Origin of the sequence: Effusibacillus dendaii, assembly GCF_015097055.1 — a bacterium.
Classification (GTDB): Bacteria; Bacillota; Bacilli; order Tumebacillales; family Effusibacillaceae; genus Effusibacillus; species Effusibacillus dendaii.
In genome coordinates this window covers 1660446-1718116 of record NZ_AP023366.1, presented here as the reverse complement: position 1 = coordinate 1718116, position 57671 = coordinate 1660446, and the positions used below count along the sequence as shown (strand labels likewise).

The 57671-nt window shown below is 48.4% G+C and carries 56 protein-coding genes, 1 tRNA gene, 1 pseudogene and 1 other annotated feature (2 of these 59 cut by a window edge); of the genes and pseudogenes, 37 read left to right on the top strand and 21 right to left on the bottom strand.

Translation table 11 applies throughout. The annotated features are described in order from the left end of the window. The 6 genes from skT53_RS09365 to skT53_RS09340 form a co-directional block, all read left to right on the top strand. Nucleotides 1-1071 carry the 3' portion of a spore germination protein gene (locus tag skT53_RS09365; protein WP_200760938.1) on the top strand. It extends 489 nt beyond the left edge of the window, so 1071 of the gene's 1560 nt are visible here — the last part of the coding sequence; its start codon lies beyond the left edge, outside the window; the stop codon is at nucleotides 1069-1071. Nucleotides 1072-1099: 28 nt separating this feature from the next. Further along, nucleotides 1100-2296 carry a Ger(x)C family spore germination protein gene (locus tag skT53_RS09360; protein ID WP_200760792.1) on the top strand — a complete coding sequence of 399 codons (1197 nt, stop codon included), beginning with the start codon at nucleotides 1100-1102 and terminating at the stop codon, nucleotides 2294-2296. A 27-nt stretch (nucleotides 2297-2323) separates the two neighbouring features. After that, a complete protein-coding gene (locus skT53_RS09355) occupies nucleotides 2324-3538 on the top strand; it encodes a GerAB/ArcD/ProY family transporter (protein WP_200760791.1) in 1215 nt (404 codons plus the stop codon). Further along, a complete protein-coding gene (locus tag skT53_RS09350) occupies nucleotides 3523-3681 on the top strand; it encodes a hypothetical protein (protein WP_200760790.1) in 159 nt (52 codons plus the stop codon). Before skT53_RS09355 ends, skT53_RS09350 begins: the two co-directional genes overlap by 16 nt. A 67-nt stretch (nucleotides 3682-3748) precedes the next feature. Beyond that, entirely contained in the window at nucleotides 3749-4768 is a 1020-nt protein-coding gene (locus skT53_RS09345; RefSeq protein ID WP_200760789.1) for an aromatic acid exporter family protein, read from the top strand. 135 nt (nucleotides 4769-4903) lie between these two features. Further along, entirely contained in the window at nucleotides 4904-5950 is a 1047-nt protein-coding gene (locus skT53_RS09340) for a zinc-dependent alcohol dehydrogenase family protein (RefSeq protein ID WP_200760788.1), read from the top strand. Nucleotides 5951-6013: 63 nt separating this feature from the next. On the opposite strand, the gene skT53_RS09335 is transcribed toward skT53_RS09340, so the two are convergent. From skT53_RS09335 to skT53_RS09320, 4 genes are all read right to left on the bottom strand, one after another. Then, nucleotides 6014-6310 (bottom strand): Dabb family protein, encoded by a 297-nt coding sequence (locus skT53_RS09335; protein ID WP_200760787.1) that lies wholly within the window; start codon nucleotides 6308-6310, stop codon nucleotides 6014-6016. Between the two features lie 63 nt (nucleotides 6311-6373). Then, nucleotides 6374-7225 (bottom strand): patatin-like phospholipase family protein, encoded by an 852-nt coding sequence (locus skT53_RS09330; protein ID WP_200760786.1) that lies wholly within the window; start codon nucleotides 7223-7225, stop codon nucleotides 6374-6376. Then, the gene (locus skT53_RS09325) at nucleotides 7222-8187 is read right to left on the bottom strand and encodes a lysylphosphatidylglycerol synthase transmembrane domain-containing protein (protein ID WP_200760785.1); all 966 of its coding nucleotides are present in this window, start codon (nucleotides 8185-8187) and stop codon (nucleotides 7222-7224) included. The genes skT53_RS09330 and skT53_RS09325 overlap by 4 nt, the downstream gene beginning before the upstream one ends. Before the next feature lie 135 nt (nucleotides 8188-8322). Next, nucleotides 8323-9531, bottom strand: coding sequence for an MFS transporter (locus tag skT53_RS09320; RefSeq protein WP_200760784.1), 1209 nt, complete (start codon nucleotides 9529-9531; stop codon nucleotides 8323-8325). 253 nt (nucleotides 9532-9784) lie between these two features. Here skT53_RS09320 and skT53_RS09315 point away from each other — a divergent pair, with 253 nt between their 5' ends. The 4 genes from skT53_RS09315 (at nucleotide 9785) to skT53_RS09300 (ending at nucleotide 14936) form a co-directional block, all read left to right on the top strand. Beyond that, nucleotides 9785-11110, top strand: a complete 1326-nt coding sequence (locus skT53_RS09315; protein WP_200760783.1) for an FAD-binding oxidoreductase — start codon at nucleotides 9785-9787, stop codon at nucleotides 11108-11110. A 1-nt stretch (nucleotide 11111) separates the two neighbouring features. Next, a complete protein-coding gene (locus tag skT53_RS09310; RefSeq protein WP_200760782.1) occupies nucleotides 11112-12494 on the top strand; it encodes a (Fe-S)-binding protein in 1383 nt (460 codons plus the stop codon). Continuing rightward, a complete protein-coding gene (locus skT53_RS09305; protein WP_200760781.1) occupies nucleotides 12491-13918 on the top strand; it encodes an FAD-linked oxidase C-terminal domain-containing protein in 1428 nt (475 codons plus the stop codon). Before skT53_RS09310 ends, skT53_RS09305 begins: the two co-directional genes overlap by 4 nt. Nucleotides 13919-14102: 184 nt before the next feature. Next, nucleotides 14103-14936, top strand: a complete 834-nt coding sequence (locus skT53_RS09300) for a 3-hydroxyacyl-CoA dehydrogenase family protein (RefSeq protein ID WP_200760937.1) — start codon at nucleotides 14103-14105, stop codon at nucleotides 14934-14936. A gap of 15 nt (nucleotides 14937-14951) precedes the next feature. Here the strand turns inward: skT53_RS09300 and skT53_RS09295 are convergent, their stop codons facing one another. Together skT53_RS09295 and skT53_RS09290 are read right to left on the bottom strand one after the other, a co-directional pair. Continuing rightward, nucleotides 14952-15410, bottom strand: coding sequence for a DUF441 domain-containing protein (locus tag skT53_RS09295; protein ID WP_226375394.1), 459 nt, complete (start codon nucleotides 15408-15410; stop codon nucleotides 14952-14954). A gap of 130 nt (nucleotides 15411-15540) precedes the next feature. Beyond that, nucleotides 15541-15951, bottom strand: coding sequence for a hypothetical protein (locus skT53_RS09290; RefSeq protein ID WP_200760779.1), 411 nt, complete (start codon nucleotides 15949-15951; stop codon nucleotides 15541-15543). Between the two features lie 117 nt (nucleotides 15952-16068). Between skT53_RS09290 and skT53_RS09285 the strand changes: the two genes are divergently transcribed. The 9 genes from skT53_RS09285 to skT53_RS09245 all read left to right on the top strand — a co-directional run bounded on the left by skT53_RS09285 (nucleotide 16069) and on the right by skT53_RS09245 (nucleotide 27249). Further along, nucleotides 16069-16416 carry a hypothetical protein gene (locus skT53_RS09285; RefSeq protein ID WP_200760778.1) on the top strand — a complete coding sequence of 116 codons (348 nt, stop codon included), beginning with the start codon at nucleotides 16069-16071 and terminating at the stop codon, nucleotides 16414-16416. A 249-nt stretch (nucleotides 16417-16665) separates the two neighbouring features. Continuing rightward, nucleotides 16666-17031 (top strand): hypothetical protein, encoded by a 366-nt coding sequence (locus skT53_RS09280; RefSeq protein ID WP_200760777.1) that lies wholly within the window; start codon nucleotides 16666-16668, stop codon nucleotides 17029-17031. A gap of 551 nt (nucleotides 17032-17582) precedes the next feature. Further along, nucleotides 17583-17669, top strand: a tRNA-Leu gene (locus skT53_RS09275). Nucleotides 17670-17907: 238 nt separating this feature from the next. Then, complete coding sequence (locus tag skT53_RS09270; protein WP_200760776.1) at nucleotides 17908-19488, top strand: ATP-binding protein; 1581 nt, start codon at nucleotides 17908-17910, stop codon at nucleotides 19486-19488. A gap of 12 nt (nucleotides 19489-19500) precedes the next feature. After that, nucleotides 19501-22362: a Z1 domain-containing protein gene (locus skT53_RS09265; protein ID WP_200760775.1), complete on the top strand. Its 2862-nt coding sequence runs from the start codon at nucleotides 19501-19503 to the stop codon at nucleotides 22360-22362. Next, nucleotides 22359-23402, top strand: coding sequence for a PD-(D/E)XK motif protein (locus skT53_RS09260; protein WP_200760774.1), 1044 nt, complete (start codon nucleotides 22359-22361; stop codon nucleotides 23400-23402). Before skT53_RS09265 ends, skT53_RS09260 begins: the two co-directional genes overlap by 4 nt. Then, entirely contained in the window at nucleotides 23399-25162 is a 1764-nt protein-coding gene (locus skT53_RS09255) for an AIPR family protein (protein ID WP_200760773.1), read from the top strand. Before skT53_RS09260 ends, skT53_RS09255 begins: the two co-directional genes overlap by 4 nt. Then, complete coding sequence (locus skT53_RS09250) at nucleotides 25149-26840, top strand: DNA cytosine methyltransferase (protein ID WP_200760772.1); 1692 nt, start codon at nucleotides 25149-25151, stop codon at nucleotides 26838-26840. Before skT53_RS09255 ends, skT53_RS09250 begins: the two co-directional genes overlap by 14 nt. Continuing rightward, nucleotides 26821-27249, top strand: a complete 429-nt coding sequence (locus skT53_RS09245; protein WP_226375393.1) for a very short patch repair endonuclease — start codon at nucleotides 26821-26823, stop codon at nucleotides 27247-27249. The genes skT53_RS09250 and skT53_RS09245 overlap by 20 nt, the downstream gene beginning before the upstream one ends. Nucleotides 27250-27518: 269 nt before the next feature. Here skT53_RS09245 and skT53_RS19165 read toward each other — a convergent pair whose 3' ends face one another. Beyond that, the gene (locus tag skT53_RS19165) at nucleotides 27519-27773 is read right to left on the bottom strand and encodes a transposase (protein WP_200760771.1); all 255 of its coding nucleotides are present in this window, start codon (nucleotides 27771-27773) and stop codon (nucleotides 27519-27521) included. Between skT53_RS19165 and skT53_RS09235 the strand changes: the two genes are divergently transcribed. The 9 genes and pseudogenes from skT53_RS09235 (at nucleotide 27754) to skT53_RS09190 (ending at nucleotide 40608) form a co-directional block, all read left to right on the top strand. Then, a complete protein-coding gene (locus tag skT53_RS09235) occupies nucleotides 27754-28032 on the top strand; it encodes a hypothetical protein (protein WP_200760770.1) in 279 nt (92 codons plus the stop codon). The genes skT53_RS19165 and skT53_RS09235 overlap by 20 nt on opposite strands. A gap of 181 nt (nucleotides 28033-28213) precedes the next feature. Beyond that, a pseudogene (locus tag skT53_RS09225) lies at nucleotides 28214-30386 on the top strand (thioredoxin domain-containing protein). A gap of 278 nt (nucleotides 30387-30664) precedes the next feature. Next, nucleotides 30665-32164, top strand: a complete 1500-nt coding sequence (locus skT53_RS09220; RefSeq protein WP_226375392.1) for a TIGR02677 family protein — start codon at nucleotides 30665-30667, stop codon at nucleotides 32162-32164. Continuing rightward, on the top strand, nucleotides 32161-33381 hold the full coding sequence (locus skT53_RS09215; protein ID WP_200760766.1) for a TIGR02678 family protein: 1221 nt from the start codon (nucleotides 32161-32163) through the stop codon (nucleotides 33379-33381). The genes skT53_RS09220 and skT53_RS09215 overlap by 4 nt, the downstream gene beginning before the upstream one ends. A 1-nt stretch (nucleotide 33382) precedes the next feature. After that, the gene (locus tag skT53_RS09210; RefSeq protein ID WP_200760765.1) at nucleotides 33383-37528 is read left to right on the top strand and encodes a TIGR02680 family protein; all 4146 of its coding nucleotides are present in this window, start codon (nucleotides 33383-33385) and stop codon (nucleotides 37526-37528) included. A 67-nt stretch (nucleotides 37529-37595) separates the two neighbouring features. Then, nucleotides 37596-38981, top strand: coding sequence for a TIGR02679 family protein (locus skT53_RS09205; protein ID WP_200760764.1), 1386 nt, complete (start codon nucleotides 37596-37598; stop codon nucleotides 38979-38981). A gap of 12 nt (nucleotides 38982-38993) precedes the next feature. Continuing rightward, nucleotides 38994-39245, top strand: coding sequence for a hypothetical protein (locus tag skT53_RS09200; RefSeq protein WP_200760763.1), 252 nt, complete (start codon nucleotides 38994-38996; stop codon nucleotides 39243-39245). 469 nt (nucleotides 39246-39714) lie between these two features. Further along, a complete protein-coding gene (locus tag skT53_RS09195) occupies nucleotides 39715-40260 on the top strand; it encodes a DsbA family oxidoreductase (protein WP_226375436.1) in 546 nt (181 codons plus the stop codon). After that, nucleotides 40261-40608, top strand: a complete 348-nt coding sequence (locus tag skT53_RS09190) for a hypothetical protein (RefSeq protein ID WP_200760761.1) — start codon at nucleotides 40261-40263, stop codon at nucleotides 40606-40608. A 5-nt stretch (nucleotides 40609-40613) separates the two neighbouring features. On the opposite strand, the gene skT53_RS09185 is transcribed toward skT53_RS09190, so the two are convergent. Continuing rightward, nucleotides 40614-41078: a CBO0543 family protein gene (locus tag skT53_RS09185; protein ID WP_200760760.1), complete on the bottom strand. Its 465-nt coding sequence runs from the start codon at nucleotides 41076-41078 to the stop codon at nucleotides 40614-40616. A 64-nt stretch (nucleotides 41079-41142) separates the two neighbouring features. Here skT53_RS09185 and skT53_RS09180 point away from each other — a divergent pair, with 64 nt between their 5' ends. Beyond that, nucleotides 41143-41604 (top strand): hypothetical protein, encoded by a 462-nt coding sequence (locus tag skT53_RS09180; RefSeq protein ID WP_200760759.1) that lies wholly within the window; start codon nucleotides 41143-41145, stop codon nucleotides 41602-41604. On the opposite strand, the gene skT53_RS09175 is transcribed toward skT53_RS09180, so the two are convergent. Then, nucleotides 41592-42959: a glucose-6-phosphate isomerase gene (locus tag skT53_RS09175; RefSeq protein WP_200760758.1), complete on the bottom strand. Its 1368-nt coding sequence runs from the start codon at nucleotides 42957-42959 to the stop codon at nucleotides 41592-41594. The genes skT53_RS09180 and skT53_RS09175 overlap by 13 nt on opposite strands. A gap of 92 nt (nucleotides 42960-43051) precedes the next feature. On the opposite strand from skT53_RS09175, the gene skT53_RS09170 reads away from it, so the two are divergent. Then, complete coding sequence (locus tag skT53_RS09170; RefSeq protein WP_200760757.1) at nucleotides 43052-44569, top strand: hypothetical protein; 1518 nt, start codon at nucleotides 43052-43054, stop codon at nucleotides 44567-44569. Between the two features lie 85 nt (nucleotides 44570-44654). Here the strand turns inward: skT53_RS09170 and skT53_RS09165 are convergent, their stop codons facing one another. Both skT53_RS09165 and skT53_RS09160 read right to left on the bottom strand, forming a co-directional pair. Beyond that, nucleotides 44655-44990, bottom strand: coding sequence for a hypothetical protein (locus skT53_RS09165; RefSeq protein ID WP_200760756.1), 336 nt, complete (start codon nucleotides 44988-44990; stop codon nucleotides 44655-44657). Between the two features lie 98 nt (nucleotides 44991-45088). Beyond that, nucleotides 45089-45487, bottom strand: a complete 399-nt coding sequence (locus tag skT53_RS09160; RefSeq protein ID WP_200760755.1) for an acyl-CoA thioesterase — start codon at nucleotides 45485-45487, stop codon at nucleotides 45089-45091. A 138-nt stretch (nucleotides 45488-45625) separates the two neighbouring features. Between skT53_RS09160 and skT53_RS09155 the strand changes: the two genes are divergently transcribed. Then, the gene (locus tag skT53_RS09155; RefSeq protein ID WP_200760754.1) at nucleotides 45626-46090 is read left to right on the top strand and encodes a sigma-70 family RNA polymerase sigma factor; all 465 of its coding nucleotides are present in this window, start codon (nucleotides 45626-45628) and stop codon (nucleotides 46088-46090) included. A 133-nt stretch (nucleotides 46091-46223) separates the two neighbouring features. Then, nucleotides 46224-46523, top strand: coding sequence for a hypothetical protein (locus tag skT53_RS09150; protein ID WP_200760753.1), 300 nt, complete (start codon nucleotides 46224-46226; stop codon nucleotides 46521-46523). 93 nt (nucleotides 46524-46616) lie between these two features. Here skT53_RS09150 and leuD read toward each other — a convergent pair whose 3' ends face one another. Both leuD and leuC read right to left on the bottom strand, forming a co-directional pair. Beyond that, nucleotides 46617-47210: a 3-isopropylmalate dehydratase small subunit gene (gene leuD, locus skT53_RS09145; protein ID WP_200760752.1), complete on the bottom strand. Its 594-nt coding sequence runs from the start codon at nucleotides 47208-47210 to the stop codon at nucleotides 46617-46619. Nucleotides 47211-47231: 21 nt separating this feature from the next. Further along, a complete protein-coding gene (gene leuC, locus skT53_RS09140) occupies nucleotides 47232-48638 on the bottom strand; it encodes a 3-isopropylmalate dehydratase large subunit (RefSeq protein ID WP_200760751.1) in 1407 nt (468 codons plus the stop codon). Nucleotides 48639-48770: 132 nt separating this feature from the next. On the opposite strand from leuC, the gene skT53_RS09135 reads away from it, so the two are divergent. The 3 genes from skT53_RS09135 (at nucleotide 48771) to skT53_RS09125 (ending at nucleotide 51270) form a co-directional block, all read left to right on the top strand. Then, complete coding sequence (locus skT53_RS09135; RefSeq protein WP_200760750.1) at nucleotides 48771-49697, top strand: DMT family transporter; 927 nt, start codon at nucleotides 48771-48773, stop codon at nucleotides 49695-49697. An 86-nt stretch (nucleotides 49698-49783) separates the two neighbouring features. Further along, a complete protein-coding gene (locus skT53_RS09130; protein WP_200760749.1) occupies nucleotides 49784-50836 on the top strand; it encodes a LysR family transcriptional regulator in 1053 nt (350 codons plus the stop codon). 23 nt (nucleotides 50837-50859) lie between these two features. Then, nucleotides 50860-51270 (top strand): thiol-disulfide oxidoreductase DCC family protein, encoded by a 411-nt coding sequence (locus skT53_RS09125; RefSeq protein WP_200760748.1) that lies wholly within the window; start codon nucleotides 50860-50862, stop codon nucleotides 51268-51270. Here skT53_RS09125 and skT53_RS09120 read toward each other — a convergent pair. From skT53_RS09120 to skT53_RS09090, 7 genes are all read right to left on the bottom strand, one after another. Next, complete coding sequence (locus tag skT53_RS09120) at nucleotides 51206-51637, bottom strand: hypothetical protein (protein WP_200760747.1); 432 nt, start codon at nucleotides 51635-51637, stop codon at nucleotides 51206-51208. The genes skT53_RS09125 and skT53_RS09120 overlap by 65 nt on opposite strands. 143 nt (nucleotides 51638-51780) lie before the next feature. Then, entirely contained in the window at nucleotides 51781-52134 is a 354-nt protein-coding gene (rplT, locus tag skT53_RS09115; protein WP_200760746.1) for a 50S ribosomal protein L20, read from the bottom strand. A gap of 42 nt (nucleotides 52135-52176) precedes the next feature. Beyond that, nucleotides 52177-52374: a 50S ribosomal protein L35 gene (gene rpmI / locus skT53_RS09110; RefSeq protein ID WP_200760745.1), complete on the bottom strand. Its 198-nt coding sequence runs from the start codon at nucleotides 52372-52374 to the stop codon at nucleotides 52177-52179. A gap of 7 nt (nucleotides 52375-52381) precedes the next feature. After that, complete coding sequence (gene infC, locus skT53_RS09105; protein ID WP_200760935.1) at nucleotides 52382-52906, bottom strand: translation initiation factor IF-3; 525 nt, start codon at nucleotides 52904-52906, stop codon at nucleotides 52382-52384. 14 nt (nucleotides 52907-52920) lie between these two features. Next, nucleotides 52921-53036 (bottom strand) — a sequence feature (ribosomal protein L20 leader region). 38 nt (nucleotides 53037-53074) lie between these two features. Continuing rightward, nucleotides 53075-53311, bottom strand: a complete 237-nt coding sequence (rpsR, locus tag skT53_RS09100) for a 30S ribosomal protein S18 (RefSeq protein ID WP_200760744.1) — start codon at nucleotides 53309-53311, stop codon at nucleotides 53075-53077. Nucleotides 53312-53330: 19 nt separating this feature from the next. Next, nucleotides 53331-53618 (bottom strand): 30S ribosomal protein S6, encoded by a 288-nt coding sequence (gene rpsF / locus skT53_RS09095; protein ID WP_200760743.1) that lies wholly within the window; start codon nucleotides 53616-53618, stop codon nucleotides 53331-53333. Nucleotides 53619-53740: 122 nt separating this feature from the next. Beyond that, nucleotides 53741-54298: a biotin transporter BioY gene (locus tag skT53_RS09090; RefSeq protein WP_200760742.1), complete on the bottom strand. Its 558-nt coding sequence runs from the start codon at nucleotides 54296-54298 to the stop codon at nucleotides 53741-53743. A gap of 100 nt (nucleotides 54299-54398) precedes the next feature. On the opposite strand from skT53_RS09090, the gene skT53_RS09085 reads away from it, so the two are divergent. Together skT53_RS09085 and skT53_RS09080 are read left to right on the top strand one after the other, a co-directional pair. Beyond that, nucleotides 54399-55223 (top strand): ATP-binding cassette domain-containing protein, encoded by an 825-nt coding sequence (locus skT53_RS09085; protein WP_200760741.1) that lies wholly within the window; start codon nucleotides 54399-54401, stop codon nucleotides 55221-55223. Continuing rightward, nucleotides 55208-56872 (top strand): ATP-binding cassette domain-containing protein, encoded by a 1665-nt coding sequence (locus tag skT53_RS09080; protein WP_200760740.1) that lies wholly within the window; start codon nucleotides 55208-55210, stop codon nucleotides 56870-56872. Before skT53_RS09085 ends, skT53_RS09080 begins: the two co-directional genes overlap by 16 nt. Before the next feature lie 111 nt (nucleotides 56873-56983). On the opposite strand, the gene pckA is transcribed toward skT53_RS09080, so the two are convergent. After that, nucleotides 56984-57671, bottom strand: partial view of a phosphoenolpyruvate carboxykinase (ATP) gene (gene pckA, locus skT53_RS09075; RefSeq protein WP_200760739.1) — the final stretch only. 893 nt of this gene lie beyond the right edge of the window; the window shows 688 of its 1581 coding nt (coding positions 894-1581); the start codon falls outside the window, past its right edge — the gene reads right to left on this strand; the stop codon is at nucleotides 56984-56986.

Below are 57671 nucleotides of genomic sequence, written 5' to 3'. Positions count from 1 at the left end.
CCGGAAAGCGAATCAGTGGTTCGGGGGCCGCGTGAAGGATTTATCGAATCGATCCGAACCAATCTGGCTTTGGTTCGACTAAGGATCAAGGACACAAATCTCACATTTCAATCGAATTTTATCGGCCGACGGGGCAAAAAAGAGGTGGTAGTCTCCTATATTAAAGGGATTGCCCGCCAGGAACTGGTGGACGAAGTGAATAAAAGGCTCGCTTGCATCGATATTGACGATGTGGAAGAAAGCGGCCAACTGGAACAGTTAATCGAAGATAATGTGTTTTCCCCGTTTCCGCAGGCACAGCACACCGAACGGCCTGATCGAGTAGCATCGGCGCTGCTGCAGGGGAAAGTTGCCATATTTTTAGATGGTACACCATTTGTTCTCTATGTTCCTGTTACATTTAGCGAACTGCTGAAATCGCCGGAAGACAAATATGAACGCTGGATGATGGGTTCCCTGATTCGTGCTTTACGATATGTGACGGCGTTTATTGCGGTTTTTTTGCCATCGCTTTATATTGCGCTTGTTTCCTTTCATCCAGGATTGATTCCAACCAAATTGGCGTTGTCCATTGCGGCCTCCCGTGAAGGAGTGCCGTTTCCTGCACTCGTTGAGGCGTTTGTTATGGAAGTAACAATTGAAGTATTGCGGGAAGCAGGAGTGCGTCTGCCGAAGCCAGTCGGTCAAACGGTGGGTATTGTGGGCGGTTTGGTAATCGGAGAAGCGGCCGTACAGGCGGGAATTGTTAGCCCGATCATGGTCATTATTGTAGCGTTAGGTGCGATTTCTTCCTTTTCCATCCCATCCTACAGCGTCGCGATTGCGTTTCGCATACTGCGGTTTTTGATGATGCTGGCCGCTGCTGTTCTCGGACTATATGGTGTGATCATCGCCTATATCCTGCTCAATATTCACTTGGTAAGAATGCATAGTTTCGGTACTGTGTTTTCAACCCCGTTTGGTCCTTACAAACTGCGTGACTGGAAAGACCTCATTATGCGGTTTCCGCTGCAGCTTATTAAAAAGCGGCCTGCTTCATTAAAATCGGAAGACGAGTGGCGGATGAGTTGATTTTGCCAGTGGCGGAAGGGATGTCAGGATGTTAAATCAAAAAGCCTGGATTGTGACGGTTTGTTTATTGGCTTTGGTCAGTTTGACCGGTTGTTGGGATCGGATTGAAATCGAAGAACGCGGTTTTGTTATGGCATTAGCGATAGATTTAGCGCCGGAAAAAGCGAAACAGGGACAAAAGCAAAAAATTCAGGCGACATACCAGATTGCCATTCCCGCCAAGCTGCGTACGAGCGGACAGTCAGCAAGTGTAGGAGGCGGCGGTGAAGAAAAGGCTTTTCTAAATATAACGACGAGCGGAGACGTGTTGTTCAAAACCGCTCGGATCGCATCCACCCGCAGCAGCCGCAGTCCGTACTTCGAGCATACACAAGTGGTATTGATTGGCGAAGAACTGGCAAGAGAAGGCTATCTGGACGATATAGCGGATGTCATTTTACGGGATAATGAGCTGCGTCGCAAGGTCACGGTGATTACCGTACAAGGGAAAGCGCGTGATGTGCTAAACTCCTTTTCACCGCAGGAAAAGCTGATGAGCGAATATATTGAGTCTCTGTCTGAAAACAGCAGGTATGTGGCACGCATGCCAAAGGACTTGTCAGTGGGTCTTTTATCGCAAAGATTGAACGGCAGAACCAGTTTTGCCATGCAGCGGATTTTTATGGTCAATAACCAGATCCATTTGTCTGGTTCAGCCGTTTACAACGGTTCCAACGAGAAGCTGGTCGGCTGGTTAAACGGAGAAGAAACGGAGGGACTTTTGCTTTTGACCGGTCAATACCGAGGGGGCGTCCTGGTTTCCGATCTTCCGTCAGGTGAACGGGTGGCGGTTGAAGTAAAGCAAGCGGCAACAAAATTGACTGTAACGATGCAAAACGGTATGCCTTCCTTCCGCTATCAAATTGAAGTGACGGGTGAAATTGGGGAAAGTTGGTCAACCAGAAACACACTGGATGAAACGATGGTTCATCAGGTCGAGCGGTCTACTGAAAAGGAAGTGAAGCGATTGACGGGTGAAACGATCAAAACGCTGCAAACGGAACTGAAAACAGATGCAATCGGACTAGGTGCGACATTGGCGCGAAAACACCCGGATGTTTGGCGGAAAATCAAAGAGAATTGGGATAACGGACAAAATATGTTCAGCCAGGTTGACGTTCAAGTGAATGCAAAGGCAACGGTTACCACGCCCGGCTCGATTTTGATGATCGAGAAGAAAAAATAACCGGATAGAGACAGGAGGAGCCATCGCTTGCAGCAACCGAACAGAGATCTACAGTTCAACCAAGTATTCATTACCCTGGCATCCGCAATGATTGGCGTTCGGTTGCTGGTCCTGCCGCGAACGCTTACGGAAGAGGCCGGCACACCGGATATTTGGATATCGAACATTCTCGGCATGCTGATCGGTATAACGACGGCAGGTCTGGTAGGTTTGTTTCCCCGGATGTTTAGAGAGAAAGACTTTTTCCAGTTTGTGCCGATGATAGTTGGACGAATTCCCGGATATGTGCTGACAACCGGTTATATCTTGTACGTGCTCAGTTTTATCTCAAACGAATTACGCTCTACGGCAGAAGTGATCCAGTTTTATTTAATGCATCGGACGCCGGTTACCGTGATTGCGCTCGTGATGCTTTTGACAGCCATCTATTTGGTAAAAGGCGGAATGCATCCGGTCGTATACATTCAACAGATGTTTTTTCCAATTATCGTAGTAGTCATTCTGCTCTTGATGGTGTTTGTATGGAATAAAACGGATTTTCAGAACCTGCGACCGGTGTTGGGAGAAGGTTTCCTGCCCGTGTTAAAAGCGGTGCCGGAAACGGCATTTGCGGTACTCGGATTTGAAATGATCATGATATTTGGCGCGTATATGAAACATCCAAAAGAGGCATTAAAATCAGCTGTCTGCGCGATTTTATCCGTCAATCTGCTGAACATTTTGGTGGTTGTTTTTGCTGTGCTCATGTTCGATGGCCAGACGCTGAAGACAATCCTTTATCCAGTGGTGGAAATTGCAAAAGAAGTGGAAGTGCCGGGCGGTTTTCTGGAGCGTCTCGAATCCGTATTCCTGACCATTTGGGTGATGACCATCTTCTCTACTATTGCCATTGGCCTATTTATCGCCTCACACGGTGTTGAGCAATTGTATGGCATGGAACAGAGCAAAAATGTGGTTTTTCTGGTGCCAGTGGTCACACTGGTGGCATTATGGCCGAAAAATCTTGCAGATGTGTTTGACATGGGCACCGTAGTGGAGAATGTCGGCATTTTTTTTGTCGGAACTGTTCCCGCGGTCCTGTTTCTAGCTGCGAAACTGCGGGGAGTCGGACAGTCTTCTGCTGCCAAAAGCGCAACAAAGGGGTCGAATGGACAAGGCCGCAGCAAGCGGATTGATCGGATAAGCAAACAGGCTGTTCAACCGGAAAATGAGGAGGAGACTATGCAATGCTCCGAACGATAGTAGCGTATTCATTGTTTTTTGAGGGCGTGTTCGGATTGGCCACTATCTTTTGGTGGTGGAAGCGATGTGATAAACTGGAAAAGACAATTGTCGTCTTCCATATGGTCGGTGCTGCCGCATTCGGGTATACGATGTTGCTTTAGTCCCCTTTTGCAGTTATCCTTAAAGGGGTTTGCATGTTACTGTCGAATTCCTGCTGTGGGTGATACGATGAAACTGGTAAACTGGTTTGCCGGGGCACGCGTGGTCAAAACATCGATTGCGGCCGGTTTGGCGCTATACTTGGCCTCCTTTCTCGGATATAGGGGATATACATACGCGGCACTTGTTGCCATATTGGCGACTCAAAAATCATTGACCCGATCGTTCGGTGTCGCCAAATATCAGCTGGCTTCCGCCTTAATCGGAACGGTCGGCGGCAATCTGGTCGCCTGGCAATTTGGCACACACCCGTTGCTTGTCGGGCTGCTTGTTTATCTGTTGTTTGCGATTCATTTGAAACTAAAGTGGCAGAACACCGTTTTTCTGGCAATTGTGACAGCCGTCACCTCTTTCTCGTCATTTGAAGGAGAATTGGTGATCCATGCGATAAAGCAAATTGCGACAGTCGTTATCGGAATCAGTTGTTCCGTTGTGGTGAACCTTTTGTCTGTCCCGCGATACGAACAGCGTCTTGACGAGCTTCTGGAGCGTTCGGAAGGTATGTTGCGCGGACTTTTATATATATTGGCAGATCAATTGAGCCAATTTGAAGGACGCTTTTCCGGTCAGGAGTTTGCCAGTCAGGTAAAGGAAGTGCGTGGGTATATACAGGAAGCCCGCCACTACGCAGAGTTGATTTTTGAGGATCATTGGTTCTATAACCAAAAGGGGCGGGAAGCGCAAGAGGCCGTTCGAAGGTTAACGCAGATGGACGCTTTGTGCGGGCATCTGTTAAACCTGCAAGAAGTGTTGGAGAAGGTAGACATGTGGGTGGAATCGGTGCCCATGCTGCAAAGATTGATTCGGATTTTGATAGGCCTGCAATTGCGGGTGTTCCGTCGGGGGACGGCGCCATTCCGTTTGACTGATCGGGCGATCCGCTTTTTGGACCGCTCCATTCAGTCCATGGACCTGCCAAAAACCCGGAAAGAGTTTGAGATTCGGGCTTCTCTCTATCATTTCTACGTAGAGTTGAAAGATTATTACGTTGCTTTAAAAGAAATATCCGCGAAAAATTCGATTCGATAGCAGGCGCTTGAGCTTGCTTTTTTATTTTGGACTGCTAGTCAACGTAGATTTGGCGGGAAGGATTGTTCTGCGTAAGTGGAGAATAACATATTATTAAGTGTTGAAATTTTCAAAAATCGGTAAAGGGGGATCTGAATGAAAGCGCTGGTTTTGGAAGAGTTGAGAAAACCGCTGTCTGTGAAAGAGATGCCTGATCCGGAGTTAACCCCGGATGGAGTGATCGTACGGGTGGAAGCGAACGGCGTCTGCCGCAGTGACTGGCATGCCTGGATGGGCGATTGGGCATGGATGAACCTGCCGTTACCGCATGTGATGGGTCACGAGTTTACCGGTGTAGTCGAAGAGGTCGGCGCGAACGTAAAAAGGTTCCGCAAAGGCGATCGGGTCATCGTGCCGTTCAGCCAGGGCGATGGTGTCTGTCCGCAGTGCGTGGCCGGCCATCAAAATATTTGCGAGCATCTTCAGATGCCTGGCTTTACATACTGGGGCGGCTACGGTCAGTATGTAAACGTGCCAAATGCGGACATCAACCTGGTCACCCTGCCGGATGGAGTAGGTTTCGTTGATGCCGCTGGCATGGGATGCCGCTTTATGACGTCTTTCCACGGGGTTGTAGATCAGGCAAAAGTGCGTCCGGGTGAATGGGTGGCGGTACACGGCTGCGGTGGTATCGGTCTGTCTGCCGTTCAGATTGCGTCCGCCATTGGAGCCAACGTAATTGCGGTCGACATTGGCGATGACAAACTGGAATTTGCCAGAAAGTTGGGAGCGGTTGCCACCGTCAATGCAGGCAAGGAGAATGCGCCTGAAGCCATCAAAGAAATCACAAAAGGCGGCGCTAACGTTTCGATTGATGCGCTGGGGATTGCAGCAACCTGTCAGTCTTCCGTTTTGAGCCTGGCGAGACGGGGACGCCATCTGCAGGTGGGTCTGACCACCCAGAACGAGCAAGGCATGGTTGCGTTGCCAATCGATCTGATTGTGCAGTTCGAACTGCAAATTGTCGGTTCACTCGGCATGCAGGCCGCCCGTTATCCGGAGATGCTGCAAATGGTGGAAAAAGGACGTTTGCGCCCAGGCGATTTGGTCACGCGTACGATTTCAATCGAAGAGGCGGGCCAAGCGCTTGCGGATATGTCGAATTTTGCATCGGTTGGAGTGACCGTGGTAAATAAGTGGTAATCGTAGGAGACAGGAGAGCCGTCTGCGCGACACATGCAGACGGCTCTCCTTCCGGAAATGATGCTATTCAATTGGAAAATCCACTACAATCGTTTCCTGCATGCCGATTTCACGCAGTTTTGCAACAAGTTCCTGGTGTTTCGGATGCGGGCCGTACGCTTCCAACGCTTGCCGATTCTCGAAACGGACCGACAAACCTACCTCAAACCCTTTGCTGCGATCGGAAAAATTACGGCCGCATTTCAGGTCAACGATTCCGGGGATTGCCTCTTTCAGTTGGCGTGCCTGCGCAATAATTGCATCTTTCTGCTCATTTGTGGTAGTTTCCGAAAACTTGAAGAGAACCAGATGTTCGACCATTCGGATATTCCTCCCTATGTAATTTCCACATCATTATACATGATTGCACGCTTTTCGTCGCGCTCACCTGGTTTTTTCCTGTGACTGCAGCCTGTCTTTGATCTGCGCGAGCCGTTCCCTTGTATAACGGTAACCGGCTTCGACGCACTGCGGTACTTTTCTGAAATCGAATGCGCCTACCTGTCCAACATCCGGATATAGCGAAAAATCGGCATATGCATGTTCGTGCTTCATCTGATCCCGCAAATTCAGATTGATCACATGTGCGAAAATGGACAGTCCGGACCGCAAGGATCCGACATCCTGATTGGCAAAGGCAGTTACTGTGTCAACCGCGATGACGTGCTCAGCGCCCATTGCCCGTACGACGCGTACAGGACAATTTAGGGAAACGCCTCCGTCCGCCAAAATATACTGTTTCCAGCGAACCGGTTGAAAGATAACCGGAATCGAATAACTGGCCTGCAGCGCCTGTGCGATGCTGATATCTGTTTCTGTCGTATAACCGGGGACCGGATTTTTGGCGAAGACAACCGGCTGACCGTTCCGCAGATCGGTGGCCACGATGGCACAGGGAATTTGCAGGTCAACCACCTGTTTTCCCGCCGTCAATTCCGCCAGCAGCTCCTGCAGGCGCATCCCTTTCAACCAGCCGTCCAATCTTTTTTTTCGAAACAGAACGGCGGGAAGAATTTTCTTCCAATCCGCATCCAGATGCCGCTTTGTGAATTTCGGCATGACCGACTTTATTTGCCTGATTGAAAATCCGCATGCGTAAAAGGAGGCCACCATGGCGCCGGAACTGGTGCCGGCAATGTGGCTGATTGCAATTCCGGCTTCTTCCAAAGCTTCGATTACCCCTATCGCAGCCGCACCTGACACCCCGCCGCCAGAGATCGCGAGACCTGTTTTCACTGTGAATCGACGCCTCCCCTTCGTAAATTCCACCAAGCGATAAATCCGATTGGAAATGGCAGCCAATAGGTAAAAATCCGGTATAGCAGTGTAACCGCCGTTGCTGCATCCGCAGGGATTTTCAATAGCACAAATGTCCCCACCATGGAAAGTTCAAATACACCCAGTGTGGTGGGAAGAAAGGTCAGAAAAGAAACGAGGATCGTAAGGCTGTATCCGATCCAAACGGTCGAAATGGAAACGGGAACTTGCAAAGCGGCAAAACAGACCGACAGGGAAGTTACCCGCAGCGGATAAATAGCCCATAAAAGAAGCAGCGGCAGCAACAGTTGGCGGCGGTGTCGCCAACTGAACCGGACATGCTGATGGGCAGCCGACAACGCGTGCAGAAGACGGGGACGCCGAGATACCCAGATCCACTTTTGCAGGCGGTTTATAAAGTAAGCAGAACCGAGCATAATCGAGATGGCCCCCACCAACAGCACAAACCCGCCGGATATGGCTACGATCCATAGCGATTGGTGCACGGATAAGCCGGATTTTCCCAGAAAAATCAGCGGTACAAACAGTAAAGGAACAATCTGCGCGTAACCGAGCACAAATGTGGTAGCAGACATTTTCATTGAATTCACAGCCGTGATGCCCCGGTTGCGGGCCAACAAAATATAGGAGCTGATTGCGGCCGTTCCGCCGCTGGGCAACAACCGTTCGATCGCCGCGGACGCAAGCGAGAGCTGAAATTGATCGAGCAATCGGCTTTTCACACCGATCGAGCGGTAAACAAGCCGATTGGATTGCGCGATTAACAGCAGCACCGCCAACTCCAGAATCCCCAGCAGAACAGCGTTTGGCGTGTTGACCAGCCGGAAATAACCGGGCAAGGAAGCCAATTCCTGTCGCTGTGTGTAAAGAAAAAATCCCAGCAGTGCGAAACTGACCGGGGGTATCAAGACACGAAACATCCTGCTTCCGCTTACTTTCAATAGGTTCACCGATTTCTTTCTGAATGTTCATCAATTTCTTTCTGAATGTTCATCAATTTCTTTCTGAATGTTCATCAATTTCTTTCTGAATGTTCATCAATTTCTTTCTGAGAATTAGTTGGCCAGCTCCTCCGCTCTCGTCTCCCTTCCCAATAACAGTACAGCCAGAGCGCCGATCAGAGTGACGGTAAAGAAAATCGCAAAGATGACAGAAAACGGAGTTTTGGACGCCGCCAGATAACCTACCATCAACGGTCCAAAAATGCCGCCGATGCGGCCAACCGAGGCAGCCATACCGGCTCCGGTGGAACGAAACGCGTTCGGATACTGTTCCGGCGTATAAGCGTACATCGCGCCCCAGGCTCCCAGATTAAAAAACGACAGCAATATGCCGGATGCCAAAAGCATGCCGGTCGATGTTGCGAATCCGAACATCAGCGAACTGGCGGCAGTCATGATCAGATAGGTGACGAGGACGAATTTGCGGCCGATTTTTTCAATCAGCCAGGCAGCGCTGAAATATCCGGGCAGTTGAGCAAGTGTGATAATCAATACATATTCAAAGCTTTTTACAATCGGATATCCTTTCAGGAACATGACCGTAGGCAGCCACAGAAAGATTCCGTAATACGAGAAAACCACGCAAAACCAGGTGATCCAAAGCGTTGCAGTGGACCGCAGATAGGGGCGTGACCAAACGGACGTCATATTCCGCCAAACGGAAGTCCTTTTTTCAACCGGCTCCAAACGGGGAGATTCCGGTAAACTCCAGCGCAAATAGACCGCGTAGAGAGCGGGAATCGCACCGAACAGCATCGCTGCCTGCCAACCTATCGACGGGATCATGTAGTAGGCAATTACGGCGGACAACAACCAGCCAACTGCCCAAAAGCTTTCCAGCAAGACGACGATGCGTCCCCGTTCTTTGGCAGGAACGCTTTCCGATACGAGTGTCGAAGCGACTGGAAGTTCACCTCCCAGTCCAACACCGATCAGGAAACGGAGAACGGCCAGCACGGCAAATGTGTTCGCCAATGCGGACAGGCCGCTTGCGATACTGAACAAAAGGAGGGTAAAGATCAAAACCGATTTTCGTCCGATTCGGTCAGCCGAAATTCCCGCCAAAAAAGCCCCGATCGCCATGCCGATAGAATTGATGCTGCCGAGCCACCCGGACTGGGTCGCAGTCAAATGCCACTCTGCCGTTAGAGCGGCAATCACGAAAGAAGCCATTCCGACATCCATCGCGTCAAACAGCCAACCGATGCCTGCCACAAACAGCAGCCGCCGGTAGCCGGATGTAGCAATTGAAAGGGTATCCATACACACACTCCTTCCCCAAAACGATCCAAAAGTATTCCATTATATTAATATTAGCGTAACAAAACTGAAAAACAACTGTCATACATTCAGAATGGAGATTTTCTTCAGACAAAAGTCTGGTCAAATTATTTTAAATTCTTTATAATTAGAAACAATAAGTACACGTCAGGTCATCTGACCACTTGCGGTGAAAGCGGTTTCTTGGTTGGCACGCTGCCGTTTTTGTCGTTTTTCTTTAGGGAGGGGAGTCTTTATGAAAGTGGCGGAAACGAATTTGCTGCAAATTCGAGTCGATTTGCAGGATTTGATAGGTTCGTCTCACGTATCCGAATGTCCTGCCGAATTGTGCGGCAAACTGGGGCTGCCGGATGCGGATTTAGTGCTGGTGGAACCAGACTCTGAGGAAGCGGTGTCCGCTGTTCTGAAATATGCGAACGAACGCCGTATAGCTGTTATTCCGAGCGGCAATGGACAACAACTGCAGATGGGAGAAGCGCCGCGTGCAGCTGTTATTTTGCTCTCATCAAAAAGATTGACAGGCATTGTCGATTACTCGGTCGGTGATTTGACGGTAACCGTCAAAGCAGGCACACCTTATTCCGAACTGCAGGCGCATCTTATGGAACATGGCCAATTTGTGCCGATCCTGCCGGTTACATCGGCCGAATCGACGGTAGGCGGTTTGGTGGCAACGGCAGCAGCCGGACCGGAACGCGTATTGTACGGTTCCTGGCGCGACAATGTGATTGGCTTGCGGCTTGCTTATCCGAACGGACAGATCATTCGGAGCGGCGGAAAAGTGATGAAAAATGTGGCTGGTTACGATATGAACAAACTGTTTGTCGGTTCAAACGGAACATTGGCGTTTATCACGGAAGTGACGTTCAAATTACGGCCCTTCCCCAAACATAGAGAACTGGTGAAAGTTAAAAGCGCGGATCTGCAGAAACTGGTTGATTTGGCAGCTCAGGTTTTGGCTTCCGAACTGGTGCCAAGCGCTCTCGAACTGGTGACGGATCAGGAAGGTGGATCTGCCGCCTATCATCTGGCGATTGGATCGGATGATGTCAAAAGCGCGGCGGCATATCAAACAGAACGCATCAAGCAGATGGCAGATGCGATGGGCATCGGTCAGCAAGTTCTTACAGAAACCAATGAACAGGTTGGTGCTTATTGGGAAGCGTACAGAACGGAATGGAAGCGGTCAGAAGCGAATGCGCTGCTGATTCGCGCCGGATTTCCGATTCCCCGCATGAATGATCTTCTGCCCGCTTTTGAACAGGAAGCGGAAAAAAATCGGGTGTCGCTTTCCTATGCAGTCAGTATCGGAGTGGGAACTCTTCGCGTTCGTTTGCGGTCAGACGATCGGCAGGCACTGAAACAAACGGCGCTCTCCCTGCGGAATCTGGCAGAAGCGAACGGCGGTTACCTGGTGATTGAAGACGGCGAGTATGGACTGAAAAGTGAGATTGGTGTGTGGGGAACGGATCCCAGCGCGATCTCGTATATGAGAGGAATCAAGAATACGGTCGATCCGGAGGGGATTTTAAGTCCTGGCCGGTTTGTGGGAGGAATCTGAGATGAGCGAACAAACAACGCTGGCAGCCATGTTGGAACATTCGAACTATAAATGGCCGGATCCACCCGATCCCGACAAATTCAATGTCTGTGTGCATTGCGGACTCTGTTTGGATGCGTGTCCTACCTATCAGGAAACGGGCAATGAAGCACAGTCGCCGCGTGGTCGTGTGTATTTGATCAAATCTGTGGCGGAAGGCAAGCTGGATATCAACGATTCTTTTATTGATCCGGTGTTTCGCTGTCTGGATTGTCGGGCATGCGAAACCGCTTGTCCGTCCGGCGTTCAGGTTGGAGCCTTGATTGAAGAGGCGCGTGGTCAAGTCAGAAAGGCGCAGCCATTGACCGGTGTAAAAGGGATGATCAGCAGCACATTCCTGAAGCAGATTTTCCCGCATCCGAACCGTTTGCGAACGCTCGGTCGGTTTATGCGCTTCTACCAAAAATCGGGACTGCAAACGGCGACTCGCGGCTTAGGCATCATGAAGCTGTTCCCCAAACACCTGAGAGAAATGGAAGCGGCCATGCCGCAGGTACCTGCCAAGACATCGCGGGAGGCGCTTGGAACCGTACTTCCTGCAATCGGCAAGAAACGGGGAACCGTCGGTCTGATTCTTGGTTGTGTGATGGACGTCATGTACGCCGATATTAACATGGCGACCGCCCGCGTACTGGCACGCAATGGATTTGATGTAGTGATGCCGGAGGGACAAGGCTGCTGCGGAGCTTTGCAGGTGCATGCGGGTGAGCGGGATATTGCGAAAGCGATGGCACGCCAGAATATCGACGTGTTTTTGGCTGCTGATGTTGACTATATCATTATTAACGCCGCTGGCTGTGGAGCGGCAGTTAAAGAATATCCGGAATTACTGCACAACGATCCGCAATATCACGAAAAAGCGGAAACGTTTGCGGCGAAAGTGCGCGATGTATCCGAATTTCTGGTGGAAGTGGGATATGAGGCGCCAAAAGGCCGGGTCGAAATGAAAATTACTTATCATGATGCCTGCCACTTGGCGCATGCGCAGAAGATTCGCACACAGCCAAGGCAAATTTTGCGCTCGATTCCGGGCGTTGAATTGGTAGAGATGTTCGAATCGGACCGTTGTTGCGGTTCCGCCGGTATCTACAATATTACGCATCCGGAGATTGCCGGACCGTTGCTTGATCGCAAGATGGCAGACGTCCCATCCAACGTAAGCTGTATTGCAATGGGCAACCCGGGCTGTATGATGCAAATTCAGGTTGGCGTTCATCGGATCGATGCGAAACTGGAAGTGGCGCATACGATCACGCTGCTCGACCGGGCCTACCAAGCGGAAGATCAAGCGGCAGCCGGGCAGGCAAAACAAATGGAACTTGTCGGCGGGAGGGGACGCAAATGAGCCGCGATCGATTGATTGAACAATTGCAGAGCATTGTCGGTGAACAGTCTGTCCTTTATAAACCGGACGATTTGGTCGCTTATGAATGCGACGGTCTGACGATCTACAAAAAAAGGCCACGAGCGGTTGTTTTTCCGGCGAACGCAGAACAGGTGGCGGCGGTTGTAAAGCTTTTAAACCGTGAAAAGCAGCCGTTTATCCCGCGCGGTGCGGGAACTGGGCTGTCAGGCGGCGCGATTCCGATCAACGGCGAAGTATTGATCAGCCTGGTGAAAATGAAGCGCCTGTTGGAAGTGGATTACAGAAACCGGACAGCGGTTGTGGAACCGGGCTATGTCAATCTGCGGCTGACAAAAGCAATTCAGCACGAAGGGTATTACTATGCGCCGGATCCGTCGAGCGGCATGTCCTGCACGATCGGCGGCAACGTCGGCGAAAATGCGGGAGGACCGCACTGTTTGAAATACGGTGTGACGAGCAACCATGTGCTGGGCATGGAAATGGTGACGCCAAACGGTGAAATGGTCACGGTCGGCGGCATGGTGCCCGATATGCCCGGTTACGATCTGACAGGGCTGCTAGTGGGTTCGGAAGGAACGATGGGGATTGCCACCAAAATTTTCGTCCGTATTTTGAAAAAACCGCAGGGCGTTAAGACAGTTCTGGCGCTTTATGATTCGGTTGACGATGCGAGCCAGACCGTATCTGCCATCATTGCAAACGGGATTATTCCTGGCGCGCTGGAAATGATGGATACGCTTGCCATTGAAGGGGTCGAGAAAGGAACCTACGTGGTCGGTTATCCGAAAGATTTGGCCGCTGTGCTGATCATTGAATTGGATGGTTTGACGGCTGGCATGGAAGAAACGGCAAACGAGATCGTGGAAATCTGCAAAGGATATAATGTACGGGAAGTTCGTGTCGCGCAAAACGAGCAGGAACGCGGGCTGTGGTGGTCGAACCGGAAAACGGCGTTCGGCGCAATGGGCAACCTGTCACCCGACTATTTGGTACAGGATGGCGTAATCCCGCGCAGCCGTTTGCCGGAAGTGCTTAGTCGGATCGCGGAAATCAGCCGTGACTCCGGATTGCGCATCGCCAACGTGTTTCACGCGGGGGACGGCAATCTGCATCCGTTGATTTTGTTCGATGCAGATAAACCGGGCGATACGGAGCTGGCGGTAAAAGTCGGCTCGCAAGTGCTGCAGGTATGCGCCGATGTGGGCGGTTCCATTACGGGAGAACATGGTGTCGGAATCGAAAAGCAAAACGACATGACCAAAATTTTCACACAGGAAGAATTGGATGCACAGGTTGCGATCATGCGGGTATTTAACCCCGATAATCTGTGCAATCCGGATAAACTGTTCCCGAAACCGTCCCGCTGTGCGGAAGTCAAGCTGGTTGGGGCGCATGCGCATTAATAGCTGGCGTAGAAATATCTCGCAGGTAATGAACAGGGGTTGCTGAGAAGCCATTCTCGGCAACCTTTGTCTATGGAAAAAGGAATTTGGCGAATGTTGAAAATGGCATCTGATATGCCGCTTTCTTGATTTCAGGTACAATGGAAATAACAGAAACCGGGGAGGGGTTTGTTTGCAAACGGTGATGGTAATTGGTGCAGGACTCATGGGGAACGGCATCGCGCAGACGGCTGCAATGGCAGGCTACCAGGTGATTCTGGTGGAACAAACGGAAGAATTGGCAAAAAAGGGGCTTGCTTCGATTGAACAGTCGCTGGGGAAGTTGATCCGAAAAGGGAATATTTCCGAGGAAGACAAGCAAAAAGTCCTCGACCGCATTCGATTAACGACCGATTTGGCAGATGGGAAGGAAGCGGACTTGGTGGTGGAAGCGATTCCTGAAAAGATAGAATTGAAACGGGATCTGTTCAGGCAGTTGGATCTGCTTGTCCAACCGGATTCGATTCTGGCGACCAACACCTCTTCCTTATCGATCACAGAACTGGCAGCCGTCACGAAACGTCCGGACAAAGTGATCGGAATGCATTTCTTCTGTCCGGTGCCGGTGATGCCGTTGGTGGAAATTGTTCGCGCGTTAACGACCAGTGACGAAACGTTTCAAAAAGCGGAATCGTATGCGCGTCAGTTCGGCAAACAGACGGTAGTAGCAAAAGATTCGCCAGCATTTATATTTAATCGGGTATTGATTCCGATGCTGAATGAAGCGGCGTTTTTGGTATACGAAGGAACGCAACCGGAGGATGTCGATCGCACTATGAAACTGGCAGCCAGTCATCCGATCGGCCCGCTGGAGTTAGCCGATTATATTGGGATTGATGTGCTGCTCGATGTAATTCAAAGCATGTATGAAGGGTTTCAGGATCCAAAATACAGACCATGCCCGCTGCTGAAAAAAATGGTGGAGGCTGGTCGACTTGGCCGTAAAAGCGGGACCGGTTTTTATTCGTACGGAACATGACGAGGCTGATTTTGCCTACTTGAATATGTTCGAAAACAGTGCCACGACGCCAGCCGCAATTAAGGGACCAACCGGTATACCACCGAAAAATACGACGCCGACAATCGTTCCCACAAGCAATCCAATTATGACAATAGGTTGAGATACGAGGAGATCCGTCCCCCGGCCCCCTAGATAGGCCACCGCAATTCCGACGATTACAGCCAAAATGCCGGGACCTGTTTTTATACTGTTTAAAATCTGAGTTCCCGAAATTTTTCCTAAGGCGATTGGTACCAATACACCGATCGTGAGAATGGCTACGCCAATTTTAATCGCATATTCATCGGTCCAATGCAAAACCGTATTGGAAGGAATCAGGCTGGCAGGAAGCAGACGAATCAAAATCAGAAATCCAGCGGCAATCCAAATGGCGGTGTTTTTGGAAAGAACACCTAATAGCAAGATGACAGCCAAGATGATATAGGAGTCCATCGCTAATCTCCTTTCTCTTTGCATTTTACCATAAAATTCGTTTAGCTTGGCTTAAAACATAAAAAAGAGCCTTTGCCACCTCCGATTGGAAATGGCAAGGGCTCGTGAGAAGAATTCCACCAAATACTCCCTAAGTGGTAAACCCGTTGTACGGATAGCGGGAGAAATCATGTTCGGGCCGCAAAGCATGGTTGATCTGCGGTTGGTATGTATGTTGCGGTGGGTACTGAGATTGAAACTGCGATTGATACAGCAACTGAGTGGCCGATCGATTGCCGGAAAGGTTGCTGGCCATGGCGGTAAGGTGCTGGTTCATATGTTCGCATAGTTGTCTCATTTTATTTAGTAGAACGGTTGCCTGTCGTTCATCGAATTGCACTTGGTGCATTTCGTTCGTTTTTTGAGGAGCGGCAGAAATCTGTTGATAATTCCGTTGTTCCTGTAAAGCGATTCGTTCTGCCATGGTCCGAAGTTGATTAATCTCTTGCCGAATTGTTTTTAATTCGTTTTCAAGCGCCGCCAAATTCGATTGATTATTCAAGGTAGATAACCTCCTGTTCGTCATTTATTTTTTGTGACTTCCATCAAATTATGCATGTATCAGTGAGGGGCTGGACAATGTAAACACAACGTGCACAACAAGTCGGAGGGGATTGAGATGGAAGCAAAAATGGAAGAAATGCGCAGTGAACTGGCAAAACTGCAGATCGAGGTAACCATGCTGCGGCAGATGATGGGTTCACTGGTGCGCACGGAACAATACAATCTGGAGATGATGCAATCGGAAACGAAACCGGAGACTTATGGAATCGTGGGTCAAGTGATGCCAAACGAACAGGCTACGATCAGTCAACTGGAGAAGATGAAACAGCTTGGAAGCGAACTGCAGCAGCACATGCAGCATTTGTCGCAGTTGCTTGGTGCAGGTGAGAATCATCCCTATGAAACCGTCATGTCAGATCCTGACTCACCGCAGCTAAAAGATCCCATGCAGCGTACATTTTAAGCGAATCCAAAATACAGATCCCACAGTGTCTTACACTAAGGGATCTGTATTTTTTTGTGCACAACTTGGCTCGCCTGCGGCCACGGCTTGGCGTACCGAGTTTTCTTCATGCATGTTTTTCCTGATTGTTGGGAAGTGTAAGGAAACGATTTCCATTAATTTTTTGAAAAGAAACGATTATGGCGCAGGGAAACCAGATGACGATTTTTCAGCAGAAACTATTTACTTACAACCTATATGGGAGTGTATATGAAACTTGACAGGGAAGAAGAGGCGTGGAACTTGATCCAGTCCGCAATCCCTTCGCCTGAGGAGCAGGGACCAGAGCATGTTCCAATTTTTGTGAATTGGGTTTATCTGATGATTGAATTGAACAAGTGGCATTTATGGAGGAAGATGGAGGCCCGTGTCAAGAAATTTCTGAGATCATTGACAGATAAGGAGGATAAGAACTTTGCAGTTGAAACCCTTATGAATGAACATACGGAATACTTTAATTCCTGCGAATATAAAGCGGCTGAGGTGTTTATTAATCTTGCAATGGTTTTAGACGGAGATTTGTTTGAACAACTTCTTGAGCGGGAAACGATGTGGAAGGTGCCGGAGACGGAATGATACTCTAAACAAAATGAAAAAGCTTGAATTGAGAGCGAAGATCAATTTAATTCCGCTTTGGGAAACCTCGGGCCGTTTTTTTCAAACAAATGATTGTAGAAACAAAAATATGCTGGATAAGCGGACGGAAGAAGATTGTTTAATAAAACTCGAAAGTATGAAGAGGAACTTAAAATTAGCAAAGAGACGAACTTATAGAGAAAATATATTACGGAATTCAGCCTCTAATCATCCCGACCAAGTATGAAAACGAAACCGGTCTTTTGTTGGGCTGATACATTTTTTAGTGGTTTAGTGTTGATCTGCACCTCACAAAATTCAGGTTTTAGCGAGCCTCGAATTTCACGCGCCGATCGCCCGAGAAGCCGCACCACATAAGGCTTCTTGAGAAGGCTCCACCGCACTAATCTTGAGAAAACCGCACTTAACACGGATTTTTCGAGCCAACTTTCATTACCGCGCTTTTGTCACTGTTTAGCGCGGAAATGTTTAGCGCGGCTCGTGTCGAGATTACCTCGACAAAAACAAGCAGTCAAGTGAATATTTACCATGCGGTTGTGGCGGAATTGGCAGACGCGCACGGTTCAGGTTCCTGTGTCAGCAATGACGTGGAGGTTCGAGTCCTCTCGACCGCACCATAGCTATAATCCCACTCCAGTTAACCTGGGGTTATTTGTTATTGTAAAATGAATTCCAATTCATGGAAGCAACTGTTTTTAACAGTCTGTTCCTTTTTCTTTTGAAAAAAAGAAAATTATGGAATTGGAATCGAATTTTTCGGAAAACCTGATTTTATTTTCATCTTGATTCGGAAGGGTATGAATATAAGTTCGTTCACTGTAGCAAATTGTCGTCCGACTAGCAAAATGATGTTGCATGTTGGCGGTTTTTAAATGCCTTTGGGTGAAAGTGTATATTTGGAAGGGAAAAAAGTCCCATGCGTCGAATATTGTTTTAACCAATATGAAATATGTGCGACATAAGTTTGTGAAAGGAGAAGCAATGAAAACAAAGCTGGCAATTCCAGATGCAGCTTCACTTATACTGTCTTTGAGATCGGTAGGTTATACGCTAGAAACGGCGATTGCAGACATTGTCGATAACAGCATTACTGCCAAAGCGACAGAAATATGTATTGACGTCAAATGGAATAATGATTTTTCCTATATAAGTATATGTGACAATGGATTTGGAATGAATGAGGAAGATTTGCATCAGGCAATGAAAATTGGATCGAAAAATCCTATGGATCAAAGAGGCCACGATGATTTGGGACGTTTTGGCATGGGATTAAAAACGGCAGCTTTCTCGTTGTGCAAGCGATTGACTGTTGGAAGCAAGCTTGCGGGTACAGAATCAATGAGTGTTAGGGTTTGGGATATAGACAATATTGTGGATTCCAATCGGTGGGAATTGTTTGATGGCAGTGCAACGCTAGCTTGGCAGGATGCTTCGAAGCGATTAATCAATTATAATCAAGGCACAATTGTTGTAATGGAAAAATTAGATAGATTCATTACGGAGAATTACAGCGATCAAGCAATTGGACGTTTTTGGCAGAGAATTGCTGAGATGGAGAAGCATTTATCTATGGTATTTCATAGATTCTTGTCTGGTGCACAAGCAATACGCATTTTTATTAATGGAAAAAGAGTTGAGCCATGGGATCCATTTATGCGCCAATCGCTTGCAACACAGGAATTCAGAGAAGAGTATGTGGAATGCAATGGGAGAAACATTCGCATTCATGCGTTTATTTTGCCTCATCATTCGAAAATGTCAATATCGGAATTTGACGAAGCTGGCGGCATCAACGGATGGATGGAGCAGCAGGGGTTCTATGTATACAGAAACAAGCGTTTGATTGTTCCGGGCACATGGTTTAAAATGCTGCGAAAAAATGAACCAAGCCAACTTGCTAGAATTCAATTGGATTTAACAGCGGACATGGATTTTGAATGGAAAATTGATGTAAAGAAATCCTCGGCGGCTCCACCATCGATTCTAAGAGAAAATATAAGACGTATTGCTAGGATAGCCCAGGAGGCTTCCCGCAAGGTTTATTATTTCAGAGGAGCGGTCATCAATCAAAAGACTAGAGATGAAGACAATGAAGCAATATGGGAACAAGCAATCATTCGGGGGAGAATGTTTTTTAGACTAAATCGCGATCATGCGTTGCTAAAAGAGGTGTGCTCTGAGTTGTCCGATGGCTCTGCTAAGAAACTAAGTGCTTATATGAAGATGGTTGAGGGATTTGCACCCATGAATGTATCACTGACGGGACCTGTTTCAAGTGAGTCAGATCATGCAGAGGAGCTGGTAAATAGTGCCGTTAAGTTCTGCTATGATTTGATAGAGGTGGGATATAGTTCATCGGAAGCATTGAGCAAAGTGCTGCAAATCAGCATATATGAAGGAATGTCTGATGTCATTAAAAGCAAACTTAAGCTTTGAAAGGAGTCAGTTATGGAGAGAGATGCAATTGCTAGAATTGCAGTCGAGTACTGCTGGTCGTTGAAAGAGAAAGAAATTGAATTTGAAGAGGCGGCCGTTCAAACTATTGAATTTGTAAAAAATAGTCTGCCGGGTGGCTTAAATATTGATGCTGAGTGGCTTAAGGAACATCTTCGGTTGCTGGTAACACAGGAAGTGTCAGACTATTTAATGCTTCAAGGGGAGGAACAACAAAAAGCAAAGCATAAATGGTGGACAGAACAGAAGAGTGTAAACAAATTGGGATTTTGGAATCGTTGGAGAATGTATTTAACCAACGAAAAGAACTGGAGTCCTGCGATTATTGAAAGCATAGATGAAACTACAGATAAGATTTTAGATGCAATTGATGATCCAAATCAAAACTCCCTGCTAAATGACCGCAGAGGCCTTGTGCTAGGATACGTTCAGTCAGGGAAAACAGCTCACTATACCGGTTTAATAAATAAGGCATTAGACGCTGGTTTTCAACTTATTATTGTGCTCGCCGGCATGCATGAAAGTCTCAGAATGCAGACGCAAGCGCGTCTAGATGAAGAGGTTTTTGGAACGGATTCTAGTATAGAATTGGCAATAAAGAATGGGTATCTGAGGCAACAAGTGGGAGTTGGAAAGCTGGCATTCTCTGAAGAGTTTATGGTAAATAGATATACTGATAGAAGTCATAAGGGTGATTTTCGAAAGGCTCTAGCAACAAAGATTCAATTATTGGGTGGTCGACCAACAGTATTTATTGTGAAGAAAAATGCAACGATTTTAAAAAATTTATACCAATTTCTTAGAACAGGAAATCTAACAAAAGATCACCTGCTCAAGCAAGGAAGGGCATTAATTGCCAATATTTCGATGCTGATGATTGATGATGAGGCTGATCAAGCATCCGTTAACACAAAATCGATCAGCGACGCGAATGGCAATATCCTGCCTGATTACGAGCCGTCGCGTGTAAACGCTGAGATCCGAAGAATTTACAACTTGTTTTCCAACAAAGCATACGTAGGGTATACAGCCACCCCTTATGCCAATATTTTTATTCATGACGAAGCTGGAACAGAGCAGTATGGAAAGGAGCTCTTTCCAAAAGACTTTATTCTTTGCCTTCCAAAACCTGATAGTTATATCGGTCCTGCAGAGTTCTTTGGTCTCAATCGTAGTGATGGTGAGACTATGTGCTTGATAAGAGAAGTCCAGTATGATCCTTTATTTGTTCCAGCAAAAACGAAAAATGGTCATGTTCCTGAGCGGTTGCCTGAAACATTGGTAGATGCTATTGGCGCTTTTCTTATTTCGTCATCCATTCGTTTGGCTCGAAAACAGAAAAATGAGCACATGTCGATGCTGATTCATGCAGCGCGTTTTACAAACATTCATCGTGAGATTAAAGATCTTGTTGTTAGAAAAATTCATGATATCCAAAATCGTTTGAGATATGAAGATGCAGCAGATTCGTCTTCTTTTGCAGCCAGGTTAAAATCATTATGGGCAAATGATTTTGTTGAAACATCGATCCATTTGCGCAAATGTTTTTTCGACTTGGCAGGTGATTGCTATATGCCGGAATGGCCGGTGATTTTGAGTGGGATTTCGGATGTTTTGGCCAAGCTTGAAGTACTTGAAGTCAATGGAGTCAGTGATGATGAGTTGAAGTATAAAGATTACCCCGATGGACGGATTGTGATAGCTGTGGGTGGAGATAAGCTTTCACGGGGGCTGACTTTGGAAGGGTTGTCAATTAGTTATTTTCTCAGATCTTCTACATTTTATGACACATTGATGCAAATGGGCAGATGGTTTGGCTATAGACCTGGTTATCTTGATTTATGCAGACTATATACCACACCGACTTTGGCTGAATGGTTTGGACATATTGCAGTTGCGACAGAAGAATTGCGCGGCGAGTTGTTCAATATGGACCAGCGTAATGCTCTGCCAAAAGAATATGGACTCAAAGTGCGAACCCATCCAGACTTGTTTATTGCAGCAGCCAACAAAATGCAGTCAGCTTATGATAGGCAGGAGGATTACAGCAACAGCGTAAGCGAGACTACAAAGTTTGATAACAATGAAGACTTCTTCAGAGACAACCAAAATGCAGTAGATCATTTCATCCGGCAGCTTGGTGCGCCCGATAAAGACTATCTCCGAAAGAAGCGTCCAGGGAAATATGCCAATTCTGCAAGCATGCCCAAACATTACTTTTGGGAAAAAGTTGATGGATTTAGTGTCTGCAATTTTTTATCTGAATATAAAACCGCTCGCAATGCGCCGCGGGCAAATAGCTTTCGTTTGAAGGAGTATATAAAAGAACAGATTAACAATGGAGGATTAACGGAGTGGACAATTTGTCTGATTAATGCAGATGAAAATGATAAATTTCAAGGCAAGGGATTTGAAGTTGGAGGTCTTTCGATAGAAAGAGGAGTAAGGAGAGCCAAAGGTGAAAATAGAGGAACAAAGGCTTTTGGGCGATTGCTTTCACAAGACCATGAATACTTGGATTTTGATGATGCTCAAATGGACAGGGTCGTTAAGTTGAGAGCTCAGGCAACTCAAGGAAAAGGAAAACGTTCTAAAGTCATTACCGACGATTCGGGATCTGACTGGGAGTCAGCTGCGTATATCCGTTATGAATTAAGAAAAGATCAACCACATCGAGGATTGCTGCTAATATACCCCATCGAAAATTCCGATAACAGTGCATTTGCGAATCTATCTGATGACATTATTCCGATTGGCATAGGATTAGTATTTCCACCAAGCCGTCATTCGACTCCTGTCAACTATAAAGTTAATAATGTCTTTCGTATGTTGGAAGAGGAGGATGAACAGGAGTGAGCAAAAATACTTTTTCGGCTCATGAAATTTTTTCTGCACTGGATCAAGAGCTTATTTCAAAAAGATGGTTTGGAAGTGATCCTCTTCTATCCAGGCAAATGAGGTTGAGCCGAGATATAATGGCTGTCTTTGCCGTAAGAAAATCAGATGGAAAACATATTTTATATTTGCAATGCAATCCCGAAGATGTGGTAAAAGGTAATAAATATCCAGCTTGGAAAGGTGTTTCAATTGATTTTTCAGGTTTTGACAATTCGGGAATTGAAGGAAGCTTTGTACGTATTGAACAGAATCAGGATAGCGATGATGAAGTGTACTTTGCTGTTGCAGATGATTTGTGTACTTGCCTTCAAGGTATTGAAAGAGTTCATTTGCGCAAAGAACTTTCGGCTGCATTGGAACGTTGGAGTCGTTTTTTTTCGCTTCGTGGAAGCATTAGATTATCACAGGAAGAACAGATGGGTTTGTATGGAGAGTTATGGATGATGCGCAGCATGTTTGAAAATGATATTGGGATTCAAACAATGGGTTATTGGAAAGGTACCTATCAGAATGTATTTGATTTTTCTCTGCATAATATGGGGATTGAAATAAAGACCACAGCTTCCAAAAGGCCCTATAAAGTTTATATAAGCAATGAGGTGCAGCTCAATGAGCGGCTTGCTGGAGGCACTCTTGTGCTCGGTTTTGTAGCAGTTCAACCAAATGACTCATCTGGAGAAACGTTAGAAGATGCAGTGAATGAAATCGAAAAGTATGTGAAGCATGATGAAGCAGCATACAGTTTGTTTCGTGATAAAATGTTCGGATGCGGGCTCGCAAAGCCGTATATTGAAAGGTATACGACAAGATATATTATTAAAGAATATGCTTTCTTTAAGGTGAAGGAAGGATTTCCACGTATTTTGAGTGAGAACTTGCCAAGTGGTCTTGGCGATATTTCTTATTCTTTGGATATTGAAGCTTGTTCCAAATTTAAAATGGATGAGCAGCAATTTTGGCAGATAGTAAAGTTGCATGCAAAGGAGGAAATCGCATGATCCTGGATGATTTTCATGCGATGATTTCCGAAGATGCAAGAGAAGAACATGAAAATGGCCGCTATCGTACTCGAGAAGAGGCTATAGAGGGCATACTGTGCGGATATTTGGAAGAGGAACAGGTCATAACTGATCTCCAACTGAGTCCTTACCAAAAAACAAATTCTGGCCGACAAGCAATGAAAGTAAGCGCTCATGCATTTGATGAAAAAAATGCAACCCTTAGTTTGCTTGTAGTAAAATGGGAACGAAATAATAAGCTAGTGAAGATGAGCAGGAATGATGCGAATCGCATGTTTAAAATGGTGCGTCGTTTCTATAGAAATGCTAAAATAGGCATGTACAAAGAAATGGAGGAGACCGACACTGCATATACCTTAGCGCAAATGATATATGAAAGGCAGGCCTTTATTTCAACGGTCCGCATCTATCTTGTCTCAAATGCTATTATTGACATCGAACCTCCGCCGGATGGGGAAGAGGAAGACACCTTATTTTCATATGACGTATGGGACATAGACAGAATCTTTAGGCTTGTTGGTCAAGCGGGCAGTACTGCGGAAACTGTCATTCATTTGCGGGATCAATATGATTCTAGCATTTGCATGATGAAAATGCAGGCAGAGCATCAAAAATATGATTGTTATGTGGGTATGATGCCTGGGGCCGTATTGGCAAGAATTTATGACGAATACGGACAACAATTGATTGAGCGCAATGTCCGCTCGTTTCTTCAAGCAAAAAATGCAATCAATAAAGGTATTCGAGATACAGTGCGGGATGAGCCTGAAATGTTCATGGCTTACAACAATGGAATTTCAACGGTAGCTACATGGATAGAAGCTGATGAATTGAATCATGGTGTTGTTTCAGTTCATAGTTTGCACGGTTGGCAGATTGTTAATGGTGGGCAAACCACAGCATCTCTTGCCAATGCATACAAGAATAATCTGGATTTAAGTCAAGTATTTGTACCTATAAAATTGACAATTTTAAAATCCAATCAAAACAAAGATCGGATTATTGCGTATATATCCAAATATGCAAATAGCCAGAACAAGATCACGATGTCAGATTTCAGCGCAAACAATCCTTGGCAGGTTGAAATGGAAAAGCTTTCACGAAGAACATGGGTTCCATCTCGGCAACGTGTTCGTTGGTTCTATGAACGCGCCCGCGGTCAATATCTAGTTGAACTCAATAGACAAAGCACCACGGCTCGAAAAAAGATTTTCCGTAGTGAGAATCCTAAGAGTCACGTTATTACTAAAACACTAGCGGCAAAATGCATGATGTGTACGATGCAAAAGCCACATGTGGTCAGCAAAGGGTCAGAAACCAATTTTGTAAAGTTTATGGAGTTGGTTGACGCTGGAAAAGTCCCATTTCCTAACGAGAAGTATTACAAGCATATGGTGGCAAATGTTATTCTTTTTGATAAATGCGATAGGATCGTAAAAAACTTGCAGTTGGGAGATTATAAAGCCAACGTAGTAGCTTATACAATTGCTTTAGCGTATCGTCTTAATGAAACTGAGATTGATCTCGACAAAATATGGGCGAAGCAAGATATTGATGAGAAACTTGAGTTGTTGCTGCAAGATCTGGCTCGAAAAGTATGGGAGCATATTACGCATCCCATAGTGGAAGGCACTAATATTACCCAATGGTGCAAGCGTGAAGAGTGCTGGAACCTCCTGCTCAAGCGTCAAGGAATTATAGTTGCTTCGATTGAGGAGGACGAGGATGACGAAGCTTAATACGGTTGATTTATTTGCTGGTGCTGGCGGACTGAGTCTCGGATTTATGAGGACAGGCCGGTTTGATATTAAAGTTGCAGTAGAATACGACAAGCACGCGGCAAAGACATATGCTGAAAATCATGAAGGAGTAGAAGTGCTTCAAAAGGACGTCTCAACAATTTCCTTTAAGCAAGAAATTGAAAATAAGTACGGAAAAATAGACGTAGTGATTGGTGGGCCGCCATGTCAAGGCTTTTCAAACGCAAATAGACAGAAATCAAGTTTGATCAGCGGCAACAATCAATTGGTTCAGCAATATGTTCGTGCTATCGAGGAACTGGATCCAATCGCATTTGTTCTTGAAAATGTAAAAACTTTGGAATCCAGCAAACACTTTTTCTTTGTTGGCAGCGAAAATGCCGAAGAGGTTAAAGCATTGGGGATACCTACTAAAAAAGAAAAAATAGCTTTATGCTCAGGTGATGAAGCGTCGACACTGGTTGCAGGTGTTATTGAACATAACGATCCAATAGATAGGTTTCGAATGGCTAAGCAAGGATATGCTTTGCTCTGTACCCTGCTAAGGTTTTCTCGCACCCAAAAACGAGCAATAAAGTATGCTGAAGAGCAGAAAGAAAAATTGCATATGCTCTTGGAGAATTGGGATAGTTTCCATCATGATTTTTGGGATCAAACATGGGAAACTTTTTATAGAGAAACTAAAGGAATAATCCACAGATTCACTAATGGAGAGCAGAATTTCTCAGATTACTTTAATAGGATGAAAATACTGGTTGAAATTGAACAAGCGCTTGAACGTATACATGAATTGAAAGAAAACCTCATTGATTTTGAGGTTCTATTATATGGAAACCGTGTATTTGCATCTGTAGATACTTTTACCGTTAAGGATTATCTGGACTATAAATTTGAAACGATGGGGTATATAACAAAAAAAGCAATATTGAACGCTGCCGATTTTGGAGTTCCTCAAACGAGGGAACGTTTTATCATGATCGGCATCAAGGATGAGAGAATAGGAGAGAGTGAAGTCAAGTTGCCATCTCCTATAATTGAGAAAAAAGATTATTTCACTGTAAGAGATGCAATTGAAGATTTGGAAAAGCTGGAAACATCAATTCACACAAGCGCTCCTCCAATATCCGCTTGCTTTCCAGGAGGGTCCAGGTTAGCGGCTCTGCTTTATAACAGAGACTCAATTGCTAATCATGTAGTTACAAATACTGGGGATGAAGCGTTGAAAAGGTTTAAGGCCTTGGGACAAGGGGACAATTTTCATAAACTTGATAATTCATTGAAGTCTTCTTACTCACTTCCTGAAAGGACGCAAAACACGATTTATCTTCGTTTGCGATATGATCAGCCGTCTGGAACTGTATTGAATGTGCGCAAATCAATGTGGGTTCATCCAACGCTGGACAGGGCGTTAAGTATAAGAGAAGCAGCCAGATTGCAGTCTTTTCCTAACAGTTTTGTATTCCATGGATCAAAAAACTCTCAGTATCAGCAGGTAGGCAATGCAGTGCCTCCATTATTGGGACAAGCCGTTGCTGAATGTCTGTTGGAGCAGCTAGGTCTTAGATCGGAAAGTTCATTGTCTAGTGATCTTGGAATTAATGAGAATGTTTCTGATGATGTGCTTTTTGTAAAAATGGGTGATACCATTGCCATATGATATATTTGATCCACAAAAGCGAAGTGAGATTATGTCTCATATTCGTTCAAAAAACACCAGGGGAAAAATCATTGTACGCAAGTATTTGCATCGATTAGGCTTTCGTTTTCGCCTGCATGATTCTAAATTGCCTGGGAAACCAGATATTGTACTGCCTAAATATAAATATGTGGTCTTTGTGCATGGCTGTTTTTGGCATGCACACCAAGACTGCAAGTACTACCGCGATCCCAAAACCAATCCCGGATATTGGATTCCCAAGATACAACGCAATGTAGAAAGAGACGAGAAGGCTGTTTTTAATCTCATGACGATGGGTTGGAGAGTTGAGATTGTTTGGGAATGTGAAATAAAAAAAGATGCAGAGGGCCGGTTGAATGATTTGGTCAGTTCAATTCGTTCTCTTTAGAAACGAGAGGGGAAGCTAGTGGCACGTATAATGAAGGAAAATTTTAAAAAGATCCAAAAAGAACGCAATAACGTACACATCCCTGCTCGATCCACGTATACGGTCTTTAAAACAGTTGACGGAAAGAAATACTTTCAGATCGATACGTTCGGAACTACAGAACGAATGAACCCTGAAAAAATAAGTCAATCTATTCAATTTGATGCTGAGTTTGCAACGGAGCTAATTCGCATAATTTCGGATGAGCTTCTAGGGTGTGCATTCAAACCTTAGGCCAACCAAATCATAGCCGAGGCCAGCTTTAAAAAGGCAACAAAGGTCCGCGATAATTTATCGTATCGAGTTGCGAGACGGCTATTATGTTTGAGCTTGTTGAATAAGCATTCGACCAGGTGACGCTCCTTAAATAACCACCAATCGGTATGGCGTTGCACCGTACGGAGTTGACGGCTGGGAATGACGGAATTCGCCTGCTTCTCTTCCAGCAGCGCAAGGATTTTATCGGTGTCATATCCACGATCCACGATGACGTTTTTGCTCTCGATAGAGGAGTTAAATGCACTTCACGAAGAACTTGGCGTCCTGGAGAAACGGTTGAAGTCACAAGAATCGATCACTAACGAGGAGCGACTGTACTACATCCGGCACTTCTGGGAACAAATGCGGAACAGCAAAACCATGAGTGATTTGGAACTAAATCAGTGCTACAAGAAAATCCTCGATTCGATCATTTGGAAGCGGGAGGACAACGGACCTCCTTCGATTGAAATCAATTTTCTATAGGGGTCTAGCGTGTAGAAAGAACTGGCCGTAAGGTTGGTTGAGCCTGCGTTTTCAAAAAGAATGGAGCGGCACCCGTCAGGAATCACATCTTTCTGGATTCCCCTTGAAGTAAAAGAGTATAATGAAGTAAGACGAGAATTTCCTGAAATACCCAAAATCACGCACGAAAGGGTGCTTCCTGATGAAAGAATTCCTTGACAACCGGGACCGCAAAGCCAACCGCCTGATCAACGAAAAATCTCCTTACCTGCTTCAACACGCTTACAACCCTGTTGACTGGTTCCCATGGGGCCCTGAAGCTTTCCAAAAGGCAGTAAGGGAGAGCAAGCCGGTATTCTTGTCCATCGGCTATTCCTAGCCCTGTGGGGCGACTAATTGAAAGTTGGTTGAAATAATCTACTTGCCATTGGTGCCATGTTATGGAACGGGAATCGTTCGAAGATGAAGAAGTGGCGAACTATTTAAACGATCATTTTGTTGCCATCAAGGTGGACCGGGAGGAACGGCCGGACATTGACCATATTTACATGACGGTTTGTCAGGAAATGACGGGTCAGGGCGGTTGGCCGCTAACGATTGTCATGACGCCGGAGAAAAAGCCGTTTTTTGCTGGCACCTACTTCCCGAAAGAACGCAAGTACGGTCGCCTCGGCATTCTCGACATTCTCTCGCAAATTCAGGAAAAATGGGAAACGGAGCGGGAGCGGGTGGAAACGGTCGCAAGTCAAATTGCGGAGGCGTTGCAGCCGCGTTTTCAAGGAGCAGTTCCGAGAGGGGCGGCCACGGCTGAGGGAAAAAGGACGGAAGCACGCAACGAGTTGACGGAAGACGTGCTGGAAAAAGCGTTTCAACGCTTTTCGTCCAGTTATGACCGGACATATGGCGGATTTGGCTCTGCGCCGAAATTTCCATCCCCGCACAATTTCGGATTTTTACTGCGGTATTGGCAGCATACGGGCAATCAGCGGGCGCTCGATATGGTGGAACGAACACTCGAATCGATGTATCGCGGCGGCATCTACGACCACATCGGGTTTGGTTTCGCCCGTTATTCGGTAGATCAGATGTGGATGATTCCCCATTTTGAAAAGATGCTGTATGATAACGCGCTCTTGACACATGCTTTTCTGGAGGCATATCAAGCAACCGGCAAACGGTTTTACGCGATGGTGGTGCGCGAGATTTTCACCTATATCCTGCGTGACATGACCAGTCCGGAAGGCGGTTTCTATTCGGCAGAAGACGCCGATTCGGAAGGGGAAGAGGGCAAATTTTACGTCTGGCGTCCGGAACAGATTCGAGAGGTGTTGGGCGATGAAATCGGCGAGATTTTTTGCCGGTATTACGGCGTTACGGAAAAAGGCAATTTTGAGCACGGAACCAGTCATCTGCATCTGATCGAGACCGATCATCAAGCGATTGCCGATCATTTTGGCATCAGCGGCGATGAATTGGCGCAGGTGATTGAACAGTCACGCCGAAAGCTGTTTGATGTGCGTGAAAAACGGATCCATCCCGGCAAGGACGACAAAATTTTGACTGCCTGGAACGGGTTGATGATTTCGGCAATGGCCAAAGGCGCGCGCGTGCTTGGGGAAGACAATTGGCTTCGGGCGGCACAGAAGGCGGCAGATTTTCTCCTGCAAAAATTACGGCGGTTGGACGGACGGCTCTTGGCCCGTTATCGCGATGGAGAGGCGGCGTTTCCGGCTTACTTGGACGATTACGCGTTTTTGGTGTGGGGGTTGCTGGAATTGTACGAAGCGGATTGGGATCTGCGGCATGTCGATGCGGCGGTTGCATTGACAGATGATATGATTCGGCTGTTTTCGGATCAGGAAAACGGCGGATTTTTCTTCTATGGCAGCGATGGAGAGCAGCTGCTGGCTCGTCCGAAAGAAGTGTACGACGGGGCAATCCCGTCCGGCAATTCGGTGGCGGCGCTCAACCTTCTGCAGTTGGCCCGATTAACCGGAAATGACCACTATGAAAAATTGGCGGACCGGCTGTTCGAAACGTTTGCCGACATGATCCGATCCTACCCGTCCGGCTTTACACATACGCTGATGGCGCTTCAATTTGCCATTTACGGGAGCAGGGAAATTGTGATTGCAGGCGATCCGGAAGCGGAAGATACGAAAGAGATGCTGCAGCAAATTCGAAAAACGTTTCTGCCCAACGCGATCGTGGTTCTCAATCCCATTGATAAGGAAACGGAGATCACAAAGCGGTTTCCCTTCGCGGAAGGGAAAACAGCGAGAGAGGGAAAGGCAACGGCGTATGTCTGTCAGAATTATGCCTGTCAGGCGCCTGTTACGAAAGTGGAAGATTTGGCTGGACTGCTGGGGAAGTAGACAGAGTGAATAGGATGTTACAGATCAGACTGTGCAATTTGCGATGGGCTGTTGAGAAAATCGATTCTCAACAGTTTTTATTTTTGTTGTTAAAATTGATTCAATATATTTTATTTTTGTGGTTCAATGAAGACCCGATTTTCAAGAGGACTCAACGATCTCGATACGGTAGCTTGGACAAATTTTACTTATGTCTGTAAAACTGCTTCTTTGCAGTATAATATACCTGTGCTGATCGACACGATGTAGAAACGATTGTCTTGCAAAGGATGAGTGCGGTGAACCGACGACAAACAAGGGAATTGTGGACGAAGCCGGTACCGGAGACCAAATATCTGAACGCGGAAAATGTGGCCCGTTACCGGTTGATTCTACGGTTTTTCTATGAAAATCACAGCAAGTTGAAATATTGGCTAAAAGCTGAAGAAGTCTACGCCGGCGTGATGAGTTGGGGATTGCTGGACGATTACTCTCTGGAACAGTGCCAAAGGGACCTGGAAGCACTGACCGAATGGAAAAATCTGACCAGCCGTCATGACGGTGGCAGGGCAACCACCATCGAAGAGTATCTTCGCAAGCGATTCCGATATCAAATGACACCTTACACCATCGAGATTGAGCGGATGCTGGAGAATCTCGAAAACATCCAGGGCTATGGAGGCTCGCTGGAGCCCACTCTTCTGGAACGGTTGCTGGATTATATCAGGCGGGTGCGGGAGACACCGGAATGGACAGAAGGAGAAGCCTTGCAACTGTGGCGGGATTTGCAAAACTCGTTTCGACAGCTGCATGAGAATGCTTCTGATTATTTGGCGAGCCTGCAGACCGGGAGAGCGGAAGAGCTGATGCTTACGGAACAGTTTCTGGTCTTTAAAGACACGTTGACTCACTATCTTCGCAATTTTGTCATTGGGCTACAACGCTACGGGGGACAGTTGGAGGCGATCTTGCAGGAGACGGGCCCCGAAGTCTGGCAGGCTTTTCTTCATGCGGTCGTGGTCGATGAAGCAAGGATGCCTTCGTTGGAAGAGTCCATCACGAACGAGGAACGGATGGATCGCCGACGGGAGGAGTGGTCTATTTTCGTCCAGTGGTTTACGGGAAACGGGCATGAGCCAAGCGACGTGGTTTTTCTGGAACGGGCCACGAAGGACAGCATTGCCAAAATGCTCAAGTATGCATTGGCGATTCAGGAGAAATACAGGTGGGGGATCAGCCGCAAACGGGAACTGGATTACCTGGGGCAGTGGTTTTTGAGTTTGGAAGACGCGGAAGATGCCCACCGTCTAGGCGCTTACACGTTTGGTCTCTATCGAACGCGGCATTTCCAGGGAGAAGGGGAGCGAACCTCCGATTCGGCTGATCTGTCAATGTGGGACGAGATGCCGATCATTCGAGAGTTAAAATCACGCAGCCGGATCCAAAGAAAAGCGGGCGAGACCGAAGCGGTCCGCGATCGGAAAGAGCAGCAGCGAATAGCCAGGCAGGCGTTTCTTGCGGGAAAAGCGTTTGAGGACGAGATTCTGCGAAAATGGGTCGGGATGGGCGAATTTTCCATGAGTGAGCTGGATCGTTTGACCCTGCTGGAACGCAAGTTCCTGTTACTGTGGATCGGCCGGTGCATGGCAAGCCGTTCGCGAAAGATCCGGACACCCGACGGATTGGAAATTCGCCTGCTGGAACCCGAAAACGGTCAACGGGCAAAATTGGTCTTCGAAGACGGAGTGTTGGATTTGCCTGACTTCCGAATGTTTTTAAAAGAGGTGGCCGCACAGTGAGACGAATCCGAAAGTTTCCAGGCGGTACGCAAGAACGGCTGAGAGCGGAGTTGCAGCAGGCTGCCCAGGCGCTTTTAAACCGGCCGTGGATTACGAAGCGGAAAGATCCGGAGATGTTTGTATTAGTCAAGAGTCATTATGAGAAATTGCGGGATTGGTTTCACGACCATGCCGGTTTTTCCCTGATCGTCACGCGCAGCTTTGCCAAGTTGGAGAAAATCCCCGGTTCCTGGCAACCGTGGATGCGAATCGAAACATTTCACGGCCCCAGGGATTACGCTCTGTTTGCATATGGACTATGGTACCTGGAAGGGCGGGGAGAAGCGGAACAATTTTTGCTGTCCGAAATGGTGGACGCCATCCGCGATCACTTGCTGTCTTTGGATGTGAATCTGGACTGGACTCTTTACGAACATCGACTGTCCATGGCCCGGGCGTTAAAGAAACTGAGGGAGTTGGAAGTGCTCGTTGCGGTAGAAGGGGAGGAATCGGATTGGGCCCGGGAGGGGGGAAATCATAATGTGTTGTACGAAGCATCCCCGATGGCCCGGTATGTGCTGCGTCGGTTTCCGAAAGATCTGACGGCATACGAATCCATGGAGGAATTGATTGCTCCGGCTGATCAACTTCTCCCGGCGGCCGCTGATCCGGCAACCGGTTCAGATGTGCAGGCCAGAAGGCAGAAAATTTTTCGCCGGTTGATTCAGGAACCCGTTGTATATGACTGGCAGTGGCCGGACGAAGAGCGGAGGTATGTCCAGACCCAAAGATCCTGGTTGATCGAGCAGATGCGGAACATGTTGAACCTTGAGGGGCGGCGGTTCCGGGAAGGATTGTTGTTCACCTGGACGGATGTGACCGGGGAAATGGAACTGTTCCCGACTCTGGCAGGGGAGTCGGATCTGTTGATGCTGCTGGCGGGTGAGATTCGCCGGATTTTGCACAAAAACCCCGGTATCTTTGAGAAAGACGAACAGGGCAATTTGCTGTTGACAAGAGCCGAGTTTGAGGGGATTCTGAGCCGGTTGAAAGAGTACCACGGGGATTACTGGAGCAAGGGACACCGTGAGAAGACGAGCAGTTTGCTCGCGGATGAACTGATCGCCCACTTGCGGGAGTGGAATTTGGGCATGCAAGAGGGAGTCCATACCGTCAAGCTTTATCCGGCGTTCATGCGCTGGAACGGAACATACGGCTGGAAGGAGCAGGCTGAATAAAATGACTGAGAACAGATGGGTGCTGAATCGGGCGGGGGTTCTGAACTTTTGGTTCTACTCGGACGAAGTGTTTGAACTGTCGGAAGGAAGGCTGATTTTTCGGGGGGCGAACGGCTCGGGAAAATCGGTCACCATGCAAAGCTTTCTGCCGCTGGTTCTGGACGGGGACAAGCGTCCGTCAAGGCTGGACCCGTTCGGTTCGAGAGACCGGAAGATCGAATATTACCTGCTGGGAGAGACGGAAAGCGGGATTCAGGACCGTACGGGGTACTTGTATCTGGAGTTTCGGCAACCTGAATCAAACAGGTTCCTGACAGTAGGGATCGGTTTGCGCGCCAGACGAGGGGCCGCCCAAGTAGGATTCTGGGGGTTTGCGATCACCGACCGGCGAAGAATTGGCAAGGATCTGTTTTTGTATGATCGGGATTTGTTCGAAAAACATGGCCAGAAAGTACCTTTGGATCGGGCTGAATTGGAACAGTTGATCGGTGAGGGCGGAAAAGTGGTGCGCGAACAGGGCGAATATTGCCAGATGGTGAATCAATTGCTGTTTGGCTTTGCGGACCTGGAGGCGTACAAAGACCTGCTGGAGTTGATGATCCAACTTCGTTCGCCAAAGTTATCAAAAGATTTCAAACCTTCCACGATCTACGGCATTCTGAATGACGCTCTGCCCCCTCTAAGCGATGAGGACTTGCGCCCGCTTGCCGAAGTGATTGAAGATATGGACGAGATTGGGGATCGGTTGGACGAATTGCGGATGCACCGAACGGAAGCCGAGAAACTGGTTCAGGCTTATGACCAGTATAACGGGATGCGACTGTTTGAACTCTCGGCCAAGGTCTTGCAGGACGAGACGGAGCGGAAACAAAAAGCGACGGAAGTTCTTGAACAGGAGCAGATCTGGAACGGGTTACAGGAGGAAGAGCAGCAGACACTCTCTTTGCTGGATGCATCCAAGCAAGAACTGCTGCAAACGGAGACGGAAATTGATCATTTAAACCGCTCGGAAGCGATGGAAAAACAGCAGGAATTGAAGACCGCGCAGGATCGCCTTGCGGAGACGCAGGAGGAAGTCCGGAGAACAAACGAACGGATTGACGATTTGGAGCAGGACAGGCAAAAGAAGGAAGAACGGGCCGAAAAGGTTAAGGCTGACCTGGCCAAATACCTGGACGAACAGAGGGAATTGCGGAATGAAATGGATGCTCTCGCGCGGGAGATCGAATTTCAGGATCACGATTTATATGAACGGCAGTGGGCTAACGATGGACAACCGGCGGATGAAAAGATGTGGGCCGGCTGGAAACGGGATGTGGCCGGTTACAGGCAAGAGCTGAAAGACACCTACGAGCTGTGTGTTTATGAAAGGGAATTGGCCGCGAAGGCGAGTGAGGCCGAGCAAAGCATGAGTGCGGCACGCGAGAGCAGGGATACGGCCGAACGGTTGATGCACACAAAGGAGGAAGCACTGCGGCAGGCGATTGTCCGGCAAGAAGACTCGCTGCTTGCGTGGCATAAAGGGCTGCAGAGGCTGCATGTGGCGGAGGAGACGTTCCGAACCGTGCTGCACCGGCTGCAAAGGTACCCGGAACTGGCTTATGACGAGATAGTCGAGCCCTTCAAATCGGCAGCGGAGCAGGCTCTTGCGGAGATTACAGCCCAAAGGCTGACGGCGGAACACCAACTGAATCTGCAGGTACAACTGATGGAACAGCTGCGGGGTGAGCTGCAAGCCTGGCGTGATCATCGAGAACCGGAACCGGAACATTCCGAGGCTCGTTCACGTTCCCGCAAGCGCAGAATGGAGTCAGAAACACAACCGGGAGGTCCATTGTACACTCTCTGCGAATTTCGTCCGCATGTGGACGAGCGGACAAAAGCGGTACTGGAAACCGTATTGCATCGTTCCGGACTGTTGGACGCCTGGATTTCACCCGATGCTGTGGAAGTTCTGGAACAGGAAGAAGAGGTTTGGATCAAGCCATCACCTGTCTGGTTCGGGCATACGCTGGCCGATTACCTGGAGCCTACCCCCTCTGCCGAAAGCGGTTTGACCGCACAACAGGTGGAAGAAGTATTGCGAACCATTCAAATTGGACAGGGCGATGGGAGCGGCGGGCAGAGAGACGGGAGCGCCGCCTTTATCACCGAAACAGGCCAGTTTGTGCTGGGGCCGTTGACCGGGCAAACGGTCGGCAAGGAACGGCCGGAGTGGATCGGGGCGGAAGCCCGCAAACAGGCAAGACTTGCCGAAATCAAGAGATTGGAAGAACAGGTTCAGGCTGTCGAACAGGAAATCGATAAGATCCGCGGACAAATCCGGCAACTTCAGGAAGAGTCGGAACACATACGGCAGGAACTGGCAGCACTGCCTGCAGACGAGGATCTTCGGGCTGCAAGCCGGATTTTGCATGATGCAAAGGCTGATTGGGAACATGCCCAGAAAGTGGAGACGGAATGCAGCGGGAAATACAAGGAAGCGGCCCGGAAATGGCGGGATCAGCAGCGGACCGTCCTGGAGAAAACTGCGAAGTGGTCACGTCTCAAAAAAGAAAAAGATTTCCGGGAAGCCCTGGATACCCTGCAGGACTATGAACGTCAGGGACTGAGCCTGAAAGCGACGCTGGCGGTTCTCGGGAGAATTCGCCAGGAGGCCCGTCGGTTGGAAGAGGAGCTTCAGGCGGCAGCGGATCGCATCGCTTCCGAACAGGAGCATCTGGATGTGCTTTCGACTCGGGAAACACAGTTTTCGGCAGCGGTTCAATCCCTGACCAAACTGGTTCAGGAGTTGGGTGTGTATGACGTATTCCAACGATTGCAAGAGCTTCAGGAGCATCGATCCGGACTCAATAAGACCATTGACCGGTGCAACACGGAATTGCGCCGGCTGGACGGGGAACTCGGAGCTGCGAAAGAACGGCTGTGGCAAAAACGGACGGAACTGGAACAAAGTGAACAACTCTTGCAAAAGTCCCTTACTGATTGGCAGTACGAATGGAAACTGGGACTCGTTGAATTCGAACCGGAACATCCATTGAGAACAGCCGTGACGGATACGCCGGAAGGGGTTCTGAAGACGGCGCAAGCCATCCGTAACCTTTTCCGTGCACGTTATGAACCCCGAAGAAAAGAGCAGATGCTCAACCAATTGCAGGAAACGTTCGTTTTGGCGAAAAACGCGCTGCTTGATTACTCGTTGGTGCAGCGTTATGAGGAAACCGGGGAGCGGATTTTTATCGAATCGTTGCGGGACCGTACCCAACCTTGGACTCCTCGCATGTTGCTGAATGAGCTGCTGCGAATGGAAGAGGAACAGCGTCTGCTGATCGAAGAGAAGGACCGGGAGTTGTACGAGCAAATCCTGATTCACAGTGTCGGACGGGCGATCAAGGACAAGATCAATCGGGCCGAGCAGTGGGTCAGGGAAATGAACCGCTTTATGGAAAACCGGAAAACCTCCAGCGGATTGGTTCTGTCGCTGGAGTGGACACCAAGGGCCGCCCGCAACGAAAGGGAAATGGATACGGAAAAATTGGTTCGTCTGCTGCGGAAAAATCCAAATACACTGCTTCCGGAAGAAACCGAACAGATGGTGGAGCATTTCCGTTCGAGAATCCGATGGGCCAAGGAAGATGCGGCAGAGGGAGAAGGTTTGCGCAAGTGGATGCAAGAATTGCTCGATTACCGGAACTGGTTTGCGTTCACCTTGTATTTCCGCAAGGGGAGCCAACCATGGCGGGAGTTGACCGATTCGCGCTTTAATGTGATGAGCGGCGGCGAGAAGGCAATGGCGATGTACATACCGCTGTTTGCCGCTACCGACTCCCGGTACAAGGATTCCCGTTCCGACGCCCCCCGTATCATCACGCTAGATGAAGCGTTCGCAGGAGTTGACGATGAGAACATGCGGGACATGTTCCAACTGCTTACCGATATGAGATTTGATTACATGATGACGAGTCAGGTGCTATGGGGCTGCTACGACACGGTTCCGTCGCTTTCCATCTATGAAGTCTACCGCCCGCAGGATGTGGATTTCGTCACTCTGATTCCTTATTATTGGAACGGTGTTCAGAGACGCATGATGGAAGATGGGGACTGGGAGGCCGTGAAGGAAGTGGCTGCCGCCAGATTTGAAGGGTGAGAGCAGGCATTCACCAGCGTTCAAGAACTGGGCGAATGCCAGGTTTTCTTACGATGGGGGGAACAGTATGGTGAGCCCTTCGGGTAGAAACACGGAATGCCTGGACTTTCTAAGGCAACCTGGTCTGCAAAGAATGTGGCAGTTGGTCCGCAAGAAATACGAAAGTTACGGGCGGGTGGCGGGTACGATCCGCCTTTCCGGCTTGCGGGAGGAAGAACGGCAGGCGCTTGAGGGACTGTTTGCGACGAATATGCTGGGGCGGTCCGATTTCAGGTTTCGTCTGGCCGAACTGGAAAGAGCATTGCAAGAAACAAGGTTTCAGGTTTCCATCAAGGATTGTCTGTGTCTGCTGTACGGAGATGAGTGGATGACCCGGCAAGAGCAACGGGAAATCGAACAGAGGACATGGGAACGGTTTTGTCGCTGGGCGTTGCAGTTCGGAGGAAAAGAAGAGCTGAAGATCTGGATCGAACAGTTAAGCGCCGGATTGGGGGGCGGCTACCGGGTATTTCTCGAATGTTACAGAGATTACTGTGAGAAAGGGGACAGTCCGGACTGGGCAATAGCTTTGGGAGCGTTGCAACAGTTGCCTGCACGTAATGAGCGGTTGCCCGTTTTTGCGGCACGGACGACCGGCGACCCGCACGGACTTGACCGTTCGACTCTGGCAGGGAGAATTTTTTACTGGGGCATGCTGGCGTTGCAAAGCCAATATCGGCTTCGATCGGAACCGGATGTTCAGGAATCGGGCAGGACTTCCGTGCAGGAAGATGGCTTTAAAGAAACGCGATCAACGGTTGAAGCGGATCCGACTTCTGATAATACATTGGAGAGTATTTCCCAAAGCGAGGTCATTAGGGCGCAGTACGCTCTCTCAGGAATTGTTTTGGATGACATCAGCTCGATTGTTTGGGTGGCGGGCTGGGGTGAATACGCGAAAGACCCGGTGGCATTGCCTCTGCTGGCCGTTGAACGCCTTGATCAAGCCGCGTTGCCTTCCGTATCAGAGGTTTTTGTAGTGGAGAATCCGTCCATTTTTGGCGCATTGCTGGATCGGGGATTGCAAACAGGATCTCCATTGCCGTTTCCGCTTCTCTGCACAAGCGGTCAACCTTCCTTGGCCGCGCTGAGGCTGCTGGACAAGATTACGGATGGTCAGTCCAGGATTTATTATAGCGGAGACTTTGACGTGAAAGGTTTGGTTATGGCAATCGGTCTTTCGCAAAGGTACGGAAGCAGGTTTATACCTTGGCGATTGGATGCCGAGACCTACCGGTCCGCTGTTCGGAGTCACTTTCCCCCTTTTTCGGAGGCAGAAATTCAGGTTCTTGAGCGAATGCAGGTGCCTTGGGATGATCGGCTTTTGGAAGTTATGCGCGAATCGGGGAAAAAAGTTTTTCAGGAGCAGATACTCGATCTATTGTTGAAAGTTTGGGAAGAGAGAATGGGCTAGGGATCTAACAACATGCCAATGGATCTGTTTCGCAATGTTCATTTTACGATCGATTACCCGCTTTCGATTTTGGGCAAGAAATTGATCCTCGAAAAAAAAACGCAGAAATTGACAATGGTTGGAAATGCCAAAACCTGCGCCGTTAGTAGGATTTACAATACTACCGCGGTCGGTTCCAAAATTAGACCCGAGTTGAAGGGGACTGAAAGAGAAACATGGTCGGTTGCCCGCTTATTGTGCTACCATTATAAAAAGGAAATTTAAAGAAATAATTCGAAAACTGTGCCGTCACCAAACGAATTTGATAATGAACACTGACAAAAAAGCCGGTGAGCGGATTTGCTCACCGGTTTTATATATAAGATGGGTCGACTGAATGGATCAAAGACCACTTATCGATCGTTGCCGTTATCAGTTCGGCTGTAATACTCGTTAATCATGCCAAGGATGGTTTCTTCTTCTTGCAGAAATTCTTCCATTTGCACATCCATTTGAGTTTCCATTGGTTCGCGCCTCCCTTTAACTCTAGTATATGCATGTGTTATAAATCAGTCAATATGATTTCTCTATGTATTATAGAACACATTTGAAATTTTTTTGACAATTCCGTGAAAGTATATTGATACTGTCTAATTTGGGGGAGGAAGAGTACAATAAGACTTAAAAAAGAGGGATGATTTTGATGGAAAACAAGATCACCGTATTTTCCGATTTTCTCTGACCCTTCTGTTTAATCGGGAAGGTCCCGCTTGACCGGTTGGCCAAGCAAAAAGGAATTGAGATAGAGTGGAAATCGTTTGAACTGCGCCCGGAAGGTGTCGAAGTGCCGGAAAAATCGCCTGAGTATTACGAGCAGGCCTGGCGGTCTGTCCGACAATTTGCTGCCCGATACGGCCTGCAGATGAATCTGAACAGACAGGCCAAACATTCCCGTAAGGCTCATGAAGGCGCTAAATTCGCAGAGCAAAACGGGAAGAGCGACGAGTATCACGATGCGGTGTTTCGTGCCCAATTTACAGAGGATAAAAACATCGACGATATTGACACATTAGTGAATATCGCCGGGCAGATCGGACTTGATCCACAGTCGTTCCGACAAGCTTTGGAATCCCGCCAATTTGAAGCACAGGTATTGGCCGACACCGATCTGGCGGCGCAATACGGAATTTCTGCAATCCCTTGCTTTGTCGTGGGAAACCGCGGTGTAATGGGGGTTCAGACGGAAGAAGCCCTGCAGCGGTTGTTAGAAGGAAAAGATCTGTATATGGATGTGGAATGAATGAAGCCAAACTATCATTTTGCGTTAAACGAACGGCTCGGTATCGAACTGCCGTATTTGCATACCGATTGGGAAGAATTGAGCCATGAAGAACGGCACGACATGATTCTCCGTTGGGAAAAAATAAAAGCCCATATCCCGGATCGGATTATGGAAGTGGAGAAGCAAATCGAACAGCGCCAGTTGCAGGTGGCCCAGGAAGAAGACTGGGACACGGTGTGTCGATTGTATGAGGAAATTTACACATTTGCCAGCATCATCAACGATCTGCATATTTGGGCGCGGGTTAACCAGGATTTTGAAGAGACTCCAGATCTGGCGGAAGAGCATCAAAACCGGGAAAAATAAAAGTGTCACCGAACGCTGTTCGGGGGCTGCGGATAAGCTGGTCGAGTAAAGCAATAAATGGCAATGATACAGATAAAAATCAGGTTATCAGACAGGAAAGAAAACCCGAGATTCCACCAAAGATGGTGCTGCATATGTCCGGTGTGAATGGTGACCCACTCGAAAAGAACAGCGAAACAAGACCAGGTCACCGTTCTTTTCAACATGCTGACCCAAGTTTTGGGCAATCCTTGCAAAAACAGGTAGGTCACTACCGGATAGATGCTGCTGTCAAGAATCAAGGGGGTTGAAAACTGGGACTGCGGCAGTCCTTTATAATCCCATAGCAGATAGTGAATCATCATTAAATCGGTTAACAGACCGAGTGTGGCACTGAACATAACGGCGGTGTAGAATTCCCGCAACCGGGTTTTGTCTGCATAAACCAGAAACCATGTCCACGTAAACGTAAACAGAAAAAGAAAATACATGATTGGACACCCTTACCGTAATGAAGTCTGTGTTAAAGGGAAAGGTATAACAGGAGGCTGGTGTATGATGTCAGTATTCCTGTTTGATATTGTGGCCATTCTGGTTTTTGTTATATGGGGCGACCGAAAGCGTTTGCGGGAATTGATGCCGACCGTGATGACCGGCATCTATTTTCGGTTTCTGCAGCAATACATAATTATTGATTGGTTGCAGTACTGGGAAGTACACGGTACCGAAAGCATGAAAACATGGCTGCCCATTATCGCAGACATAACCGTTTGGCCGGTTGTCAGTTATTTATTTATCCAGTATTGCCCGAAGCGGTTTAAACTTTTGTATGGTGCAGTCTGGGTGTGTCTTATGTTTTTGTATAAAAAAGGGCTGGAATGGTTGCACATCATCTCGATGAAACCGGGCTGGCATGAAGCGTTGGGGTTTTTTACCCTCTGCCTCTATTTTTCTATCCTTTATTTTGTTTGGGTATGGCTGCAAAAACGCCCGATTAAAATGGTTCAATCGGGCTGACTGCTTTCTAACCGTTTCTGCAAAGATATCTTAATGTCTTCATATCCCGGTTTCCCCAACAACGCAAACATGTTTTTCTTGTATGATTCAACACCCGGTTGATTGAACGGGTTCACGCCTAACAGTCTGCCGCTGATGCCGCACGCTTTTTCAAAAAAATACACAAGATTGCCAAACGTGTAAGGCGATATTTCCGGCAGACGAACCACCAAGTTCGGTACACCGCCGTCCGAGTGAGCCAATACAGCTCCCTCAAATGCCTTCCGATTGATGAACTGCAAGTTGTTGCCGCTCAAAAAATTCAGTTCATCCCCGTTATCTTCACTATGTCCAATCATCATTTCCGTTTGCGATTTTTCCGCAAAAAGAACCGTCTCAAACAGATTGCGCCTTCCATCCTGGATATACTGCCCCATCGAATGCAAATCAGTCGAGAAATCAGCAGAAGCTGGAAAAATCCCTTTTCCGTCCTTTCCCTCACTCTCGCCATATAATTGCTTCCACCATTCTGCAAAGCAGTGCAGAGCCGGTTCGTAGTTGACCAGGATTTCAATTGTTTTTCCCTGCTGATACAGGAGGTTGCGGATGGACGCATAGCGGTAGCAGTCGTTTTCTTCAAGCAGAGGAGTCGAGTAAGCGTGGTAAGCATCCGCTGCGCCTGCCAAAACAGATTCCACGTCAATGCCAGCAACTGCCATTGGCAGCAATCCGACTGCTGTCAATACCGAATAACGCCCGCCAACATCATCCGGAATGGCAAACGTTTCATATCCTTCCTGTTCTGCTAACTGCCGCAGGGCGCCTTTCGAGCTGTCGGTCGTTACATAAATCCGCTCGCGGGCCCCTTGTTTTCCGTACTTTTTCTCCAAGAAATCCCGAAAAATCCGGAAGGCAATCGCCGGCTCCGTTGTGGTACCCGATTTGGAGATGACGTTCAATGAAATCTCTTTGTCCTGCAGAATCTCCAGCAAATGTGTCAGATAAACGGAACTTATGTTTTGCCCCGCAAAAAAAACCTGCGGAGTCTGCCGGGTATCCGCTGGCAGCAGGTTGTAAAACGAGTGCGACAGCATTTCAATCGCGGCCCTTGAACCGAGATAAGAACCGCCAATGCCAATCACAAGAAACGCGTCTGACTGCGATTGGATTTTTCGGGCGGCAGTTTGGATTTTTACCAATTCTCTTTGGTGAAAGGCAACGGGCAAATGCACCCAACCGGTTGACCCTTTCCACACTCCGTTTGGATCGTGCAGCTGTTGATGAGCGGTTTGAACAGAAGGCTGCAGCCGATTCAGCTCTTTTTCATCTATAAACGAGTTCGAGGCGGAGTAATCAAATTCAATTAGATTTGGCATGGGCTGCTCCTTGAATAAAAATATACATTTATTAAGTGAAATCTTTTATAATGCTATTAAATCATATTTCATCAATTCAGGGGTAGGACAACATGGTGAACAGGAATTTTCGTATGATTGTAGGCGTTTTTTTAATGCTTATCCTGGTCTTGTCGATTGCCGGATTTCGCTTGCAAACTACGCGGCATGTGATCGCGGCTCAAGCCAAGCCGAGTCATCATTACGGTTTGCAAAATACGTTTGCGAAGCGGTCCGGTGTTATGGCTTCTGCCGAAAGGGATGGGCAAATAAGCGGATTACAGCAAGCGTTTGCAGCGGCGGATACGGACATCTATATAGATGAGGGCGCCGATTCGAATGCCATAGTCATCCCGGATCGTGCACGTGACATTCGGAAATTTCCCTACCCATACCGTGCGATGTTCGCGTTTGCCAGCGACATTGACGAAACGACTCCACGGGAATTTGCCGTATATCACCGTTTTTTAAACACAAAAGAAATGACGCCTGCCGGTCCTGGATTGGGACTTGATGTGGGCGACACATTTTGGGTTTATATGGCGGATGATATGAACCTGAAAGTGGACATGAACGGTGAAGGATTGGATTCGGTGATGACCGTGTTTAAATTAACCGATCCAAATACACTCAAAAACGGCAATTTGATCAAACACTATGCAGATGCCGGCTGGATTGATGGAATCCATTCCTTTGGTGATTTTTCCCGGAAAAATCCTTCCCATACGCTGTTTACTCGTGGTTTGGCGCAAGCTGCCTGGGATGTGATGAACCGACTGGGGATTCATCCTTCTTACTGGATTAACCACGGGAATGAAGCGAATCGGCAAAACTTCGGGGGATACAACCCGATTACGTTCCTGAAATACCAGGCGGGCGACGATCCGAAATCCCCTTACTATCACACCGATTTGACGGTGAAAAATGGAATCCGGTTTGTATGGAATTCTCTCGGGGAAAGCCAGTTCGGTCAAGACAGCCCTATTTTTCCCATTACTCTAAGAGACGGTCAAAAGATTTGGGGGTTCCATCGTTATACCTATGATATTATAAAAGGTCAAATCAAATGGATGTGGAGTGCGGACGGCGATTTGTATCAGGCGCTGACGAAAGAGCGGCTCGATCAACTGATGGCGAAACAACAGTATTGCATTTATGCGGAACATTTTGGCGGTACGAAAACACCGTTTACGTTCTATTATCCGGCTGATGTGGGTGCGCTTCGGATGTTGGCCGATTATCATCACAACGGAAAAATCCTTGTTGCCCGCACCTCCCGTTTATTGAATTACAGCGTAGCACAGCAGTTTGTACAGTACAAGATGAAAAAGAAAAACGGAAAAATGGTGATCTTCCTGAAATCGATTCAGGATCCGATCTTTGGGAATCAGGAGATTACGATCGACAAAGTTCGGGGGTTGACATTTTATGTAGAAGACCCGAAAAATACGATTGTGTTTGTGAACAAGGAACGGGTTCCAGCTGACGATCTGCAGTTGAACCCGCCTGATGAAACAGGCAGGGCAAGTATAGGCATCAAATGGTTTCCGGCCGATACAACAGATTATACGAAAACGGCGCCTGCCAACTGACAGAAACGGATATGTTCTGACAGCGAAAGAAAGACCTTGCGGAACTGTTACATTCCGGCAAGGTCTTTCTTGTTGGGGCGATTCTTTATGGACGCCGTTTGGGCGCATAGCCCGTTATCCTCGGATAACCAACTGGAAAAAAGTTTCCCCCATACGGGTGCCCATAAGGCCGATAGTATACAGGAGGCCGCCAGTGAGGGGAGTCAATCGGAATCGGATACGAGTAGGGGATGGGTGGCGCAATTCCTGCGGAATTCGATCCCTGTTGTGTATTGGCATTTTGTGAGGATGGTGATACCCACATATTTTTGAGTTGATTCATCAGACTTGGTTTCACTATTCCATATAACCCCAACAAATCTTTGTTTTGCAAAAGGTTAAACGTATGTCCGCCAAATTTGACAAACTTCGAAAAATCCACGTCAAAAACCTCCCGCGCAAGTTTGTTTACTTCATTTTACTCGCGCGGTGATCGGCTCTGACACGGCTATTTTCCCTATAGGAATTGATTAGGGCGGATCAGCTCGCGGGGAATAGGCGGGCGATTTCTGCGGGAACCGGACGGCTTTTGCGTGTCTCAGTGTCTATCGTTACAACTGTGACGGTTGCATCGGCTGCCAATTCTCCATTTTTCTTAAAAATTTCCTGAAGCAGCACAAAACTGGTGCGTCCCAATTTCTGCGGCCGGGTTTTAATGATCAAAACGTCGCCCTGCTTGCATTCTTTCCGATAGTTAATATTGATGTTAACCGTAACGGTTTGTGCTCCCATCGCGAGAATCCGATCGTAATAGAGATCGTTTTGCTCAAACCATTCTTCCCGGCCCCATTCAAGGTATTCCAGATATTTGGCGTTGTTAACGTGGCCGTTTACATCAATTTCAGTAGAGCGAACGATAATTTCCAGTACGGCTTCCATGTGTGCCTCCTATTTTTTCTTTTCATTGTAGCATAGGAGACGATATGCAGAGAACGAAAGAATGGTCCGGACCTGTAGCAAAATGCACGAATCTATCGTCTAACAAGCAGTTCCGGAACTGAAACGGGGTGTCCCTTTTTGCAAGACTGGCAAACAGAAGCAGAAAAAAAGAGACAGATCAGCGAGTGGGTGAGTTTGCATGGAGCGGCGGTCATCCGCACCGCATTCTACTATGTGAAGGATCAAATGGTAGCGGAAGACATCGCGCAGGAAGTTTTTTTGCGTGCCTATCAAAAATTTGATGCATACCGGGGAGAGTCGGCTGCCGCCACATGGTTGTACCGCATCACGGTAAATGCCTGTAAAGATTATTTGCGTTCCTGGAGTTACCGCAAACTTGTTCTGATGCAGCCGTTTGCAGAAAACGTTTCTGAACGTTCTGCCGAACAGGAAGCGATGAACAGGATGAACCGGAATGAACTCTTGTGCAACGCGATGCGATTGCCGCTGAAGTATCGCGAAGTGATTGTATTGCATTATCTGGAAGGACTGAAGCGGAACAGCATATGCATAATTCGCTGGATATTTCGGACGAGACGTTGAAACGTTTGCAACAACGGGTGTTGCGGGCAATCGATAACGACAGACAACAGAATAGTCAATCTGTAAAGCAGATCAGTGACAAAATGAATCGCCATTCACTGGGGGGAAATGGTTCACTGCACTGTGGGCGGGTGTGCTTGCTGCCGCATCGATTGTGATGGCCGTATCCTTGATCCCGAATCAACAGCCGAATCAACTGTCAAGCCAGAAAATGGCTGGGCCTGAGAATCAGCCGAAACCCCGTTTGAGTACGCAAGCTGGCTTGAATACACCAGCGACACAAGCCGGTTTGGGAACACAAGCGGGTACGGCTACAAAGGATGAGATTCGGCGCCGCAGTCTGAATCATTTACAGGCATTCAGCCTGACGGTTCGATCCGATTCGCACGGGATCACCTACCTTTCATGGGGCGTACAGGAGAAAAACCAGTAAGCAAACTTTGCCGAATCATGATCAGGAAAAAGCGCCTCGCCGAAACCTGTTGCAGGGTTTGGCGGAGGCGCTATTTTTGCAGATCAAATCGGCTTAAAATGCAGCCATCTTATCTTCGTATTGACGAATTTTGTCTTCGTGCTGAAGGGTCAGGCCAATATCATCCAGACCTTTTAACAGAAATTCGCGGCGGTGCGGATCCACTTCAAATGTCGCTGAAAATCCGGCATTGTCGCTCACCGTCAGGGCTTCCAGGTCGATTGAAAGTTGGTAGCCGGGTGTGGCGTTTGCCCGTGCGAACAGTTCATCCACCTTTTCCTGCGGCAGACGGACCGGCAGCACGCCGGTTTTAAAACAGTTGTTGTAGAAGATGTCGGCAAATGACGGCGCAATGATGGCGCGGAACCCATAATCAAGCAGCGACCAAGGCGCATGCTCGCGGGACGAACCGCATCCAAAATTTTGCTGTGCGAGCAGGATGGAAGCCCCTTTGTACTGCTCCTTGTTTAACACAAAATCGGGACGCGGATTGCCGTTTTCATCAAACCGCCAATCATAGAACAAAAACTGCCCGAATCCGGTCCGCTCAATCCGCTTCAAGAATTGTTTCGGAATAATCGCGTCGGTGTCCACGTTTACCCGGTCCAGCGGAGCGACCAGTCCAGTATGCTTTACAAACGGTTCCATATGGTTTCCTCCCTACTCCTATTAATTCCAGTTCCGCACATCGACAAAATGTCCAGCTATGGCAGCTGCGGCTGCCATCGGGGGCGATACGAGATGGGTGCGTCCGCCGCGTCCTTGCCGCCCTTCAAAGTTACGGTTTGATGTAGAAGCGCAACGTTCTCCCGGCTGCAGGATGTCCGGGTTCATGCCAAGGCACATGCTGCATCCCGGCTCTCGCCACTCAAATCCGGCTTCCAAGAAAATTTTGTCGAGTCCTTCTTTTTCCGCCTGTTCTTTCACCCGGTAAGAACCAGGTACGACGAGCGCGTTGACATGCGGCGCCACTTTTTTGCCTTTTACCACCTGTGCGGCGATGCGCAAATCCTCAATTCGGCTGTTCGTACAAGAGCCGATAAACACGCGGTCAATTTTGATATCGGTCATTGGCGTTCCAGGTTTCAGATCCATATAGGCAAGAGCTGCTTCTGCCGCTTTGCGCTGAGTCGCATCTGAAAAATCGGCCGGGTTTGGAACGCTCGCCGTAATATCTGTTCCCATACCGGGGCTGGTTCCCCAGGTAACCTGCGGAATCAGGCTTGTCGCGTCAAATTCGACCACGTTGTCATAGTGAGCCCCGTTATCCGTTTTCAGTTCGCTCCATTTGGCAACCGCTTTTTCAAATGCGTCTCCCTGCGGAGCGTACTGACGGCCGCGAATATATTCAAACGTTGTCTGATCGGGAGCAATGAGACCGGCCCGTGCACCCGCTTCAATCGACATGTTGCAAACGGTCATCCGTTCTTCCATGGAAAGGCCCCGGATCGCTTCACCGGTATATTCAATCACATAACCGGTTCCGAAATCGGTTCCAAACTTGGCGATAATTCCGAGAATCAAATCCTTTGCCGTAACGCCAAACGGAAGCTTCCCGTTGACGCGGACTTCCATCGTCTTCGGCTTCGATTGCGGCAGGCATTGCGTAGCCAAAACGTGCTCCACTTCACTGGTGCCGATGCCAAATGCCAAAGCGCCGAACGCACCATGTGTCGCGGTGTGGCTGTCACCGCAGACGATCGTCATGCCAGGCTGGGTAAGACCCAGTTCCGGACCGACCACATGCACAATCCCCTGATCGGGGCTGTTCAAATCAGCCAACCGGATGCCAAACTCTTTACAGTTTTTCGCCAGCGCGTCCAACTGTTGCTTGGAGATCGGATCTGCAATCGGCACGCTGCGATCGGTGGTCGGAACATTATGATCCATTACGGCATACGTCCGGTCCGGTCGGCGAACTTTGCGGCCTGCCATACGAAGACCGTCAAACGCTTGCGGTGTAGTGACTTCATGAATCAGGTGCAAATCGATGTAAAGAATTGTGGGTTTTCCTGCTTCTTCGTGAACAACATGCGCATCCCATATTTTTTCGAACAAAGTGCGAGGAGCTGCCATTTCCCTTCCCCCTTAAATATTTCTTGTTTCACTCTTATTATTGTTGTACCATTTTTAAAGTAATAGGTCTAATATATAGTTATTATAAATGTGATAGGTATTATCTATAAAGAGACAGGAGAGCGGGAGCAAGTGAGCAAATCGAAAGCATTCTTACTATTGGTATTAGCCAATCTGTTTTGGGCGGGAAATTATGTATTTGGAAAATATGTAATTGCGCAAATGACGCCGCTATGGATGACGTTTTCCCGTTGGTTGCTGGCGCTTATTGTACTGTTGCCGATTGCCTGCCTGATTGAAAAACCTGACTGGAAACAGGTGGGCAGAGCCTGGCTTCCCTTACTGGGTATGGCCCTGTTGGGAGTGATCGGTTATAACATACTCTTATATTCTTCGCTTTTCTATACATCGTCCACGAACGCAGCATTGGTCAACTCATTGAACCCGGCACTCATCGTGTTGTTCTCCGTCCTGTTGTTACGGGAGAAAATCAAGGCGGTGCAGGTGGGCGGCTTTGTGTTATCGTTGTTTGGCGTAATTGTGATTTTGACGCAGGGGCACGTGCTGCAAATTTTTCATACAGAATTTAACAAAGGCGATTTATTGATGCTTGCCGCTATTTTGGTATGGACGTTCTATTCGATTCTCGGCAGACGTTTAAGTTCCATTCCGCCTGTTACGGCAACCGCCGTATCCGCTGTATTTGCCGTAATCCTGATGCTGCCTGTTGCGCTTTATCAAGGGATTGATCTGGCAAAAATCGGGCCGCTTGCGGTGATCGGCATGCTCTATATCGTGTTGTTTCCGTCGATTGGTTCGTTTGTCTTCTGGAACATGGCGGTTCGTGAAGTAGGGCCGAGCCGTTCCGGGATTTTTCTCAACCTGATTGCTGTCTTTACCGCATTGATCAGTGTGATTCTGGGAGAGAAACTGACGGCGCCGCAATCGATCGGCGGTCTGTTGGTGATTGCAGGTGTCTGCCTGACATCGGGTATCACCGATCGCAAGAAATCGCTCCCGATAGACGAGCAGCTGCAGGGCAAACAAAGTGGGGTATGAAGCAACAAGTCTCGACTTGGCGACTTAGCCGCCAGATCTCGCTATGCATACAAAGGGCACAAGTTATGCTATGAAGGGGGAACGGAATGGAATTTCGTCAGCTGCAGTATGTTCTAAAGGTTGCGGAGGAGCGCAGTTTTTCACGCGCTGCCGAGAAGCTGCATATCACACAGCCTTCGCTCAGCCAGCAAATTCTCAAACTGGAGCAGCAGCTGGGCGTGAAGCTGTTTGACCGGACCGGTTCCCCGCTTGAATTGACGCATGCGGGGGAACGGTTTATTGCGACGGCCTCCCGTATTTTGGATTTGACGGAGCAGCTTCGGCGGGAGATGGAAGATGAGGCCAATCTGAAAAAAGGAAGGCTTGTCATCGGCAGTCTGCCGATTACGGGCGCCCATATGCTGCCGCCCGTTTTGCCGATTTTCCAAAAGCGGTTTCCCGGCATTGAAATCGTGCTGGTCGAAGATACAACGGCCAATTTGGAAGAATTAACAGTCAAGGGAAAAACCGACTTAACGCTGTTGACTTTGCCGCTGCAGGAACCGGAATTGGCGTTTGAACCGATTTTAAAAGAAAAAATCCTGTTGGCCGTCCCGCCAACTCATAGGCTTGCAAAGCAGGTGAATGAAAAGGCGGGCAAGAAAGCGGACACGAAGTGGAAGAGCAAGCATACAGACAGGAAGGTAAAGGATGAGGACTCGGACGTCAGGTTAAAGGATAAGTATGTGGACGCTTCTGGCTGGGCGGACAAACTGCCGGAAGCAGCGCTGTCCGATTTGAAAAAGGAGCCGTTTATTCTGCTGAAACGGGGACAAGGGTTCCGGCAAATTGCGCTCGACTTGTGCAGGGAATCGGGCTTTGAGCCGCACGTCGCGTTTGAAAGCAGCAACATTCAAACGGTTCAGTCGTTGGTAGCGTCCGGCATGGGAGTGTCGTTCGTACCGGAGATGGTGGCAAGGGCTGGCTGGGGCTCCGATCATCCGGTGTATTTGAGGCTGGCCAACCTGAATCCGACCCGGACCCTGGTCGTCGCTTACCGGGAGGGACGTTATCTTTCCAAGGCAGCTCTCGCTTTTGTGGAGATATTGAAGGAGACGTTTGGAGAAAGCGGTGTGAATCAAACGGGATCGGAATTATAATGGGGGTAACGGGGTGAGAGTGCATGGACAAACAAATTCATGTCATCTACGATGGAGGATGCAGCTTATGCCGCAATAGTGTCGCGTGGTTAAAAAGCAAAGACCGGCACGGGATTCTATCGTTCACGCCATTGCAAGACCCGGAAGTTCTTATAAAATTCGATATCCCGTTTGAAGAAGCCATGTCGGAAATGCAGGCGATAATTAACGGAACCCGTTATAGAGGAGCTGACGGTGTGGTACGGGTGATCGCTTGTTTGCCTGGCTATAGCTGGTTGCGGGTTGGGCTGCGGTCCAGGTTGTTTATGCGCGCGGCGTCAGGGATTTACAAACAGGTGGCGAAGCGGCGGCGGAGTTTTAACCAGTTGCCTAATGCCCAAACGGCTTTGTCATCATCATCGTACCGATTGACATCAGGAGCACAAAGACGGTAATGCCGACACAGAGGTTTTGAAAGCGAAGCAGACGCATTTCTTCTATGGCGGATACTTTCTTGCTGGCGGCTACCTCTTCCATGCTTTTGACAACAAAGATTTTGATTAACCAAAAGATCAGCACATAGATTAAAATCGAAATTTGCAGCCAGGGCTGCAATAACATTTTGAGCGAAGTGGTGAACACCATGGCGGCCCCGGTAATCCAGAGGGACCAGTTGGCGTAGGCGTCCCATTTTTTGTATGTGACAAGAAATGCTTGTACGGCCGATTTGTTTTTCAAACGGGGAATTCGGAACAACAGCGCCAGTTTAAATGCTACCGCCGACAGGTGAATGGCGAGAATGATGTAAAAAGCGATTCGCATAACCGGTGATTCCTCCGTCTCAATCATTTCAAATGTACTGTCTCGTTCATGGCACTGTCATTGTAACAGATTACTCAAAAGCGTGTCACAACAAATCAAAACCCGCCAGCAACCTACGTCTGACGGGTGAAACATTGCTGTTATTATACAGCTGCTTTCGCTTTGTCGCAGATCGATGCAAACGCTTGTTTATCGTTTACAGCCAAGTCCGCGAGCATTTTGCGGTTCACTTCGATGCCTGCTTTTTTCAGGCCGTTGATCAGCTTGCTGTAAGACAGGCCGTTAACGCGTGCTTGCGCGTTAATACGGGTGATCCAAAGTTTCCGGAAATCCCGCTTGCGTTGGCGGCGGTCACGGAATGCATACAGCAAAGATTTCATTACTTGCGCGTTCGCCGTACGGAACAAACGATGTTTGGAACCGCGATACCCGCGAGCAAGTTTCAAGATTTTTTTATGACGACGGCGTGTAACCGTTCCACCTTTAACGCGTGGCATTACACTTCACTCCTTTAGGTCTGAATGACTGTTTTGTGGTTTTTACAGGTACGATACAAGTTGTTTGATGCGCTTGTAGTCGCTGCTGGAAACAACGGCAGCTTTAGCCAGATGACGTTTTTGCTTTTCCGATTTGTTGGAGAACAAATGGCTGGTGTATGCGTGTGAACGTTTCAGTTTGCCAGAGCCAGTCCGCTTGAAACGCTTAGCGGCAGCACGTTTAGTTTTCATTTTCGGCATGGAAAATTCATCCCTTTCTTGGAGCCAGAATCATAATCATTTGTCGTCCGTCCATATTGGGCGTACGTTCGACAGTTGCCAATTCATTCGTTTGTTCAATCACACGTTGGAGCACTTTCCTGCCGATTTCAGTATGCGTGATTTGTCGGCCGCGGAAACGAATGGAGACTTTCACTTTGTCGCCATTTTGGAGAAACTTCACCGCATTCCGGAGCTTGGTTTGAAAATCATGCTCGTCAATGGTCGGCGAGAGTCGAATCTCCTTAATGTTGATCACCTGCTGATTCTTGCGCGCCTCTTTCTCCTTCTTTTGCTGCTCAAACTTGAACTTGCCATAATCCATGATTCTGCAAACGGGAGGCTTGGCGGTCGGTGCCACGTTGACCAGATCGAGGTCGCGCTCAGCAGCAAGTTCCAGCGCCTTATTAAGCGGGACAATACCGAGCTGATCCCCGTTTACGTCAATAACGCGCACTTCCCGTGCTCGAATCTCTTCGTTAATCTGAACAGTGGTTTCGTGATCGCGACTAATAGTGAGTCACCCCCAAATAAAGTAAAAAGCGGACGCGATGCGCCCGCATGAAATACGACATAACGTATTGCCACAGTGACCTGACTGCCGTTGGCAGGAAGGTGAGAAGCGAGCGCTTCTTCTTTACAAAAGTTAGAATACCGAAGTTTTCTTAAATTGTCAACAATCTTAGCCTTCTACCGTATACGGAAGAAGTGCGATTACACGTGCGTTTTTGATCGCATTGGTAACCTGCCGTTGATGATACGCGCAGTTGCCGGAAATCCGGCGGGGTAAAATTTTGCCCCGTTCTGTAACGTATCGGCTCAAACGGTTGGTATCTTTATAGTCCACATGTTCCACTTTGTCTACACACAGTTTGCAAACTTTTTTACGCTTGCCGCGTTTTTTCTTAAAATCGTTCATGTTCTTGTCCCCTCCTTAATTAGCGGTTCGCCACAGTTGTCAGAATCCGAATCACTTCGTCGCTGATGCGAAGAATGCGTTCAAGCTCCTGTGGAACGGCCGGTTCGGCTTGATAGTTCAACAACACGTAGTAGCCTTGTTTAAACTTTTCAATTTCATAGGCGAGACGGCGAGGACCGAGTTCGGTGACTTTGTCAATCTGACCGCCGTTTTCCGTGATGACGTTGTTGAACTTCTCAATCAGGGATTTCCGTGTTTCTTCTTCCAAGTCCGGTTTTAAAATATACATGGTTTCGTACGCGCGCATGGCTGTACCTCCTTTTGGACGTCTGACCCTCACCTTGGACAGAGATGAGAGTAAGGATCTTTCACACAGGAGGTAATTATAAAGTATATGGACTTGAAAATCAATAGTGGTGTTAACCGATGTTAACCGCTCACCCGTTCGACCGGATAGACACGCCATACGGCAACTGTAATGGCGGCACAGAGCAGCGATTTCAAAATGTCACCGGGCAAAAACGGCCAGAAACCGGCCGCGAGCGCTTTTGCAAGCGAGAAATGGTAAATGTGAGCGAGCCAGGCAACCCCGGACGGATACAGAAACAGGGAACCGAACAGGAAGTTTACAATCGACAGTTTGCCGAACAGCCATCGGTTCGGTTTGATCCGTTCCACAAATAACCCAATCAATAGTGCAGCTACCGGGTACGCCAAGAGAAAACCGCCGGTCGGTCCATAGATTCGTGCCACTCCAGGAATTCCTTCCAGCAAGGGAATTCCGGCTACTTCCAGAATCACGACCAGCAGCATCGACAGAAATCCGTAGCGGGCTCCCAGTATGGATCCGGCCAGCATAATACCGAACGTCGAGAACGTGATCGGCACCGGACTGAACGGAAGAGTGATTTTCAGATAGCTGAGGGCGCCGGTAATTGCCGCAAACAAAGCACTGAAAACCAGCCCGCGAATGGTCCATTTTGCCATATGGCTTGCCTCCTTAAATGTTAACCGATAAGATTAAAATAGTTGACTATTTCATTTGAATGATAGCATGTGCATGCGTGCTTGAGAAGGTTGGATTTTTATGATTCAGGCAGAACGTTTGTCCTGTTTTTATCGGGACGGTGCCAATTTGATAAAGGCTGTAAACGGAATCGATCTTACCATTCAAAAAGGGGAATGGGTGGTGCTGACAGGTCCAAACGGTTCGGGAAAATCCACCTTGCTTCGGCTGATAAACGGGCTGCTGGTTCCTTCGGAAGGACGTTTGACAGTAGCGGGTATGGATTTGACGAATGCGTCAAACAGGGAACAGGTCAAACTCCGTGTGCAAGTGGTATTTCAAAATCCGGACGCGCAGGCCATCGGTACAACGCCGCAGGAAGATGTGGCGTTTGGACTGGAAAACAGAGGGATTGATCGGGCGCAAATGGAAGAGCGAATCGAACGGGCGCTGCATCAAGTTGGATTACGCGAAAAAAGGTCGGCTTCTGTATCCGAGTTATCCGGGGGACAAAAACAGAGGTTGGCAATCGCCAGTTGTCTGGCATTGGAGCCGGACTGTTTGCTGTTTGATGAAGCCACATCGATGCTCGATCCGGCGGGGCGGCGCGATATTTACCTGTTGGCTCGAACGCTTTGGCGAAACGGCATGACTGTGATATGGGCTACACAGAGGCTGGATGAGCTGTTAGAGGCGGATCGGGCGGTCGTAATGGATGCGGGTGGAATTGAATATGACGGGGCACCCCGCCATTTGTTTTATGACTCTGATGTCCCGCAGCGGCTGGGCTGGGAATTGCCGCCTGTGGTCAAAATCGGGTGTTGGCTAAGGGAACGGGGTATTCCGCTGCCCTCCTTACCTCTGCGGGAAGAGGAGGTGGCAGGGCTGTTATGCGGGTTACACTGACAAATGTAGGAGTTCGGTATGGGCAGGAACCGATTTTGCAAGAGGTGAATCTGCAGATTGAAACGGGCAGCCTGACGGTTGTCTGCGGACTGACGGGGAGCGGCAAGTCCACCCTGCTGCAGGTGATCGGCGGACTGGAGCTGCCTGCAAGCGGTTCGGTGCAATTTGACGGGGACGCATCCAGCAAACGCGAAATCGGCTTTGTTTTCCAGAACCCGGACCACCAGTTGTTTGCTGGCACCGTTTGCGAGGAGATCGAATATGGGCTGCGGTTGCGCAACATTCCGCAAAAACAGCGGCAACGGTTGATCGATGCGGCGCTGCGGCAGGTGCGCTTGGAACCGGAAGATTTTTTGCAGCGATCCCCGTTTCTGTTAAGCGGCGGCGAGAAAAAACGGGTGGCACTTGCCGCTGCTCTCGCGCCTATGCCACAGCTTTTGCTGCTGGACGAGCCGACTGCCGGATTGGATCCGTCGGCGCAACGGGGATTGTTGGAGATTTTGCGGGAACTGTCGGAGTTGGGGATTACGGTAGTGGTGGCGACACATGACTTGGACGCATTTTTTCCGTTGGCTGATCAGGTTGCGGTTTTGTACAACGGGAAACTGGCGTTTGCCGGTCGGCCGGATTCACTTGTTGAACAGCCGGCCATTCTGCAAGATGCCGGTCTCGTTCTGCCGACAGCCGCACGGATTGGTTGGCAGTTGCGGAATCACGGAATGAATGTGAAGATTTCTCTCCAGATTGAGGAGTTGTTGGACTCCCTCGATTCCGTTGCGGGAACTGATACTGCTTTGAAAAAAAGCCTGCCCTGTCTTCCGTCCGAAAACGGTAATCCATTGGCGAACAGTGTTGAATCCGGAGTCCGCGCCGAGTCCGGTGACCGGCAGGACAGAGAGCGTCGGTCTCTCTTGCACCGATTGGATCCCCGCGTCAAATGGCTGGGCATGGTGGTTTTGTCGCTGGCAGGAATTCAGATGGCAAACCTTTCGGTATTGACATTGTCGTATGCGGTTTTGTGCGCGCTGTTTGCGGTAAGCGATATGCCAATCCGTAAAATAGGGCGCTCGATTCGGCCGTTTTTGCCGCTTTTTCTGTTTCTTTGGGCGGTGTCGGCTGTCTCGTTGGGGGATTCAGACATCTCCTTCGGTTGGTTTGGTCTTTCCTATCAGGGGATGGCAAGCGGAGGATATGGGGTGGCCCGCTTTTTGTATGTCATCTGCCTTGGGATTCTGTTTGCAGGGACAACAGGGGGACTGGCGTTACGGGAAGGTTTTGAGTGGGCCATCCGGCCGCTGCAAAAAATCGGGCTTCCTACCCGCGATCTGTCACTTGCCGTTTCCATCGCTTTGCAATTTGTGCCCTTGATTCTGATCAAAATCAGCCAATTGCGCAAATCGTTACACGTTCGCATGCCGCAGGGCAGTCGGTTCAAGCGACTGGCTCCCCGCCAGATGGGGATGCTTGTGACAGCGCTTTTGATCCTGATGCTGAAAATGGGGGACGAACTGGCAACGGCGATTGAATCGAGAGGGTATAAACGGAACGTGGAGCGAACATCCGGGAAACCGTTGATTTGGCGGCGCGGTGATACAGTTGCCTGTGGTGTGATAGCCATCATTTCTGCCGCAGTTTGGTTATTGTCTTGAGCTCAAGCGGAATTCTACACGCATGCGCTTGGTGGAGAGATTAAAATACGAAAAAGCGGTTCTGCGCATAGAGCGAGAACCGCTTTTTGTTTGGCAAAAGCTGCGTTTTCTTTACAATTTGGGACCTGCTTGGCGGATCTGTTCGGAAGCAGTTGGGAATTTCTCAAAGTTTTTCACGAACAGACCGGCCAAATGGCGTGCCATATCGTCATAAGCCTGTTTGTCCGCCCAGGTGTTGCGAGGATTCAGAACTTCCGATGGAACCCCTTCGATTTGGTCAGGCACCAAAACGCCAAATATCGGATCTGACGTAAAATTGGCTTTTTCAATGCTTCCGTTGATCGCAGCCGTGACCATGGCTCGCGTGTAAGCAAGATTCATCCGTTTGCCCACACCGTAAGGACCGCCGGACCAACCGGTGTTCAGCAGGTAGACTTTGGCGTTATGTTGGTCGATTCTCTTCCCGAGCATTTCCGCATACACATGCGGATAGAGCGGCAGGAAGGGAGAGCCGAAACAGGTCGAGAAGGTGGCTTCCGGTTCTGTAACGCCGCGTTCCGTACCGGCCAGTTTGGACGTGTAACCGGACAGGAAGTGGTACATGGCCTGTTCGCGGGAGAGTTTGGAGATGGGCGGCAATACGCCAAATGCATCCGCCGTCAAGAACACGACCACATTCGGATGGCCTGCCACACCGGGAATCACGGCGCCCGGAATGTAGTCGACCGGATAGGCGGCCCGTGTATTCTCTGTCAAAGAAGCATCGTCATAGTCGGCTACTCGGGTAGTCTCGTCAAGT

Coding starts and splice junctions, on each gene's coding strand:
- skT53_RS09170 (WP_200760757.1), top strand. CDS start 43,052: ATGGTGAACAGGAATTTTCGTATGATTGTAGGCGTTTTTTTAATGCTT.
- skT53_RS09340 (WP_200760788.1), top strand. CDS start 4,904: ATGAAAGCGCTGGTTTTGGAAGAGTTGAGAAAACCGCTGTCTGTGAAA.
- leuD (WP_200760752.1), bottom strand. CDS start 47,210: ATGGAACCGTTTGTAAAGCATACTGGACTGGTCGCTCCGCTGGACCGG.
- skT53_RS09360 (WP_200760792.1), top strand. CDS start 1,100: ATGTTAAATCAAAAAGCCTGGATTGTGACGGTTTGTTTATTGGCTTTG.
- rplT (WP_200760746.1), bottom strand. CDS start 52,134: ATGCCACGCGTTAAAGGTGGAACGGTTACACGCCGTCGTCATAAAAAA.
- skT53_RS09120 (WP_200760747.1), bottom strand. CDS start 51,637: ATGCGAATCGCTTTTTACATCATTCTCGCCATTCACCTGTCGGCGGTA.
- skT53_RS09200 (WP_200760763.1), top strand. CDS start 38,994: ATGCCAATGGATCTGTTTCGCAATGTTCATTTTACGATCGATTACCCG.
- skT53_RS09205 (WP_200760764.1), top strand. CDS start 37,596: ATGGTGAGCCCTTCGGGTAGAAACACGGAATGCCTGGACTTTCTAAGG.
- rpmI (WP_200760745.1), bottom strand. CDS start 52,374: ATGCCGAAAATGAAAACTAAACGTGCTGCCGCTAAGCGTTTCAAGCGG.
- skT53_RS09130 (WP_200760749.1), top strand. CDS start 49,784: ATGGAATTTCGTCAGCTGCAGTATGTTCTAAAGGTTGCGGAGGAGCGC.
- skT53_RS09320 (WP_200760784.1), bottom strand. CDS start 9,531: ATGGATACCCTTTCAATTGCTACATCCGGCTACCGGCGGCTGCTGTTT.
- skT53_RS09345 (WP_200760789.1), top strand. CDS start 3,749: ATGAAACTGGTAAACTGGTTTGCCGGGGCACGCGTGGTCAAAACATCG.
- skT53_RS09255 (WP_200760773.1), top strand. CDS start 23,399: ATGATCCTGGATGATTTTCATGCGATGATTTCCGAAGATGCAAGAGAA.
- skT53_RS09270 (WP_200760776.1), top strand. CDS start 17,908: ATGTTGGCGGTTTTTAAATGCCTTTGGGTGAAAGTGTATATTTGGAAG.
- skT53_RS09090 (WP_200760742.1), bottom strand. CDS start 54,298: ATGGCAAAATGGACCATTCGCGGGCTGGTTTTCAGTGCTTTGTTTGCG.
- leuC (WP_200760751.1), bottom strand. CDS start 48,638: ATGGCAGCTCCTCGCACTTTGTTCGAAAAAATATGGGATGCGCATGTT.
- skT53_RS09190 (WP_200760761.1), top strand. CDS start 40,261: ATGAAGCCAAACTATCATTTTGCGTTAAACGAACGGCTCGGTATCGAA.
- rpsR (WP_200760744.1), bottom strand. CDS start 53,311: ATGAACGATTTTAAGAAAAAACGCGGCAAGCGTAAAAAAGTTTGCAAA.
- skT53_RS09285 (WP_200760778.1), top strand. CDS start 16,069: ATGGAAGCAAAAATGGAAGAAATGCGCAGTGAACTGGCAAAACTGCAG.
- skT53_RS09300 (WP_200760937.1), top strand. CDS start 14,103: ATGGTAATTGGTGCAGGACTCATGGGGAACGGCATCGCGCAGACGGCT.
- skT53_RS09080 (WP_200760740.1), top strand. CDS start 55,208: ATGCGGGTTACACTGACAAATGTAGGAGTTCGGTATGGGCAGGAACCG.
- skT53_RS09315 (WP_200760783.1), top strand. CDS start 9,785: ATGAAAGTGGCGGAAACGAATTTGCTGCAAATTCGAGTCGATTTGCAG.
- skT53_RS09350 (WP_200760790.1), top strand. CDS start 3,523: ATGCTCCGAACGATAGTAGCGTATTCATTGTTTTTTGAGGGCGTGTTC.
- skT53_RS09310 (WP_200760782.1), top strand. CDS start 11,112: ATGAGCGAACAAACAACGCTGGCAGCCATGTTGGAACATTCGAACTAT.
- skT53_RS09250 (WP_200760772.1), top strand. CDS start 25,149: ATGACGAAGCTTAATACGGTTGATTTATTTGCTGGTGCTGGCGGACTG.
- skT53_RS09325 (WP_200760785.1), bottom strand. CDS start 8,187: ATGTTTCGTGTCTTGATACCCCCGGTCAGTTTCGCACTGCTGGGATTT.
- skT53_RS09160 (WP_200760755.1), bottom strand. CDS start 45,487: ATGGAAGCCGTACTGGAAATTATCGTTCGCTCTACTGAAATTGATGTA.
- skT53_RS09335 (WP_200760787.1), bottom strand. CDS start 6,310: ATGGTCGAACATCTGGTTCTCTTCAAGTTTTCGGAAACTACCACAAAT.
- skT53_RS09280 (WP_200760777.1), top strand. CDS start 16,666: ATGAAACTTGACAGGGAAGAAGAGGCGTGGAACTTGATCCAGTCCGCA.
- skT53_RS09265 (WP_200760775.1), top strand. CDS start 19,501: ATGGAGAGAGATGCAATTGCTAGAATTGCAGTCGAGTACTGCTGGTCG.
- skT53_RS09125 (WP_200760748.1), top strand. CDS start 50,860: ATGGACAAACAAATTCATGTCATCTACGATGGAGGATGCAGCTTATGC.
- skT53_RS09295 (WP_226375394.1), bottom strand. CDS start 15,410: ATGGACTCCTATATCATCTTGGCTGTCATCTTGCTATTAGGTGTTCTT.
- skT53_RS09185 (WP_200760760.1), bottom strand. CDS start 41,078: ATGTATTTTCTTTTTCTGTTTACGTTTACGTGGACATGGTTTCTGGTT.
- skT53_RS09180 (WP_200760759.1), top strand. CDS start 41,143: ATGATGTCAGTATTCCTGTTTGATATTGTGGCCATTCTGGTTTTTGTT.
- skT53_RS09175 (WP_200760758.1), bottom strand. CDS start 42,959: ATGCCAAATCTAATTGAATTTGATTACTCCGCCTCGAACTCGTTTATA.
- skT53_RS09085 (WP_200760741.1), top strand. CDS start 54,399: ATGATTCAGGCAGAACGTTTGTCCTGTTTTTATCGGGACGGTGCCAAT.
- skT53_RS09210 (WP_200760765.1), top strand. CDS start 33,383: ATGACTGAGAACAGATGGGTGCTGAATCGGGCGGGGGTTCTGAACTTT.
- skT53_RS09305 (WP_200760781.1), top strand. CDS start 12,491: ATGAGCCGCGATCGATTGATTGAACAATTGCAGAGCATTGTCGGTGAA.
- rpsF (WP_200760743.1), bottom strand. CDS start 53,618: ATGCGCGCGTACGAAACCATGTATATTTTAAAACCGGACTTGGAAGAA.